Origin of the sequence: Nocardia sp. alder85J (assembly GCF_020176955.2) — a bacterium.
Taxonomy (GTDB): Bacteria; Actinomycetota; Actinomycetes; order Mycobacteriales; family Mycobacteriaceae; genus Nocardia.
This window is the reverse complement of the sequence record NZ_JAIUCZ020000008.1, coordinates 57672-115342: the sequence shown is the minus strand read 5'-3', so window position 1 is coordinate 115342 and position 57671 is coordinate 57672. Positions and strand designations below refer to the sequence as shown.

General features: G+C 70.2%; 49 protein-coding genes (2 of these 49 cut by a window edge). 22 read left to right on the top strand and 27 right to left on the bottom strand.

All coding sequences use genetic code 11. The features are described 5' to 3' along the window. Nucleotides 1-1797 carry the 5' portion of a leucine--tRNA ligase gene (leuS, locus tag LBW94_RS28705; RefSeq protein WP_225059951.1) on the bottom strand. 1065 nt of this gene lie to the left of the window's left edge, so the window shows 1797 of its 2862 coding nt (coding positions 1-1797); its start codon is at nt 1795-1797; its stop codon lies beyond the left edge, outside the window. A 164-nt stretch (nt 1798-1961) separates the two neighbouring features. On the opposite strand from leuS, the gene LBW94_RS28700 reads away from it, so the two are divergent. After that, on the top strand, nt 1962-2369 hold the full coding sequence (locus tag LBW94_RS28700) for an SdpI family protein (RefSeq protein WP_225059950.1): 408 nt from the start codon (nt 1962-1964) through the stop codon (nt 2367-2369). Between the two features lie 7 nt (nt 2370-2376). Here LBW94_RS28700 and LBW94_RS28695 read toward each other — a convergent pair whose 3' ends face one another. The 3 genes from LBW94_RS28695 to LBW94_RS28685 all read right to left on the bottom strand — a co-directional run bounded on the left by LBW94_RS28695 (nt 2377) and on the right by LBW94_RS28685 (nt 4726). After that, on the bottom strand, nt 2377-3150 hold the full coding sequence (locus LBW94_RS28695) for an ABC transporter permease (RefSeq protein ID WP_225059949.1): 774 nt from the start codon (nt 3148-3150) through the stop codon (nt 2377-2379). Between the two features lie 26 nt (nt 3151-3176). Beyond that, entirely contained in the window at nt 3177-4100 is a 924-nt protein-coding gene (locus LBW94_RS28690; RefSeq protein WP_225059948.1) for an ATP-binding cassette domain-containing protein, read from the bottom strand. A gap of 107 nt (nt 4101-4207) precedes the next feature. Continuing rightward, nucleotides 4208-4726 carry an EXLDI protein gene (locus LBW94_RS28685; protein WP_225059947.1) on the bottom strand — a complete coding sequence of 173 codons (519 nt, stop codon included), beginning with the start codon at nt 4724-4726 and terminating at the stop codon, nt 4208-4210. A 183-nt stretch (nt 4727-4909) separates the two neighbouring features. Here LBW94_RS28685 and LBW94_RS28680 point away from each other — a divergent pair, with 183 nt between their 5' ends. The 4 genes from LBW94_RS28680 to LBW94_RS28665 are packed head-to-tail and all read left to right on the top strand — an operon-like array spanning nt 4910 to nt 9415. Then, on the top strand, nt 4910-6580 hold the full coding sequence (locus tag LBW94_RS28680; protein WP_225059946.1) for a thiamine pyrophosphate-binding protein: 1671 nt from the start codon (nt 4910-4912) through the stop codon (nt 6578-6580). Beyond that, complete coding sequence (locus LBW94_RS28675) at nt 6577-7233, top strand: SRPBCC family protein (protein WP_225059945.1); 657 nt, start codon at nt 6577-6579, stop codon at nt 7231-7233. The genes LBW94_RS28680 and LBW94_RS28675 overlap by 4 nt, the downstream gene beginning before the upstream one ends. A 5-nt stretch (nt 7234-7238) precedes the next feature. Continuing rightward, on the top strand, nt 7239-8297 hold the full coding sequence (locus LBW94_RS28670) for a 3-oxoacyl-ACP synthase III family protein (RefSeq protein ID WP_225059944.1): 1059 nt from the start codon (nt 7239-7241) through the stop codon (nt 8295-8297). Then, on the top strand, nt 8294-9415 hold the full coding sequence (locus LBW94_RS28665) for an aminotransferase class I/II-fold pyridoxal phosphate-dependent enzyme (RefSeq protein ID WP_225059943.1): 1122 nt from the start codon (nt 8294-8296) through the stop codon (nt 9413-9415). The genes LBW94_RS28670 and LBW94_RS28665 overlap by 4 nt, the downstream gene beginning before the upstream one ends. Nucleotides 9416-9565: 150 nt before the next feature. On the opposite strand, the gene LBW94_RS28660 is transcribed toward LBW94_RS28665, so the two are convergent. From LBW94_RS28660 to LBW94_RS28645, 4 genes are all read right to left on the bottom strand, one after another. Further along, nucleotides 9566-10309 (bottom strand): anti-sigma factor family protein, encoded by a 744-nt coding sequence (locus tag LBW94_RS28660; RefSeq protein ID WP_225059942.1) that lies wholly within the window; start codon nt 10307-10309, stop codon nt 9566-9568. Then, nucleotides 10306-10899: a sigma-70 family RNA polymerase sigma factor gene (locus LBW94_RS28655; RefSeq protein WP_225059941.1), complete on the bottom strand. Its 594-nt coding sequence runs from the start codon at nt 10897-10899 to the stop codon at nt 10306-10308. The genes LBW94_RS28660 and LBW94_RS28655 overlap by 4 nt, the downstream gene beginning before the upstream one ends. A 123-nt stretch (nt 10900-11022) precedes the next feature. Continuing rightward, nucleotides 11023-11637: a YqgE/AlgH family protein gene (locus tag LBW94_RS28650; protein WP_225059940.1), complete on the bottom strand. Its 615-nt coding sequence runs from the start codon at nt 11635-11637 to the stop codon at nt 11023-11025. A gap of 127 nt (nt 11638-11764) precedes the next feature. After that, entirely contained in the window at nt 11765-12094 is a 330-nt protein-coding gene (locus LBW94_RS28645) for a GNAT family N-acetyltransferase (protein WP_225059973.1), read from the bottom strand. Nucleotides 12095-12361: 267 nt separating this feature from the next. On the opposite strand from LBW94_RS28645, the gene LBW94_RS28640 reads away from it, so the two are divergent. Next, nucleotides 12362-13543 carry a glycerate kinase gene (locus LBW94_RS28640; protein ID WP_225059939.1) on the top strand — a complete coding sequence of 394 codons (1182 nt, stop codon included), beginning with the start codon at nt 12362-12364 and terminating at the stop codon, nt 13541-13543. A gap of 430 nt (nt 13544-13973) precedes the next feature. Here the strand turns inward: LBW94_RS28640 and aroQ are convergent, their stop codons facing one another. Further along, nucleotides 13974-14435: a type II 3-dehydroquinate dehydratase gene (gene aroQ, locus LBW94_RS28635; RefSeq protein ID WP_225059938.1), complete on the bottom strand. Its 462-nt coding sequence runs from the start codon at nt 14433-14435 to the stop codon at nt 13974-13976. Between the two features lie 38 nt (nt 14436-14473). Continuing rightward, on the bottom strand, nt 14474-15115 hold the full coding sequence (locus LBW94_RS28630; protein ID WP_225059937.1) for a hypothetical protein: 642 nt from the start codon (nt 15113-15115) through the stop codon (nt 14474-14476). 371 nt (nt 15116-15486) lie between these two features. Between LBW94_RS28630 and LBW94_RS28625 the strand changes: the two genes are divergently transcribed. Further along, nucleotides 15487-17118, top strand: coding sequence for an NTF2-like N-terminal transpeptidase domain-containing protein (locus LBW94_RS28625; protein ID WP_225059936.1), 1632 nt, complete (start codon nt 15487-15489; stop codon nt 17116-17118). A gap of 112 nt (nt 17119-17230) precedes the next feature. Here the strand turns inward: LBW94_RS28625 and LBW94_RS28620 are convergent, their stop codons facing one another. Genes LBW94_RS28620 through LBW94_RS28610 form a run of 3 tightly spaced genes read right to left on the bottom strand, consistent with a single transcriptional unit; the run spans nt 17231 to nt 20445 of the window. Next, the gene (locus LBW94_RS28620; RefSeq protein WP_225059935.1) at nt 17231-17608 is read right to left on the bottom strand and encodes a DUF3054 domain-containing protein; all 378 of its coding nucleotides are present in this window, start codon (nt 17606-17608) and stop codon (nt 17231-17233) included. A 55-nt stretch (nt 17609-17663) separates the two neighbouring features. Next, entirely contained in the window at nt 17664-18869 is a 1206-nt protein-coding gene (locus tag LBW94_RS28615) for a lysylphosphatidylglycerol synthase transmembrane domain-containing protein (RefSeq protein WP_416276969.1), read from the bottom strand. 25 nt (nt 18870-18894) lie between these two features. Next, nucleotides 18895-20445, bottom strand: coding sequence for an adenylate/guanylate cyclase domain-containing protein (locus LBW94_RS28610; RefSeq protein WP_225059933.1), 1551 nt, complete (start codon nt 20443-20445; stop codon nt 18895-18897). 345 nt (nt 20446-20790) lie between these two features. Between LBW94_RS28610 and LBW94_RS28605 the strand changes: the two genes are divergently transcribed. Next, nucleotides 20791-21960 (top strand): AI-2E family transporter, encoded by a 1170-nt coding sequence (locus LBW94_RS28605; protein WP_225059972.1) that lies wholly within the window; start codon nt 20791-20793, stop codon nt 21958-21960. A gap of 115 nt (nt 21961-22075) precedes the next feature. After that, nucleotides 22076-22693: a DUF1707 SHOCT-like domain-containing protein gene (locus LBW94_RS28600; RefSeq protein ID WP_225059971.1), complete on the top strand. Its 618-nt coding sequence runs from the start codon at nt 22076-22078 to the stop codon at nt 22691-22693. Nucleotides 22694-22892: 199 nt separating this feature from the next. Here the strand turns inward: LBW94_RS28600 and LBW94_RS28595 are convergent, their stop codons facing one another. Genes LBW94_RS28595 through LBW94_RS28580 form a run of 4 tightly spaced genes read right to left on the bottom strand, consistent with a single transcriptional unit; the run spans nt 22893 to nt 28911 of the window. Next, nucleotides 22893-25886, bottom strand: a complete 2994-nt coding sequence (locus LBW94_RS28595; protein ID WP_225059932.1) for an MMPL family transporter — start codon at nt 25884-25886, stop codon at nt 22893-22895. Continuing rightward, the gene (locus tag LBW94_RS28590) at nt 25887-26654 is read right to left on the bottom strand and encodes an NYN domain-containing protein (protein ID WP_416276982.1); all 768 of its coding nucleotides are present in this window, start codon (nt 26652-26654) and stop codon (nt 25887-25889) included. 26 nt (nt 26655-26680) lie between these two features. Next, a complete protein-coding gene (trmB, locus tag LBW94_RS28585) occupies nt 26681-27484 on the bottom strand; it encodes a tRNA (guanosine(46)-N7)-methyltransferase TrmB (protein ID WP_225059930.1) in 804 nt (267 codons plus the stop codon). 59 nt (nt 27485-27543) lie between these two features. Continuing rightward, nucleotides 27544-28911, bottom strand: coding sequence for a lipase family protein (locus LBW94_RS28580; protein ID WP_225059929.1), 1368 nt, complete (start codon nt 28909-28911; stop codon nt 27544-27546). A gap of 529 nt (nt 28912-29440) precedes the next feature. Between LBW94_RS28580 and LBW94_RS28575 the strand changes: the two genes are divergently transcribed. From LBW94_RS28575 to LBW94_RS28555, 5 genes are all read left to right on the top strand, one after another. Beyond that, nucleotides 29441-30553: a hypothetical protein gene (locus LBW94_RS28575; RefSeq protein ID WP_225059928.1), complete on the top strand. Its 1113-nt coding sequence runs from the start codon at nt 29441-29443 to the stop codon at nt 30551-30553. Next, nucleotides 30540-32090: a hypothetical protein gene (locus tag LBW94_RS28570; protein ID WP_225059927.1), complete on the top strand. Its 1551-nt coding sequence runs from the start codon at nt 30540-30542 to the stop codon at nt 32088-32090. The genes LBW94_RS28575 and LBW94_RS28570 overlap by 14 nt, the downstream gene beginning before the upstream one ends. 239 nt (nt 32091-32329) lie before the next feature. Beyond that, nucleotides 32330-34162, top strand: coding sequence for a phosphoenolpyruvate carboxykinase (GTP) (locus LBW94_RS28565; RefSeq protein ID WP_225059926.1), 1833 nt, complete (start codon nt 32330-32332; stop codon nt 34160-34162). A 300-nt stretch (nt 34163-34462) separates the two neighbouring features. Continuing rightward, entirely contained in the window at nt 34463-34681 is a 219-nt protein-coding gene (locus tag LBW94_RS28560; protein ID WP_225059925.1) for a hypothetical protein, read from the top strand. 171 nt (nt 34682-34852) lie between these two features. Further along, nucleotides 34853-35152: a hypothetical protein gene (locus LBW94_RS28555; RefSeq protein WP_225059924.1), complete on the top strand. Its 300-nt coding sequence runs from the start codon at nt 34853-34855 to the stop codon at nt 35150-35152. Between the two features lie 34 nt (nt 35153-35186). Here LBW94_RS28555 and LBW94_RS28550 read toward each other — a convergent pair whose 3' ends face one another. After that, nucleotides 35187-35981 (bottom strand): class I SAM-dependent methyltransferase, encoded by a 795-nt coding sequence (locus LBW94_RS28550; RefSeq protein WP_225059923.1) that lies wholly within the window; start codon nt 35979-35981, stop codon nt 35187-35189. A 246-nt stretch (nt 35982-36227) separates the two neighbouring features. On the opposite strand from LBW94_RS28550, the gene LBW94_RS28545 reads away from it, so the two are divergent. Continuing rightward, nucleotides 36228-37403 carry a glycosyltransferase family 4 protein gene (locus LBW94_RS28545; RefSeq protein ID WP_225059922.1) on the top strand — a complete coding sequence of 392 codons (1176 nt, stop codon included), beginning with the start codon at nt 36228-36230 and terminating at the stop codon, nt 37401-37403. A 222-nt stretch (nt 37404-37625) separates the two neighbouring features. On the opposite strand, the gene LBW94_RS28540 is transcribed toward LBW94_RS28545, so the two are convergent. Continuing rightward, nucleotides 37626-39434, bottom strand: coding sequence for a hypothetical protein (locus LBW94_RS28540; RefSeq protein WP_225059921.1), 1809 nt, complete (start codon nt 39432-39434; stop codon nt 37626-37628). A 504-nt stretch (nt 39435-39938) separates the two neighbouring features. Here LBW94_RS28540 and LBW94_RS28535 point away from each other — a divergent pair. Then, nucleotides 39939-41255 carry a polysaccharide biosynthesis protein gene (locus LBW94_RS28535; protein WP_416276968.1) on the top strand — a complete coding sequence of 439 codons (1317 nt, stop codon included), beginning with the start codon at nt 39939-39941 and terminating at the stop codon, nt 41253-41255. A gap of 209 nt (nt 41256-41464) precedes the next feature. On the opposite strand, the gene LBW94_RS28530 is transcribed toward LBW94_RS28535, so the two are convergent. Next, nucleotides 41465-42601 (bottom strand): DUF3068 domain-containing protein, encoded by a 1137-nt coding sequence (locus LBW94_RS28530; protein WP_225059920.1) that lies wholly within the window; start codon nt 42599-42601, stop codon nt 41465-41467. A 230-nt stretch (nt 42602-42831) separates the two neighbouring features. Here LBW94_RS28530 and LBW94_RS28525 point away from each other — a divergent pair, with 230 nt between their 5' ends. After that, nucleotides 42832-43998, top strand: coding sequence for an acyltransferase family protein (locus LBW94_RS28525; RefSeq protein ID WP_416276981.1), 1167 nt, complete (start codon nt 42832-42834; stop codon nt 43996-43998). Between the two features lie 28 nt (nt 43999-44026). Here LBW94_RS28525 and LBW94_RS28520 read toward each other — a convergent pair whose 3' ends face one another. From LBW94_RS28520 to LBW94_RS28500, 5 genes are all read right to left on the bottom strand, one after another. Beyond that, complete coding sequence (locus LBW94_RS28520) at nt 44027-44899, bottom strand: patatin-like phospholipase family protein (protein ID WP_225059918.1); 873 nt, start codon at nt 44897-44899, stop codon at nt 44027-44029. A gap of 74 nt (nt 44900-44973) precedes the next feature. Beyond that, nucleotides 44974-49863: an alpha-(1->3)-arabinofuranosyltransferase domain-containing protein gene (locus LBW94_RS28515; RefSeq protein WP_416276967.1), complete on the bottom strand. Its 4890-nt coding sequence runs from the start codon at nt 49861-49863 to the stop codon at nt 44974-44976. A gap of 72 nt (nt 49864-49935) precedes the next feature. Next, on the bottom strand, nt 49936-50106 hold the full coding sequence (locus LBW94_RS28510; protein WP_225059917.1) for a DUF2613 domain-containing protein: 171 nt from the start codon (nt 50104-50106) through the stop codon (nt 49936-49938). Nucleotides 50107-50154: 48 nt separating this feature from the next. After that, complete coding sequence (locus LBW94_RS28505) at nt 50155-51264, bottom strand: isochorismate synthase (protein WP_225059916.1); 1110 nt, start codon at nt 51262-51264, stop codon at nt 50155-50157. Between the two features lie 72 nt (nt 51265-51336). Further along, a complete protein-coding gene (locus tag LBW94_RS28500) occupies nt 51337-51819 on the bottom strand; it encodes a universal stress protein (protein WP_225059915.1) in 483 nt (160 codons plus the stop codon). A 428-nt stretch (nt 51820-52247) separates the two neighbouring features. Between LBW94_RS28500 and LBW94_RS28495 the strand changes: the two genes are divergently transcribed. Both LBW94_RS28495 and LBW94_RS28490 read left to right on the top strand, forming a co-directional pair. Then, nucleotides 52248-52694 carry a hypothetical protein gene (locus LBW94_RS28495; protein ID WP_225059914.1) on the top strand — a complete coding sequence of 149 codons (447 nt, stop codon included), beginning with the start codon at nt 52248-52250 and terminating at the stop codon, nt 52692-52694. 5 nt (nt 52695-52699) lie between these two features. Next, nucleotides 52700-54040: an ADP-ribosylglycohydrolase family protein gene (locus tag LBW94_RS28490; protein ID WP_225059913.1), complete on the top strand. Its 1341-nt coding sequence runs from the start codon at nt 52700-52702 to the stop codon at nt 54038-54040. A 46-nt stretch (nt 54041-54086) separates the two neighbouring features. On the opposite strand, the gene LBW94_RS28485 is transcribed toward LBW94_RS28490, so the two are convergent. Then, entirely contained in the window at nt 54087-54512 is a 426-nt protein-coding gene (locus LBW94_RS28485; RefSeq protein WP_266272333.1) for an AlkA N-terminal domain-containing protein, read from the bottom strand. A 279-nt stretch (nt 54513-54791) separates the two neighbouring features. On the opposite strand from LBW94_RS28485, the gene LBW94_RS28480 reads away from it, so the two are divergent. Both LBW94_RS28480 and LBW94_RS28475 read left to right on the top strand, forming a co-directional pair. Next, complete coding sequence (locus tag LBW94_RS28480) at nt 54792-55256, top strand: nuclear transport factor 2 family protein (protein ID WP_225059911.1); 465 nt, start codon at nt 54792-54794, stop codon at nt 55254-55256. A gap of 144 nt (nt 55257-55400) precedes the next feature. Continuing rightward, entirely contained in the window at nt 55401-55985 is a 585-nt protein-coding gene (locus tag LBW94_RS28475; RefSeq protein WP_225059910.1) for an HAD family hydrolase, read from the top strand. 259 nt (nt 55986-56244) lie between these two features. Here LBW94_RS28475 and LBW94_RS28470 read toward each other — a convergent pair whose 3' ends face one another. Continuing rightward, complete coding sequence (locus tag LBW94_RS28470; RefSeq protein WP_225059909.1) at nt 56245-57141, bottom strand: LysR family transcriptional regulator; 897 nt, start codon at nt 57139-57141, stop codon at nt 56245-56247. Nucleotides 57142-57305: 164 nt separating this feature from the next. On the opposite strand from LBW94_RS28470, the gene LBW94_RS28465 reads away from it, so the two are divergent. Further along, nucleotides 57306-57671 carry the 5' portion of an NADPH-dependent F420 reductase gene (locus LBW94_RS28465; protein ID WP_225059908.1) on the top strand. 252 nt of this gene lie beyond the right edge of the window, so the window shows 366 of its 618 coding nt (coding positions 1-366); its start codon is at nt 57306-57308; its stop codon lies off the right edge, out of view.

Sequence of the window (57671 nt, the reverse complement as noted above, 5' to 3'; positions counted from 1 at the left end):
CTGGTACCACGAACTACCGGCCCACTGCGGCATCACATTGGTATCGCGCCGATAGGTTCGCACCCCGTCGCCCAGATCCAGCTCGACGGTCACCCAATCGGTGGCCTTGGCCAGCGGCGGCGACGGCTCGGAATCGGCGTCGTCCGCGTCGAAGGTGACCGGCGCGAAATCCTTCACCTCGGGCAGCTCGACCGGCAGCATGCTCTCCGGCAGCGGATGCGCCACTCCGTCCGAGTCGTACACGATCGGAAACGGCTCACCCCAGTACCGCTGCCGCGCGAACAACCAGTCGCGCAGCTTGAACTGCACCCTGCCGGTCCCGTGCCCGTCGGCCTCCAGCCGCTCGATCACCGTCGCCTTGGCGGCCTCGACCTCCAGCCCGTCCAGATAGCCGGAGTTGACCAGCACCCCGTCGCCGGACCAGGCGGCGGCGGTGACGTCACCACCGGAGATCACCTCGACGATCGGCAGGCCGAAGGCGGAAGCGAACTCCCAGTCGCGCTGGTCGTGCCCGGGCACCGCCATGATCGCACCGGTGCCGTACCCGGCCAGCACGTAGTCCGCGACGAAGATCGGCAGCTGCGCCCCGTCGACCGGATTGGTGGCATAGGCGCCGAGGAAGACCCCGGTCTTCTCCTTGTTCTCCTGCCGCTCCAGATCGGATTTGGCCGCGATCGACCGCCGATACGCCGCGACGGCCGCCGCGGGAGTATCGGCGTCGTAGGTCCAGCGCGAATCGACCCCGGCCGGCCACTGCGCGCCGACCAGCCGATCCACCAGCTCGTGCTCCGGCGCCAGCACCACATAGGTCGCCCCGAACAGCGTGTCGGGCCGGGTGGTGAACACCTCGACCGTCTCCCCGTCCGCGGCGAAGCGCACCTGCGCACCGCGCGAGCGCCCGATCCAGTTGCGCTGCATGGCCTTCACGTTGTCCGGCCAGTCCAGCCGCGCCAGATCGTCGATCAGCCGGTCGGAGTACGCGGTGATGCGCATCATCCACTGCCGCAACCGCTTCCGGAAGACCGGGAAGTTGCCGCGCTCACTGCGCCCGTCGGCGGTGACCTCCTCGTTGGCCAGCACCGTCCCCAGCCCGGGGCACCAGTTGACGATCGAATCCGACTGGTACACCAGCCGATACGAGTCCAGCTCGGCCCCCCGCTCGGCCGCGGTCAGCTCGGACCAGACCCGGCTGCCGCTCAGTTCCCGTGCGCCGGAGGCGAATTCGGCCTCCAGCTCAGCGATCGGCCGGGCCCGCTGCGCCACCGTGTCGTACCAGGCGTTGTAGATGCGCAGGAAGATCCACTGCGTCCACTTGTAGAAGTCGGGATCGGTGGTGGCGAACGAGCGCCGCCGGTCGTGGCCCAGGCCCAGCCGATCCAGCTGGCGGCGCATGTTCTTGATGTTCGCCTCGGTGGTCACCCGCGGATGCGCGCCGGTCTGCACCGCGTACTGCTCGGCGGGCAGGCCGAAGGCGTCGTACCCCAGCGCGTGCAGCACGTTGCGGCCGCGCATGCGGTGATAGCGGGCGAACACGTCGGTGGCGATATAGCCCAGCGGGTGACCGACGTGCAGGCCGGCGCCGGACGGATAGGGGAACATGTCCTGGATGAACAGCTTGTCGGCGGGGATGTCGCCGTGCAGCGGGCCGACCGGATTCGGCGCGAAGAAGGTGCCGCGGTCGTCCCAGGCCTGCTGCCACTTGCGCTCGATCCGGCCCGCCAGCTCGGCGTTGTAACGGTGCGCGGGCACCTCGTCGCCGACTGCGACGGTGGCATCGGTTGCGCGAGTGTCCTGCACGGTCCTGCCTTCTTCTTGGCCGAGTTCCCCGGATTGACGTCGCCCATCAGGGTAGAACCTCCTGGTCCCGTGACCCAAAAAGGGTGACGTCCGCGCGGCCCGGTGACCCGGATCATCCGGCGGGCCCCGCGCCGGCAGCGGCCGGCGCGGGGTAGCGTGGACTCGTGTTCGTGGTAGCGCTGGTCCTGTTCATGCTCGCGGCGGTCGCCGTCGCCACCGGGGTGCTCGGCTTCACCGGGACGCTGCCCCGCAATCGTTTCTTCGGTGTGCACACCGACGACGCCCTCAGCACCGAGGAGACCTTCCGGATCGCCAACCGGGTCGCGGCGCCCACCAGTTTCGGCGCGGGCCTGCTGCTGGCCGTCGGTGGCGCCCTCGCGCTGACCGCCGGGCCGATCGCCGGGCTGGCCGCCGCCGTGGTGGCGATGGCCGTCGCGCTGTTCACCCTCGGCGCCGGCGTGAACGCGGCCGGTTCCGCGATCGTGGCGCTGGTGCCGGTGCGCGAGGCCGGCGGCTGCGGGAGCGCCTGTGGCGCCTGCTCGCTGCGCGGCGCCTGCGAGTCGGCGAACTGATCCCCGCTCAGCCCGCCTTGCGGCGGAACTGCCGCTTCGACCAGACGTAGCCGACCACCGCGAAGCCCGCGCACCAGGCGATCGCGACGATTCCGTTGTGGCCGATGGGTGTTCCGTGCAGCAGCCCGCGCAGGGTCTCGGTCATCGGGGTGAACGGCTGATATTCCGCGAACTGCCGCACCCCGCCCGGCATGGTGTCGGTCGGGACCAGTCCGCTGCCCAGGAAGGGCAGGAACAGGATCGGGGCCGGCATGTTGGAGGCGCTCTCCGGCGTCGACGCGGCCAGGCCGAAACCGACACCCAGCCAGGCCAGGCCGAAGATCACCAGCGCGACCAGGCCGAAGGCCGCCAGCCAGGCGAGGACGCCCGCATCCGATCGGAAGCCGACCAGTACGCCGACCGCGACCATCAGCAGCACGCCCAGCAGTCCCTGGATCACCGTGCCCAGCACCTGTCCGGTGAGGATCGCCGCATGCGACATCGGCATGGCGCGGAAGCGGTTCACGATGCCCTTGGTCATGTCCGAGGCCACGCTCACCGCCACCCCGGCGACCAGATACGCCGGGATCATCAGCATCATGCCCGGGACCAGGTAGTCGATGTATTTCACGCCGCCGGTGGATCGGCCCAGCGCGCCGCCGAAGATGTAGTCGAACAGCAGGAGCAGCAGCACCGGCGTCACGATCACGCCGATGGTCATGCCGGGATATCGCTTGGCGTGCACCAGATTCCGGCGCAGCATCGTGATCGTGTCGGTCACCGGGGCGGTCGTCGTGCTCATGGGTGGATCCGCTTTCTCGTGAGCGTTCATCGGGCGGTGAGGGTGAGGAAGACGTCGTCGAGGTCGGGGGTGTGCACGGACAGGCCTGCGGGTTCCAGCCCGGCGTCGTCGAGGCGGTCCAGGACCGAGCGCAGCGTGGCCACCGCGCCGTCGCTGGGCACCGCGAGGGTCAGATCCTCGGGGTGAGCGACGCCGCCGAGCAGGTCCGCGGCCGTGTCGAGGTCGGCGCGGGTGTCGAAGCCGAGCCGGATGTGCCCGCCGGGGACCAGCCGTTTCAGCTGATCCGCGGTGCCCTCGGCGACGATGCGGCCGTGGTCGAGCACCGCGATCCGCTGGGCCAGGGCATCGGCCTCGTCCAGGTACTGGGTGGTGAGGAAGATGGTGACGCCGCCGGCGACCAGGTCGCGGACGATGTCCCACACCGCCCGGCGGCTGCGCGGGTCCAGGCCCACGGTGGGTTCGTCCAGGAAGATGATGCGCGGATCGCCGACCAGCGTCATCGCCAGGTCCAGACGGCGCTGCATGCCGCCGGACCAGCCGCTGACCACCTTGTCCGCGGCGTCGGCGAGGTCGAAGCGGGCCAGCAGCTCGCCGGTGAGCCGGTGGCGTTCGGCGCGCGGCAGATGCCGCAGTGCGGCCATCAGCAGCAGGTTCTCCCGGCCGGTCAGCAGTTCGTCGACGGCCGAGAACTGCCCGGTGACGCCGATCAGTTCGCGCACCGCGCCCGGATCGGCGGTGACGTCGTGGCCGCCGACGCGGATGTCGCCGCCGTCGGCGCGCAACAGCGTGGCGAGGATCTGCACGGTGGTGGTCTTGCCGGCGCCGTTCGGGCCGAGCAGTGCGTAGACGGTGCCGGCCGGGACGGTCAGCGCTATGCCGTCGAGGACGACCTGGTCGCCGAAGGATTTCCGCAGGCCGGAGACCGCGACGGCGGGCTGGGTGTCGGACATGATTCCCCTGAATAGATAAATTGATCGCTATCAATGCATGGATCTGGTACGCCGTGACCACCGCGAGGTGATCAAGGTGGACGATGTGCGGTTGTGGCGGGCCGGGGTCAGATGTCGAGATCCTCGATGTGCGGATGTGCCTCGAGGTCGGCCACCCGGCGGTACAGCTTGTCCGGGATGTGGTCGCGGAGCTCCTCGAGCGTCTCGAAGACCGCCATGTCGAACTCGCCCCAGTCCTGCATGGGGGCGATGCCGAGCATCTTGCGCCAGTTGGTCAGATCCTTGATCCAGTTGGCGTCGGTGGGATAGTCCTTCCAATCGGAGTGCTGGGTGTGCAGCGCGAATTTGCCCTTGCGCGTACGGAATACGCGATATTGCAGCAGGCGTGCGCCGTCGAGTTCGGAGAGCTCGGCCAGCAGCCTGCCGGAGAAGCGGAGCTGCCGGACGCCGTCGTGGCCGACCCGCACCACCACTTCCTCGAAGCCGGCCAGCCGCCCCTCCTCGAGTTCGATGAAGCGGCGCAGTGCGGCGAGGATCGCACCCGAGAGGTTGCCGCCGACGAGCTCCTGCGCGCGGTCGAACAGCGGCAGATCCTCGTCCTTCACGTAGACCGTCTTGTTGGGCACCCACCCAATATACGTATATGTATACGTATAAGACAAGGCATCGCCCGACCTGGGCATTTGCCGATGCGCCGGATTTCGGCGGCCCCGCACTGAACCGATGCTCCGCGTGGCACGTATTCGGAGGGTAGGAGCGGCCCGGATGTGCGCGAGCGTCGAGGCGTGGGTGCACAGGAAGGAGTGCCCATGCCGGCGCGAGCGGTGGACTATCTGGTGCGGGCCGTCGCGGCCCTGGGCGTACGTCACGTCTTCGGCGTCGGCGGCGCCAACATCGAGGATTTCTACGACGCGGTGTTCGACACGGACTGCGATGTGACCGGGGTGGTGGCCAAACACGAGTTCTCCGCGGCCACCATGGCCGACGGTTATGCGCGCTCCACCGCCGGACTCGGGGTGGTCGTCGCCACCTCCGGTGGTGGTTCGATGAATCTCGTTGCCGGACTGGCGGAATCGTTCGCCTCCCGGGTTCCGGTGCTGGCGCTGGTCGGGCAGGCCCCGACCACGCTGGAAGGCAAAGGCGCCTTTCAGGACACCAGCGGCCTGGCCGGAACGTTCGATGCCGCAAAGCTCTACGAGCCGATCTCGTACTACTGCGCCCGGGTGCACGACGCCGCGGGCCTGCCGGGGCACCTGGCCCGCGCGGTCGCGGCGACCCGGCGCGGCGCACCCGCGGTGTTGCTGCTGCCCAAGGATGTTCAGCAGGCGGAACTGGATGCGGTACCGGATTTCCGGCCGATGGAGACCGTCGCCGGGACCGCGGACGCCGGGCTGGACGGAGTGCGCGACGCACTGCGGACGGCCCGCGACACCGGCAAGATCGTGCTGCTGGCCGGCGACCAGGTGGCGCGCGACGACGCCCGGGCCGAACTGCTGCGACTGGCCACGGTGCTCGACGCCGCGGTCGGCGTGGCGCCGGACGCCAAGGACGTCTACGACCACGATCTGCCCGGATACTGCGGGGTGGCCGGCAGCATGGGCCACGCCGAACTCGTCGACGCGGTGCGCGGCGCCGCGCTGTGCCTGCTGGTCGGCACCCGGCTGCCGGTGACCGCGCGCACCGGCCTGGACGAGGCGCTCGGCCGGGTGCCGGTGGTCAGCGTCGGCGCCGAACCGCCGTATCCGCAGGCCCTGCACGTCACCAGCACGGATCTCGCCGCCACCCTGGCGGCGCTCGCGGACCACGAGGTGGTGGCGCCGACGCCGCGGCGGGTCAACCGGCTCACGCCGCTGACCGTGCCGGCGGCCGCCGGGCCGGGCCTGCGCTATCGCGACATCGTCGAAACCCTCAACGGCGTCCTCGAACCCGGCACCGACGTGTTCGCCGACGCCGGCAACACCGGCGCTGCCGTGGTGCACCACCTGCGGCAGCCGCAGGGCGGCCGGTTCGTGGTCGCGCTGGGGATGGGTGGCATGGGATACGCCTTCGGCGCCGGGATCGGCTCGGCGTTCGCCCGCCGGGACCTGCCCGGCGGCGGGGTGCGCCGCACCGTCGTCGTCGCCGGTGACGGCGCATTCTTCATGCACGGCATGGAAATTCACACCGCGATCGAATACGCCTTGCCGGTGACATTCGTGGTGTGCAACAACAATGCACACGCCATGTGCATCACTCGGGAGCAACTGTATTATGGGGACAGATACAGTTTCAATCGCTTCCATCGCACCGACATCGGCGCCGGTGTGGTAGCAATGTTCCCGGAACTGCCGGCCTACTCTCCGCGAAACATCGAAGAATTGGCCGACGCTGTGCGTCAGTGCCTGGCGAATCCAGGCCCCTCATTCGTCTGTATCGATTGCGATCCCGACGAGATCCCGCCGTTCGTACCGTTTCTGTCGGTTCCCAGGAGGCATCCGTGACCACCAGTGCCCTGCCCGCTCTCAGCGATATCCCCGAGGCGTTGCCCGGTGTGTTGCGCATCGAGAACTCCGATCGCGAGGCCACCACCCCGATCATCGTCGACATGCTGCGGTCGGTGTATCCGCACGATCAGATCTACGGCGAGTTCTGCCCGGTGCAGGCGTACATCGCGGCCCCGCCGCGCGAGGTGTACGAGTACATGGCGGACACCCGGTGCCTGGAGGAATGGACCTACAGCCTGCGCGGATTCGTCGAAACCGACGAGCCCGGGCTGTGGCTGGCCTACGACCGGCTGGGCAAGGAGACCGAGATCTACACCCGCACCGTCGCCCATCCGGACGCCATGACCGTCGATTACCACTGCGCCTGGGATCAGGGCACGCACCTGTGGATGATCTATCTGATGCGCGTGGTCGATGCGCAATTGGTATTCAACAAACCGGGTTCGGTGGTCATCTGGGTGAACTGCCACCATCCCTTCTACGACGAGAATCCGTATCCCGAAGCCGCGCCGCCGAAACGGCCGGTGTGGGTCGGCGATTTCTGGGAAATGTTCTCCGCGGGACATCAGCTGGAAATGGATAATCTCAAGGCCATCTGTGAGTATCGGGCCGCGCACGGCCTGCCGATCAAACCCGATTGGATGCGGTGAACGCGATGTCGTCGACGGAATTCTCCGAGCCCACTCCACCCGCTTTCGCCGGACCGGCGGTGAGTCTCGTCGACGTGGCGAGCCATCTGCCCGGTGATCCGGTGGGCACCGAATATTTCACCCGTTTCTCGCGGTCCGATCGCATGGCGAAGAACGTCATGTTCCGCTCCCCGCACGGCCGCCACCACATCGCCCGCGACCAGACCGCGGTGGACATGGTGGAGCAGGCGGCCGCGCCACTGCGCGATCGGCACGGCTCGGACCTGTTCGGCGATATCGATGTGCTGATCACTCACACCCAGCTGCCGGACAATCCGGTGATGGGCTGCGGGCCCGAGGTGGCGCGGCGGCTGGGCATGCGGCCGGGCTGGGTGCTCGACGTGCACAACGGTGGTTGTGCGGCCTTCGTGCACATGATGTCGCTGGCCCGGATGATCCTGCAGACCACGGAGGCCCGCACCGCGCTGATCGCCGTCACCCAGAACACGGCCGGTCAGGTCTTCACCCAGACCGATATCCGCAAGCTCGCCCAGGCCCCGGTGCCCGGCGACGGCTGCGGGGTCGGGCTGCTGGTGAAGGACGATTCGGCGCCGATCCTGGACATCGAGTGCCGCAGCTATCCGGAGTTCGCCGGCGACATGGACTTCAGCAGCGGCTCCGAGCGCAAGTACTGGGAGCCGGGTGAGGGGCAGGGCTGCGTCAGCTTCACCGAATCGAAGATCACCAAGGTGTTCGCCCGCGGCAACCGGCTGGTGCCGGAGGTGGCGCTGACGGTGTGCGACCGGATCGGGGTGAAGGGCCGCGACGTCGACACTTTCGTCACCAATCAGCCGAACCGGCTGTTCCTGCGCAACTGGCACGACGCGCTGGAACTGCCCGCCGAGCGGCACCCGGACACCTTCGACCAGTGCGGAAACCTCTTCGCCGCGGGCATTCCCGTCACGCTCGACACCGAGAACCGGGCCGGGCGGCTGCGCAACGGATCGGTGGTGCTGCTGGCCGCGTTCGCGCACGCCGGCGATTTCGCCGCGGCCGCGGCGGTGCGCTGGGGGGCGGCCCGATGAGCGCGCGGACCGCGTCGTTCCGCCGTCGCCCGGAGGGCGCCCGCTTCGACCTGACCCTCAGCGAGAATCCGTTCCCGCCTTTGCCGTCGGTGATGGCGGCGTTGAATCGCACACTGGCACAGGCGAATCGGTATCCGGAGTTCCTGCCGTACCGGCTGCCCCAGCTGATCGCCGGGCATCTGGGCATCGATCCCGACCGGGTGGTGGTCGGGGCCGGGGGCACCGGAGTGGTGCTCCAGGTGATGCAGGCGCTCACTGTGCCCGGCCAGGGCATGGTGTACGCGGCGCCGACCTTCGACGGCTATCCCATCATGGCCGGTATGGTCGGCCTGGAAACCGTTGCGGTGAAACTGGATTCGTCCGGCAGGCAGGACCTGTGGGCGATCGCGCGGGCGATCGACGAGTGCACCGGCCTGATCGCGGTGTGCCGTCCGCACAATCCGACCGGCACCGTGGTCCCGGCCAGCGAGCTCAAGGCGTTCCTGTTCGGGGTGCCGCGGCACATTCCGGTGATCCTGGACGAGGCGTACGTCGAATTCCTGGGTGACGGCGATCCGCTGGACGCCGTGCAACTGACCGACCGCTACCCGAATCTGCTGGTGCTGCGCACCTTTTCGAAGGCGTACGGCCTGGCCGGACTGCGCATCGGCTACGCCTTCGGCCAGCCCGAACTGGTGCGCCGGGTGCGCCGGTTGCAACTGCCCTTCGGTGTCCCGGAATCGTCGGTGGCCGCGGTCGCCGCCTGTTACGCCGCGGGCGCCGAGCTGACCGAGCGCATCGCCCGTATCGGCACCGAACGGGAACTGCTGCGAACGATGTTGCGCGCCCGCGGTATCCGGGTGCCGCGTAGTCGCGCCAACTTCCTGTACCTGCCGGGCCCCGGTATCGCCGAGGCGCTGGCCCGCGCCGGTATCGCCGCGCATTCGTATCCGGACGGCAGCGCCCGCATCACCGTCGGCGATCCGGCCGCGGGTGCGGCCGTGCTGCGCGCCCTGGGTTCCACGGCGGTACCGCTGCCGGTCCGTTCCCCGGCGCCGCCGCTGATCGTCCCCGATCCGAACGAGGACACTGCCACCCCCGTCCGCACCGTGGACTACGCACCCAGCCTGTCGCGCTGAACGAGTCCCGATGCCCCCGCCCGGCCTGTCGCGCCGGGCGGGGGCATCGGCCGTGCTTGCCTCGGGTCGCCGGCCGAGCAAGCGTCGAGCCCGGCCGCTTCCGGCAGGGCTCGGAGGTGCGCAGAATCGTGGTCGGCGGCGGGCCCTTGCTTACAGCGTGCCGACCAGGATGGTCTGCCCGCCCGCCGCGCGGATCTCCACGCTGCGGACGAGGTCGGGGGCGAGGTCGGTGGTCCGGGACAGGGTCAGGGCGTCGCCGGGGCCTGCCCACCAGCCGGCCAGGCGCTGCGGCGGGCCGCTCTGCTCGTTCAGCCACAGCTCGAAGGCGACCTGGTAGGGGGCGCCGCCGGCGGCGTAGTTGCACGACATCTCCAGGGTGGCCTTGCCGTGCGCGTCGATCACCTTGAAGCTCGCCGAGACCGGCGTCGCGACCACCGGATTCATCTGCCGCTCGGCCACCACCTGGGCTGTCGCCGGGGGTGCGGCGCGCTCGGTCATGGTGGCCGTGATCGGGACCGCGATGGCCACGGCCGCGGCGGCCGCGACGACCATACCCGTCACCGCCAGGACGGGGCGCCGGCGACGGCGCGCCGGTGCGGGTATCGGGATCACCAGCGGGGGTGGTGTGGCGGCGACGGGTTCCGGTTCGGCCGCCGGCTCCGGTTCCGGCACCGGATCGAGCAGTGCCAGCGCCACCTCGGCGTCGACGCGGCCCAGCAGGCCCGGCACGCCGGCCAGATCGGCCACCGCCGCCCGGCACTGCGGGCACTCGGTCAGATGCTCCTCGTACTCGAGCCGGTCGGATCGGCCGAGGGCGCCGAGCAGATAGGGGCCGTCCCACATCGTGTAGCGGTCGCCCGACTCCGGGTCGGCCGCTGGTGTGGTATCCGTCACTTCGTCACCCCCATCTCCTGTAGTACCGAGCGCAGAGCCCGCATACCGTAATGCATGCGTGACTTCACGGTGCCCTCGGGGATGGCCAATTCGGTCGCTATCTGCTGGGTGGACAGGCCGCGGTAGTAGGCGCGGACGATGACCGCCCGATGATCGGTGCTCAATCGCGCCAGCGCATCCGCGATGAGCCAGCCGTCCACGGCCCGGTCGGCCTGATCCGGCTGTGCCTGTTCCGGTGGGTTGTCCATGCGGTATTCGCGCCGATGCCGGGCGCTGCGATGCTCGTCCACGGCCAGGTTGCGCGCCACCGTGAACAGCCAGGCGCGGGCCGACGAGGTGGTCTGGTCCAGCACGTGCGGACGCTGCCAGGCGCGTAGCAGGGTCTCCTGCACGATGTCCTCGGCTCGGCCGGAATCGCCGACCAGGCTGTAGGTGTAGCGCCACAGCGCGGTCGCGTGTTCGTCGTACAGTGCCCGGAGCAACCGGGCCTGCTCGGGCGAGGCATCGGCGCTGCGAGGGTCCCGGAACCGGACCGGAATTCCGGTGTCCTGGGCGGCGCGGTCGCCGGGCGAGTGCGTGGGGGCGCCCATCTCACCGGGTCGATCGGCGGGCCGGGAGCCCGTGGGGCTCGCAGGCGACGGTTCGGATCACCGTCGGCTTGTCCGGGGACGCCGCTTCGACACAGTTCGTGGCCACACTAGGCGGATACGATATCAATTGCGTTCTAGTTCGATCGGATGTGTGGCCAACAACGACAGCGGCAGCGGTTGCCGGCGCAACACCTGGGCCCAGAGGTCGGTGCGGCCCGCGATCGGGTCCGTCGGCAGCGCCGACAGCACGATCCAATCGCCGCGTTCCAGTTCGCCCGCCAGTTGACCGAAGGTCCAACCGGCGTAGCCGGCGAAGACGCGGATGCCCTCGACCAGCGGGGCGATGACATCCGGATCCGAATCGAGATCCAGCAGCGCCACCCGGCCGTCGACCCGGCGCAGTCCGGGTACCTGTTCGACGGCGGTGCCGACCCGGACCGTGGCGAGGCAGAGTGCGGCGTCGCGTTTGACCGGCCCGCCGAGATAGAGGGAGCGCGGTGCGGCCGCCAGGTCCGACCAGCGCGGTAGCACGTCCTGCAGGGCGGTGTCGCTGGGCCGGTTCAGCACCACGCCGAGACTGCCGGCGTCGTTGTGCTCCACGATGTACACCACCGTGCGCCGGAACGAGGACTCCACCAGGTCGGTTGCCGAGACCAGCAACGTTCCCGGTCGTACCGACTGCTCGTCGTGCCGGGATTCGCGTCTGGAGCGGTCACCGTGTTCCTCTGCGCGTGCCACGCAGTCATCATCGCACCGCGAAGGAGACCGTGTGCGGCCAAGCGTCGAGTTGGAATGTTCGCACTCGGCGAACCGATGTGAAATGGGAGCATTCACTCCGCCGAATCCGGCAATTGTTACCGAGCCGCTACTCCAGCCCGAATGATTCGCGCGCCCAATGGGGTACCAGCGTCCCATATTCCGGATGAGTCTCGATGAAAAGCCGCACCAGCGAGCACATCGGCAGAATTCCGGCGCCGTCGGCGCGGGTGTCGTCGAGTGCGGTCTGCACCAGCAGGCGTTCGTGGCCCCGGCCGCGGGTATCGATCTCGGTGTGGACGAACGCCCGTTCGCCCGCGGTCTCCTGATATTCGGCGGCGCCGGCGAGCTCGCCGCCGACGTACAGCTCGAAGCGACTCAGCGCCGGGTTGTTGCGCACCGTGGGTGCGCCCGCAACGTCGAGATCGATGTGCCTCATCACCCGCTGAGCCTAGGCCCTGTGCGCTCGGACCGCCGATCGAAACATGATCATGTCGGTTTCCCGTCGGCCGCCGCCGTGGTGCACCGGGTGACATACGCGCGGTAATCGGGTGTCTGCGTGAACGATTGTGCACAGTCGCCCGGAGTACCGGATGGTTGTGCACAACTCCGGGGCATGTTGTGCACAACCGGGCTGTGCAGAAGCCGGTGCCGGCCCGGGCTGTGTACCCGCGCCCCGGCGCCGGGATATGTGCACAATATCGAGATGGTGCACGGGAATCCGGGTGTGGTGGTGCTGGCCCCCGACAAGTTCAAGGGTTCGCTCACCGCGCCGGACGTGGCCGACGCACTGGCCGCCGGTATTCGCCGGGTCGTTCCCACGGCCGATATCCGCCTGCTGCCGGTGGCCGACGGCGGCGACGGCACGGTCGCCGCCTTCGTCGCGGCAGGCTGGGAAGCGGTGCCGATCGAGGCGGTAGGACCGACCGGCGAACCGGTGACCACGTCCTACGCCGTGCATGCGGGCACCGCGGTGATCGAACTGGCGACCGTCGTCGGGCTGGAACGGCTCCCCGGCGGTCGTCCCGAACCGCTACGGGCGGGCACCTACGGTCTGGGCCTGGCGATCCGCCACGCGCTCGATCACGACATCCGGTCGATCGTGCTGGGCCTCGGCGGCAGCGCCTCCACCGACGGCGGCGCGGGCCTGCTGCAAGCGCTGGGCCTGTGCATCCTGGACGCCGCGGGACGCGAGATACCCTCCGGCGGTGCGGCACTCGTGCAAGCGGCGCGGGTGGACCGATCCGGCCTGCATCCCGCACTGGCCGCGACCACCGTCACCCTCGCCACCGATGTGGACAACCCGCTGCTCGGATCCCACGGCGCGGCAGCGGTTTTCGGCCCGCAGAAGGGCGCCGGACCGACCGAGCTCGCCGTCCTGGAAGCGGGCCTGACCCGCTGGGCCGAACTGATCGGCGCCGAGCACGCCGGCCGCCCGGGGGCGGGTGCGGCCGGCGGCACCGGATTCGGCGCGATGGCTGTCCTCGGCGCGGTCGAGCGACCGGGCATAGACGTGGTGCTGGAACTGATCGACTTCGAGACCCGGCTGCGGAACGCCGCACTGGTGATCACCGGCGAGGGCTCCCTGGACGAGCAGAGCCTGCACGGCAAGGCCCCAATGGGGGTCGCCACCGCCGCCCGAGCGGCCGGGGTGCCGGTCGTCGCCGTCGCCGGCCGCTGCCTGCTCGACGCAGACCGGCTCCACGCGGCCGGTTTCACGTCCTGCCACACCCTGCTCGCCCGGGAACCGGACCCCGCCCGATCCATGACCGACGCCGCCCGCCTGCTCACGGAGATCGGCGCCGACATCGCCGCCACCCACCTCCACCCAGCGGACCCGATCCTCGCAACCACCGCCCCCGACCCGGAACAACCCCTGCCCGAATAGGTTCTGCCCGGCCGCGGTTACCCGTCCCGGCCCCCTCCCCGCCACCCCGGTCGCCGGCCAGCAGCCCCGACGCCCGGTCCGGCTCCCCTGTTCGCTGCCCCACCCACCTCCGGACCTGCCTCACCAGCACACAGTCCCGACACCCACCGCACCCCGATTCGCGGTCACCAAACAAGCAGGCCAGACACCCCATTCATTGCCCGCCTCCCTCCGACCCCGGTCACCACCGAGCAGGCCCGAACCCTCGAGTTCTCTTCCCGCCCCAGCTCTCCAACGCGGTCACCCCCGAGCAGCCCCGGCATTCGGCCCGCCCGCTGAGGGCCCGGTCACCCCCCAGTAGGCCCAACGTTAATGTTCTCGGCCCGTCTCGATTCTGGACTGACGGAGCGGGGGAGCGAAGCGGAGGAGCGGAGGAGGGAAGAATCGAGACTCAGGGGCCGAGAACCCGCCGCAGCGAAGCGGAGGCAATTAAACACAGAAATTCGATGGCGGCGGCGTAGCCCTGGATACCCATGCCCGCGATCACCGCGGTGGCGATCGGCGAGACGTACGAGTGGTGCCGGAACTCCTCGCGGGCGTGCACGTTCGAGATGTGCACCTCCACGATCGGCACCTCCGGGATCACCAGGGCGTCCCGCAGCGCGACCGAGGTGTGGGTGAGACCACCGGGATTGATCACGATGGCGGATTCGGCGCCGCGCGCGGCGTGGATCCGATCGATCAGCGCCCCTTCGGAATTCGACTGGAACGCCACGATCTCCCGGCCGAAGCGGGCAGCCGTCCGCGCGCACAGCGCCAGCACGTCGTCGAGCGTGTCCGAGCCGTACACCTCGGGCTGCCGGGTGCCCAGCATGTTCAGATTCGGGCCGTTGAGCACGAGGATCGGTGACATGCCGACACCCTAGCGGGGCCGTCGGCGGGGCCGGGGACTCAGAGGCCGCGCGGCCCCTCGGCCCGCAGGTCGTCGACCTTCGTCATGGCGGTGCGCAACTCCTCGAGCCATTCCTCGGCGTGCTTGCCGGCCAGCCGCACGGTCCAGGCCAGGGCGTCGGCGCGGGAGCGGGCGACGCCCGCGTCGACGAGGGTGTCGAGCACCTTGCGCTCCGGCTGGCGCAGCCGGGTCATCACCGGAACGGCCAAGTGGGTGAACATGATCCGATCGCCGACGGCGGTCGGCGGGGCGCCGATCGTGACTCCCCAGGCGACGCTGCGGCCGTAACGGGCCTGCGCCTCCTGGGCGATCTGCATCCGGGCCGGGCGGGTGCTCTCCCGGAACCGGGACACCAGTCCCTCCCGGGTGGCGGCCGGCACCTCGGCGTCGGCGGGGGTCTCGGCGGGCGGTTCGGCGTCGGCGGGGGTTTCGGCGTCCAGCGGTTCGCCGGACGTGGTCAGCGGCAGCCGCCCGATCACCACGATCTCGTCGCGGTCGACCTCGATGGCGGGGGTGCCCAGGAACCACTCGCTGGGCAATCTTCCGGCGAACCAGTCCGGAACATCCTGGGGATCGGGGAGATCCGCCTGCTGCCAGCCGCCCGGTCGTCCGAATCCGCGGCCACGGTGTCCGTGTCTCATTCTCTACACCTCACTGAGTTCCGAGCGATACGTTGTAACTGTGATTACAAGATTACTCGTGAGCGGGTGTTCCGAATTACGCCGTCGGAGAACGGTTCCGCCGTCCGGAAGTCGTGACCGCCGCTAACTAACGATTCCGCGACCGATCCGGCGAAAGTTGCGATCCGGGCACTAAGGTGGTCGCTGAGTACGGCGCTGAACATTCAGAATGCGGGTCGCGGCGCCCCCGATATCGCCGGATGGTGCGGCGATGTCGTACACGCCGCCTCGGGTACCGTTGGGCTGTTGCCGGAGTGACGAGGGTGAAGAGTGGGGCCGAAATGGATGTGTGGGGATCCCGCCGCATTCGGGTACGCGGCGCACTGGCAGTGATGAGTGCGGCCCTGGTGGCCGCCGCAACCGGATCGTGCGCGTTACACAGCAAACCCAGCGGCCCCGAGGCCGTGGTCGAGCGTTTCACGCAACTGCTCGACAAACGGGACGCGACCAACGCGTCCCAGCTGACCTCGTACCCCAGTGGCGCCGAGGCCACGTTGAAGCAGATGTTCGACGGTCTCGACGCCGGCAAGCCGGATTACCAACTGGCCCAGTACATCGCGCTCGACGCCGATTCCGGCATGTTCAACCTCAAGGCGGACTGGAACTTCGGGCCGGGCAAGGACTGGAGTTACGACCTCCAGGGCAGCATCCGCAAATTGGCTATCGGCTGGCGAATCTCGTGGGATCCGGGTGTGGTGATGCCCGCCCTCGACAACCAGCGCACGGTGAAGTTCTCCCGCACCGACCCCACCCCGCCGCCGAAGGTCGACGACAACGCCGGCGAACCGCTGATGACCCAGCAGACCATCAACGTGGTCAAGGTCGATCCGGCCAAGACAACGGACCTGGTCGGCACGACCAACGCCCTCGCTGACGCAATCAAGCCGGTGGCCCCTTTGATCACCGGAGACACGCTGATGCAGCAGCTTTCGGCGGCGCAGAACAAGCCGGTCGTCGCGGTGAGCCTGCGTGACGACGATTTCGCGGTGCTCCAGCCGCGGATGGCGGCGATCCCGGGCGTGGTCATGGAGCAGCAGCCGCGGGTGATCGCCACCGATCGCCGGGTGTGGTCACCGCTGCTGGACGCGCTGCGCAACGTCTGGCAGGAGGATCGCGACCAGCACGCCGGTTGGGGTGTGCAATTGTTCGAGCCCGATGGGCATCTCGTCTCCCAGCTGGCCGGGCAGCCCGGTCCGCCCGCACCCGATGTCGCCTCCACCCTGGATCCGAGGTTGCAACGGGCCGCCGAGGACGCGGTGGTCAGCGCCGGCACCGCCGCCTCGATCGTGGCGATCCAGCCCTCCACCGGCGCGGTGGTCGCCACCGCGCAGAACAACTACGCCAGCGAGCAGGGCTCGCCCGCCTTCACCGCCGGCTATCCGGCCGGCGGCGCCGCCGACCTGTTCAAGGCCGTTGCCGCGGTGGTGAAGAAGAAAGCGCCGCAGGATGTCTCGATGCAGGACACCGCGGAGGCGGCGACCATGCTCGGGATCGGCGTCGACTACAAGGTGGCCGGGCTGGATCAGATCACCGGACGGCTGCCCCTCGCCGGCAAGGGTGTGGAGCAGGTGAACAAGGGCAGCAACGACCCGATCCTGATCAGCCCGTTCGGGATGGCGATCGCCGCGGCGGCCATCGCGCACGGCGGCCTGATCCCGCCGATGATCGAGATCGGCCGGCCCGCCACCACCGACGCCCAGATCGCCGCGCTGCCCAGCGATGCGGTGGACCGGCTGCGGGCCATGCTGCACGACGAGGCCGCCGACGGTCCGGAGATGGCGAGCCTGCGCCACTACGCGGGCGTCACCGCCTTCGCGGCGAAGGGCGGTACCGGTGGCTGGCTGTTGCTGACGATGGGTGATCTGGCGTTCGCGGTGCATATCGACGATATCGACTCCGGCGATGCCACCGCCCGCATGGGCGCCCGGCTGCTGCAATCCCTGGCCGCCCCCGACAGCAAGTAACCCGCCCGGAAGCGGCGGCGGCACAACGCCTTCGCGGCCGACGCGGCCGGTCGGCGTCACCGGCCGCCGGCGCGGCGGCATGCGGGCTGCCGGGGCCGGCAGCCGCCGACCGTCAGCGCAGCGCCCGCCACGCGGCCCGCCAGCCCAGCAGGAACAGTGCCAGCACCGTCGCCGCCACGCCGATGAAGCTCAGCGCGGTGCCCTGGCCGCTGACCACCCGCAGCAGCATGCCCGCGACGAGGGTGCACAGCCACACCACGACCCCCGTCGGCCACAGCCCGCGGCCGTCGAAATGTCGCAGCGCGGAAGTGAATTCACCGTCGGCGGCGCGCCACAGCGCGACCGCCCAGCCGAGCAGCAGACCGGTCCCGAACGGCCACAGGGTGCTCAGCAGGCCGGGGAACACCGCCTCGTGGTGACTGCGCCGGCCGATCAGGCAGAACACGATCACCAGCACGGCGTCGATCACGAACGGCACCAGTCTCTTCACGCCGGTCAGGTTAACGGGAATGCCGGCCGGCGCGCGCCCCGAGCCGAAATGCCCGTTATTCCGTCGGCGTGTTGTCGGTGCTCCCCGGCGCCGGCGGAGGCGCCGGCGGAGGCGCCGGCGGCCGGCCGGTCTCGCCGAGCAGCCGCTGCTCGGCCAGCAGCGCCGACCGCTGTTCGAACTCCTGCTCGTACTGCGCGTCCCCGGCCTGCGGCGTGCGGAACAGGAAGGCGAACACGATCCAGCCGACCACCGCCACCAGGATGAAGCTGACCAGCCGGTACACGAACGCGGCCGCCACCGCCTGCGCGGCGGGCAGCCCGGCGGCGGCGGTGAGACTGTAGATGAGCGTGGCGTCCACGTAGACGATGCCGCCGGGCGCGAACGGAATCGTCCCGACCGCCTTGCCGACACTGAACGCGATCATCAGCCCGGCCAGCCGCGGCTCGCCGCCCACCGCGTAGCAGGCCGCGCCCAGACAGGCCACGTCGCCGAGCCGGTGCATCAGCGCCCACAGCGCGACCAGTGCGCCGTCGCGGCGGCCCAGATCCACCGATTCCAGCTGATGGATCAGCTCGTCGAGCTTGTCCAGGCCGTCGTCGGGAGCCCGATCCGGGTCCCAGAGCCGGCGCCGGATCCGGTTGGACAGGTGCAGGATCCGCCGCGCGACAGCCTGGATCGACCCCGGATTGGCGGAGACATAGTTGCCGGCCACGATCAGCAGCGCCACCGCACCCAGCGACAGGATCAGCTGCCACGGCCCGATCCGATCGCCGACCAGCACCGCGCCGCCGACACCCAGCAACACCATGCCGACCGCGGCCACCACCCCGGAGATCACCAACTGCCAGGACGCCACGATCGCGCTGGCACCCCAGCGGCGGGTGTGCCGATAGGTGAATGCGGTCGAGAACACCTGTCCGGCGGGCAGGGTCACCGACATGGCGGTGGCGCCGAACACCACGGCCAGCGAACTACGCTGGCTCACCTCGACGCCACCGGCGTGCAGCAGTTGCTTCTGGATCCGGCCGAAGCCGCTCATCGAGACCGCCTGCATCAGGATGCAGGCCGCGACCCAGCCCCAGTGCACCTCGGTGAGGTTCTTCCAGGACTCGTGCAGCCGGGGCCAGAGGTAGATGCCCTCGGTGATCAGCAGTGCGCCCAGCAGGGCACCCAGCACCCACTTCACCCAGCGGAACCGCCCCTTTCCGCTCGGCTGCGGCAGCGGTGCCGACACACCGGCAGGTTCACCTCGGGCCGTCACTCCGCCAGCGTAACCAATCCGGAGCCTATTGCGCCGCTTCCGTCGTGACGGGGGGATCGGCACCCGGATCGCGGCGCGGCCAGGCCAGCCGGGTCTTGCGCCGGCGGCCTCGTAACTGCACCTCGTCGCCGGAGCGCCAGCACTGCTGTTCCCGCTCGTCGGCGAAGTACAGCGCGCTGCCGGAGGTCAGCACCCGGCCCGGATATTCCTTGGCCAGCTCGGTCAGCCGGGAAGCCTCGTTGACCGGATCGCCGATCACCGTGTACTCGAATCGGTTCGCGGCCCCGATGTTCCCGGCGACCGCCAGCCCCGCCGACACCCCGATGCCGACGTCCAGGCCGGGCAGCGCCCGCAGCGCCCCGCGCAGATCCCGCGCCGCCGCGAGAGCGGCGGTCGGCGCGTCCGGACGATCCAGCGGCGCACCGAAGATGGCCAGCGCCGCATCGCCGACGAATTTGTTGATCAGCCCGTTGTGCCGGTCGACCACGTCCACGACGATCCGGAAGAACTCGTTGAGCAGGGCCACCACCTCGGTCGGCGGCCGCTCGGCGGCGGTCGCGGTGGAGCCGACCATGTCGACGAACAGCACTGCCACGAACCGGGTCTCGCCGCCGAGTTCGGTGCCGTACTCCAGGGCCCGGCGGGCGACCTCCTCGCCGACGTGCTGGCCGAACAGTTCCTGGAGTTCGCGGCGCTGCGCGGCCTCCTCCATCATCCGGTTGAAACCGACCTGCAGCAGGCCGATCTCGCTGCCGTCGAACACCTCCACCTGCACGTCGCGGGCGCCCTCCTGGACCCGCGCGATGGCCCGCGACAGCTGCCGCACCGGATCGGAGATGCCGAACCCGGTCAGCATGGACAGCGCCAGCGCCTGCAGGATCACCACCCCGCACAGCAACAGGATCGCCAGTGCCAGCGACTGCGCCGAGAACTTCACCTGGGAGGTGATCTCGGTGACGCACAGCAGCACGATCGCGATGGTCGGCGCGAAGGTGCCCATGCCCCAGGTCATCGCCATCCGGGTGCCGACGCCGGCGGTCAGATGGTGGTCGAAGGTGCCGGTGGACAGCGCCTGCGCGGCCACCGGGCGCAGGATCCGCTCGCCGAGCATGTAAGTGAAGCCGAAGACGATCGTCGCCGCCATACATTCGGTGACCACGACCGCCCCCGCCAGCCGCGGGGTGTCGGCGACCAGCGTCACCGCCAGCACCGCGCCGCCGATCAGCCACAGCCCCAGGTGCACGATCGCCTGCCGCAGCGGGGCGTGCAGGGCGGCCATCTGTTCCTGCCGGCTGGGCGGGCCGCCGCGCACCTGCCAGCGCATCACCGGCCGCAGCATCAGGGCGGCGGCCGCGACGCTGAGCACCCCGCCGATCACGAAGATCAGGCTCGGGACGAGCAGGCCCGTGCGCCGCACCCCGCTCGGCGCTCCCTCGGGCGCGGGCAGCCCGTACTGGATGAAGGCCCAGACCAGAACCGCACCGAACGCGTTGGCCGCCAGCATCGAGGCGAGGTACAGCGGCCAACGGGTGTGCATGGTCTGTTTGACCGCTTCCAGAGATGTGGATCCAGTCATGTAGGTACTGTGCTTGGTCTTACTTCCAGGGGCGCCGACACGATGACCAATCTAGCGTTCCGGACGATACCGGACAGGTGGCGCTCCCGGTGATCCGCGCCGATGCGCGCCGTGCATCCGGCCGGCGACGAGTTGCGCATCACACCAGGGGTGGTCGCGGGGTCACACCAGGGGTGGCCATGCTTTCCACCTGGAGGTAACTGCCCGAGCCGCCCGATTCCGGTTAGGCTCGCGGGCATGAGCGGTGAGGGGCCGGAGGCAGCGGCAACACATGATCCCGGCGGCCCGCCACCGCCCGGTGGCGCCGGTCGCGTGGCGGTAACCCACCGCAATCCCGCCGACGCGGTGCATCCGCTGGTGCGGCAGACGGCGGAGTGGTGCTGGCGGTTGCTGCTCATCCTGGCCGCGGTGCTCGCGATGGCCTATCTGGCCCACCGGCTGACCACCGTCGTCATCCCGCTGGCCATCGCGCTGCTGGCCGCGGCGCTGCTGTCGCCGCTGGTCGACGTGCTGCAACGGCTCGGATTGCCGCGCGGCGTCGGGGTGTTCGTGGTGCTGGTCGGCTCGCTCGGACTGCTGGCGGGCATCTTCACCTTCGTGGTGGAGCAGTCCATCACCGGCTTCCCGCAGCTGACCGACGAATTCAAGACCAGCATCCAGAGTGCGCAGGACTGGCTGATCAACGGGCCGCTGCACATGAGCAACGACCAGATCCGCAACGCGGGCAACACGATCATCAAGACCATCGAATCGAATCAGCAGACGCTCACCAGCGGCGCGCTGACCACGGCGACGGTGATCGGCGAATTCCTCACCGGCACCTTCCTGACCTTCTTCATCACCATCTTCTTCATCTACGGCGGCGACGGGATCTGGCACTTCGTCACCCGGATCGTGCCGACCGGGCACCGCGAGCGGGTGCGGGTCGCCGGGCGGCTCGGGTTCGGCACGCTGATCGGATTCGTCCGGGCCACCGTGGTGGTGGCCGCGGTCGACGCAATCGGCATCGGCTCGGGGCTGGCGATCCTCAATGTGCCGCTGGCGCTGCCGCTGGCCTCGCTGGTGTTCATCGGCGCCTTCATCCCGATCATCGGATCGCTGCTGGCCGGCACCATCGCGGTCTTCCTGGCGCTGATGACCAAGGGCCTGGTCACCGCGCTGATAGTGCTCGGCATCACGGTCGCGGTCATGCAGCTGGAAAGCCATGTGCTGCAACCGCTGCTGCTGGGTCGCGCGGTACGGATCCACCCGCTGGCCGTGGTGCTCGCCATCACCGCGGGTGTGGTGATGGCCGGTATTCCCGGCGGTCTGCTCGCGGTGCCGTTCGTCGCGGTGATGAATACCGCGATGCGCTCGCTGCTGTCCACCAGTCCGGCGAACCTGTATCAGGAACTGAACAGCGGGCATCCCGGCGAGCCGATGTTCCACGCCGACCCGGACTCGCCGACGCCGGGCCGCTACGATCTGCCCGGCGCCGAATCCGATGCCGAATCCGACGCCGCCACCACCGGGTGACGGGTCTCGATTCGGGGTTTGCCCTGATGTGCGGGAAGACCCGCGTCGGTAGCCTTCAAGCATGGGCGAGGCAATGTCCACCTCCGGAATGCGCCCGACAGCGACCGGGGGTGCGGTGGGTGACCGGGACCTGCGAGTATCGGACGCCGAACGGGAACATGTCGGAATGCTGCTCCAGCGGGCCGTCGGCCTGGGGATGCTGTCGCTGGGCGAATTCACCGAGCGGATGGATACCGCGCTGGCGGCCAAGACCCGCGGCGAGCTGAACGCGGTACTGGTCGACCTGCCGGGCGTCCGGCTGTCCGGGCACCCGCAACCGCCCCGGCCGTCCTATGCCCGGCCGCCGCAACCGGCCCCGGCCGGGAACGTGATCCGCTCGCGGCTGTCCTCGATCAACCGGCGTGGTCGCTGGCAGGTGCCGCCGTCGCTGTATCTGAGCAACCACATGTCCAGCGTGAACTTGGACTTCACCGAGGCGATCATGTCCACCCAGATCGTGGAACTGCGCATCGACGATTTCTGTTCGTCGCTGACGCTGATCGTGCCGGGGGAGGCCACCGTCGATCTCGACGGCCTGGAACTGACCGGCTCCAGCGTCACCAACAAGGTGCGCAGCGGCGGCACCGGCATCGGCGCACTGCATCTGGTGGTACACGGCAAACTGCGCTTCGGCTCGGTCACCGCCAAATACCCGTTCGGGGTGCAGTGGCGCCGGTTGGTCAGCGGAGCCTGAGTCCCGCCAACTGCCGGGCGCGGGCTCCCGATCCGTCGCCGGACCCGGCGGCGACACTGCCCGGACACCGATGAACCCCGGACACCGATGAACCCCGGACACCGATGAACCCCGGACACCGATGAACCCCGGACACCGATGAACCGAGGAAACCCGCCACCCGGTCCCGGAACGATGGATCGGGTGGCGGGCTTCTCGACTATCGGCTGTTGCGGCGGCGCAGCAACTCGTTGACGCTCACCGTCCGGCCGCCGCCCGGCGCCTTGGCGGTCTCGTCCGATTCGGGCCGGGACGAGCGCAGGTTGGCCATCCACTGTTCGATGCTGTCGCGTTCGGCGTGCTCGGAATCGGCCGGGGGCTCGCCCGGGGTATCCGAATCGGCAGGCCGCGCCGGGACCGGGGTGGTCGGCGGTTCCTGCGACTCGGCCTCGTCCGCGGCGGCGTGGGCCGGACCGGAGGCCGAGGACCGCCCGGTGGGCGCCACGTCCGGTTTGAGGCTGCCGTGGCCGCCCGGATCCGCTTCGTGCGGTTGATACAGCTGAGCACGATCCGCCGGATGCGGCGGCACCTTCGGCACGGAGCCGGGCTGTGGCGGCAGCACCCGCGGGGTGGCGCCGAGCGGTGCCATCGGGATCGGGGTATCCGGTGCGTCGGCGGCGGGCGGCGTCACCGTGCGCGGTGGCACACCGGGCAGCGGGGCCTGCGGCATGACCGTGCCCTCCGCGGGCGTGGCGGGCGTGCTCACGCCGGTCGGCGGGGTCGGCTCGGCCGGAGCCGGTTTCGGCGCCGCGGTTTCGGCGGCCGGAGCGGGTACCGCCGGCAGTTCGGACGATCTGAATCCGGAGCCCCAGCGGCCCATGATCCGCCCGCCGATCCGCTCGGTCGGCGCCTCACCGTCCACACCGCTGATGAAGCGCGGCCGCCGCAGCTTCCGGGCCGGCTTGGCGGGGGTGCCGTCGGCCAGCATCGGCATCTGCATGGTGACCGGATCGGTGATCGGGGTGGCCTTGACCAGGTCGAGCACATCAGTGCTGTGCGGCCGATCGTCGTGCAGCATCGGTTCGCCGAGGCCGATGCGCTGCTGGATCCGTTTCATCCAGCGCGGCGCCCACCAGCAGTCGTCGCCCAGCAGTTTCATGATCGCGGGCACCAGCAGCATGCGCAGCACGGTCGCGTCGATGAACAGCGCCGCGATCATGCCGTAGGCGATGTACTGCATCATCACCAGATCGGAGAATGCGAAGGCGCCGGTCACCACGAGCAGGATCAGCGCGGCGGCGGTGATGATCCGGCCGGTCTGCGCGGTGCCGATGCGGACCGCCTCGGTGGTGCTCGCGCCCTGACTGCGCGCCTCCACCATGCGGGACAGCAGGAACACCTCGTAGTCGGTGGACAGGCCGTAGATCACCGCGATGATCAGCACCAATACCGGTGACATGATCGGCTGTGGCGTGAAGTTCAGCACCCCGGCGCCGTGGCCGTCGACGAAGATCCACGTCAGGATGCCCAGCGTGGAGCCGAGCCCGAGCGCGCTCATCAACGCGGCCTTGATCGGCAGCACCAGCGAGCCGAAGGTCAGGAACAGCAGGATCGTGGTGACCAGCACCCCCAGCGCGATCATCAACGGCATCCGCGACATCAGCGCGTCGATACTGTCCTTCTGAATCGCGGGCTGTCCGCCGATCAGTACCTTCACATCGCCGGGGACGTCCATCGAGCGCAGATAGTCGATGGTGGCGTCGGCGGTGTCGGCATCCTTGAGCGTGCTCGACGTCTGCCAGACGTTGGACCCGTTGGGCGGCTTGCCGGGAGTGGAGAACGAGCTGGTCAGACCGGGAGCCTGACTGGCCTTCTTGACGACGGCGCCGATCTCTGAGGTGTTGTCGGTGACCAGCACCAGCTGGATCGGATTGGTCTTGCGCAGCGGGAACAGCTTGTCGAAATCCGCCTGCGCCACCCGGGTCGGATTGTCCGGCGGCAGATAGGTCTCGCTGATCCCGCCGAATTTCAGATTCTTCACCGGGATGATCAGCAGCAACAGGATGATGCACAGCGGGATCGCCACCTTCAGCGGATGTTTCATCACCCACTGCGGTAACCGGCCCCAGAAACCGCTCTCGATCTCCTCGGCGGTCTTGTTCTTGCGGAACCACTTCAGCCCGAGCTTGTCGACGCGCTTGCCGAGGATGGCGAGCATCGCCGGCAGCACGGTCACCGCGCTGACCGCCGCGAGCAGCACCGTCGCGATGGTGCCGTAGGCGACCGATTTCAGGAAGCCCTGCGGGAACAACAGCATGCCCGCGCTGGCGGCGATGATCATCGTCGCCGAGAACAGCACGGTCCGGCCCGCGGTCATCACCGAACGCCGGACCGCCGCGCGGGTGTCGTAGCCCTCGGCCATCTCCTCGCGGAAACGGCTGACGATGAACAGGCCGTAGTCGATCGCCAGGCCCAGGCCGATCATCGATACCACCGGGGAGACGAACGAGTTCACCTCGGTGAAATTGGTGATGATCCGCACGATGCCGTTGGCGCCGACCACGGTGAGCCCGCCGACGATCAGCGGCAGCGCGGCCGCGACCACGCCGCCGAAGATGAAGAACAGCAGCACCGCCACCGCCGGGATGGCGATGATCTCCATCCGGCGCTGGTCGGCCGACATGGTGTCGTTGAGCGTGCCGGACACCGTCTGCAGGCCGGCCACCTGAACCTTGACGCCCGGAATGGTGAAGGCGTCCTTCACCTTGCGGTAGTTCTTCACCTCGTCGGTGTCGTTGTCGCCCTTGATGGCGACCGACACGAAGGCCGACTTCTTGTCCTTGGTGGACAGCGCCGCCGTGGCGGGGGTGCTGCCGACCTTCCAGTACGAGTAGCTCAGCCCGGTGATCTCCGGGAGCTGAGTCAGCCCGGCGAGGCTGGTCGTCACCTTGTCGGCGAAGGCCGGATCGTCGACGGTACCGCCGTCCGGTGCGCTGTAGAGGACGATGACATCGCTGGTGTGGTCGCGCCCGTAGACGCGATCCAGCAGCTGTGCCGCCTGCGAGGACTCCGAATTCGGGTCGTCCCACCCGCTGGAGCTGAGATGATCCTCCAGGCCCAACCCGTAGCCGCCCAATGCGAGCAGCGCCGCCACCACCACGCCGAGCACGGTGTAGCGCAAGCGATAGACCAAGTCGCCCCAGCGGGTGAACACTTAAGCGACTCCTTGAGCGGGGCGGGAAGCGAGCAGGGCGGACAGCGGCCGGAACGGCTGCAGCCATGCTCCCTCTTCGGGCAGCGAGTCGAGGCTGACCCGCGGTAGCGGTTCGCGGAACACCCCGGGGATGTCTTCGAGATCGATGAACTCGAGGATATCGGACGTCACCGCCCAACTCGCGTGCTCGCGGAATCCGAGGACCTGTACCGGTACCCCGGCGGCCGCGATCTCCTCGAGCGGTTCCCGGAACGCCTGGCCGTCCGCGGAGGCGACCATGATGCCCGCGAGCCCGGCACCGCGGCGCCGTAACTCGATGTGCGCGAGCATATCGCTGTCGACGTCGGAATCCTCGTCGATCTTGGGCTTGGCGAACACCGCGTAGCCGACGTTGCGCAGTGCCTCGACCCAGGGCCGCACCACGTCGGCGGTGCCGGGCGCGATGTTGGTGAACACCGTGGCCTCCGCCTCGACCCGGTGCACGCTGCCGACGGAGAGCTCCGCGCTGCGTGCCAGCAGCCAGCGGCCGAGTGCGTCGAAGCGCGGCCGGTAGGCGGCGGTCGGGCGGCCGCCGAGGATGGCGCCGAGACCCATGTCGAGATTCGGCGCGTCCCATACCAGCAACACTCGCCGCACGTCCGAGGTACCACCGGGCACCGGCGATGCCACATCGCCGTGTCCGGCCACGGTGCTGCCGGGATTCGGTGCCGGTGCGGAGCCGCCGTGCGGCTCGTCTCCGGTGCCGCGCATTATTTCGGCAACATCCATGGCCACGGTGGCCATCTCACTGACGCTCATGAATTGATCTTCCCCCACACGAGCTCCGTGATGGCGCTACCGGCACGATGTGCCTTGCTTTCGAACTTGGTCACCGGGCGTTCGAAGCCCATCGGCGCGTCGCGGCCGACTCGCTGCGGATCGCCGCCGGTGGCCTCGTTCAGGCCGATGAACAGGGGCTCCGCCGCGCCGACCGCCGCGATGTGCTCGGCGTAGTCGGCATGGTCGGTGGCGACGTGCAACACGCCGCCGGGGATCAGCCGGCTGGCGATCAGGGCCATGGTGGGTGCTTGCAGCAGGCGCCGCTTGTGGTGCCGGGCCTTCGGCCAGGGGTCCGGGAAGAAGACTCGGACGCCGGTCAGCGAATTCTCGGCAATCATATTTTCCAGCACATCCACCGCATCACCGCGCAGCAGCCGGATATTGCCGATCTCCTCGCGCTCGATGCGCTGCACCAGCTGGGCCAGGCCCGGCTGATAGACCTCGATCCCGATCAGATCGAACTGCGGCTCGTCCTGGGCCATCGCGGCCGTCGCGGTGCCGGTGCCGCAGCCGATCTCGACGATCAGCGGGGCCGGGCGGCCGAACCAGGCGGCGGCGTCGAGCTTGTCGTCGGAGACCTCGCGGCCGATGCGCGGCCAGGTCCGATCCCAGGACTGCTGCTGGTTCGGGGTGAGCGCGCCCCGGCGCGATCGGAAACTGGTGACCCGGGGATACAGACGGGAGCCCGTGCGCTGCTCCGGACCCGGTACGGACACCGGCGACCGCCGTCCGGGAACAGACTGCGTGGTTGGGTGTACGGCGTCGTTCACGGGGTCCATTGTCCATATTCGATGATCAGACCGAGTAACCGACCGGTCGTGCCGATCGGATACCGGGTTCACGCCGCCAGGGTGGGAGCGGACGGCACCTCGGGTTCGGACTCCTGCCGCAGCGGTTGTCCGAGCACGATGCGGGCCGCCGTACCCGCCATGTCGAGCAGCCCGCGCCAGCGCGCCGGGGCGGCGGCGACCGACCAGACCGTCCGGGTCTCGTCCGCCGGCGCCGGCAGCCCGGCGATCCGATCCGCCAGCCAGTCCAGCGCCAGCGGGGTGGCCAGCGGTAGCAGGGAGAAATGCTCGCTGAGCCGATCCCGGATGTACGTCACGGAGGCGCCGCCGCGGCGATAACGCGCCACCTGGTCGTCCACCCCCTCGGCGTGGATGACCTGGTCGTGCACCGGCTGCACCACCAGCAGCGGGCAGGCCGGCGTCGAGTCGCCCAGGCGCAGGTCGTCGAGCATCGCCTGCATGCCGGGTTCGGCGAGTACCTCGGCCAGCGGGCGTTGCAGATGTTCGTCGATGCTGTGGAAGGCCATGCGTACCAGCACCGCCATCGGCGCCGAGCGGGCGATCATCGCCAGCCGGCTGCGCCCGCCGTCGGTCAGGTCCGCGTCCATCACCCGGGCCAGCGCCGGATACGACCGGGTCAGCGCGGCGATGACCAGCGCCGGAAACCCGGAGTAACAGCCACCGTTCAACCGGGCGAACACCCGGCCCGGATCGCCCACCGGGGCGCCGAGCACCGCGCCCGCCAGCCGGATCTCCGGGGCGTAGGTCGGCGCCATCTCGACCAGCCACGAACTGGCCATCCCGCCACCGGAATAGCCCCAGGCCGCGACCGGGGTATCGGACCGCAGTCCCAGCGGCGTGAAATGCAGTGCGGCACGGACGCCGTCGAGGGCCCGATAGCCGGGTTCGCGCGGCGCCCCGAAATTCCCGTGCGAGCCACCGTGATCGGCGATGCTGACGGCCCAGCCGCGGCGCAGTGCGCTGGCCACCATCAGCCATTCCAGCTGGGTGATGGAACCGGGCGCCCAGGCGCCGCGGCGCAGCGCGTACGACGGCGCGCACCGATCGGTGACGGAGTCGATCGCGGACTGGAAGGCCAGCAGCGGCCGGTCGGCCGTCGCCGGGGTGTCGTCGTCGCTGGTCGGCAGCAGCACGGTGGTGACCACCGCCTCCGGCCGGCCGTGCAGGTCGGTGCTGCGATACAGCAGCTGCCAGGCCGAAACCTGCTGCGGGACGAGGCCGAACAGCGCGATCTCGATCGGCCGGCTGCGCAGGATGGTGCCGGGGGCGTATCCCTCCAGTCCGGAGGGCGGGTAGTAGAACGGATCCTCCGACGGTGGCCGGGGCGGATCGGTGCTCGGTGCGAGTAGCATGCTTGCGGCACTCATACGGCCGATGACGTCGACGTTGACGGTCATCGCTTCCTCCTTCGTTCTCCCGGGCGGTGCCGGGCGGGCCGTGGCAGGCCCGCCGATGGCGCCCTCCGAGACAATCGAAAGCGATCCGTCCCCACCGGCCAGCGGCGATGCTGTCCATTCGCACCAGGATAGGGTCCTGGACGACTGTCCGGAAAGGGTGCGGGCGCCGGGCTGTGGTGCAACACAGCACCAGCCCGGTTCCTGTGCCCGATTCTCCGATGCTCGTTCCATTCGGTCGACCTGCACGATCGATAATCGCCGCGGCTGTGACACGGTTAACACGCCTCGTCGACGCCCCTGGAATTGTGATCGATCGCACACGCTAGCTGGACATATAGCTCGCGCGCAGGAGCCACCGAACCCCTGTGGACACCTGTGCAGAACCGAGCGATCCCCGATTTCCGGCGACCGGCTGTGTGTGGGAGGGGGAGGCCGGTCGCTCGGCCGCGCACTGGGGACGCACCCGGAGTCGAATGGCTCCCGGCGGCGGTGGCTTCTGCGAGAATTCCCGCGGGAAGGGGGTGTACCAGTGCCGATCGATCCCGAGGGACCGGCCCCGAACGCCGCGGCCGCACCGGAACTCGACCGTCTGGTGGCGAGCCTGCACGGCGTGGCGGACCCGTCGATCCACGCGGCGACGGCGGCCGCGGCCGAGAGTTGGCGTCGCCCACTGCGAATCCGGATCACCGGCCGGGCGCGGGCCGGGAAGTCCACGCTGACGCGCGGACTGGCCTTGATCTCCGCACTCGAGACCGCGCCGGTGGACGAGCCCGGCACGCCCGATCCCGACCTCGGCGACGACCTCGTCGTCTACGTCCTCGCCGGTGCGCCGCAACCGGCCGACCGCCGGATACTCGGCGAGCTGCCACCGGAACGGGTGCTGGCGGTGCTGAACAAGGCGGATGCGATCGGCGCCCGCTGGTCGGATGCCGTCGCCGCGGCCGAGCAGTACGGCCGCGAACTCGGTATTCCGGTTCTGCCGGTGGTGGCCGAACTCGCCGCGCACACCCGCGCGGGCCTCCTGTCCGACGACGATCTGCGCACCCTGCGGCGGCACCGCGATCGGGCCGGCACCGCCTTCACCCTTTCCCCGGAGCTGTTCACCGCCGCTACGGCCGGTGCCGACACCGCGGATCGGCAGGCCGTACTGGACCGCTGGGGTCTGTACGGCGTGGCCGTCACCCTGATCGCGCTGCGCCACGACCCGGCCACCGAACCCCGAGTGCTGCTGCAACTGCTGCACGCCGCCTCCGGCATCGACGCCGTCCACCTGCACCTGCACCGCCGCTACGAGCGGCTCGCGGATCGCCGCGGCGGCGACCTGCTGGACGAGCTGACCCGCCTGGCCGCGCGCGCCGTCCCTCCCGACCACCGCTCCCGCGACCTGATCGAGGACTATCTGGTCGGCCCCGAAGCCCGATGGCTCGGCCTGCGCGCCGGCCAGGCCCACCCGGACGTGGCGCACCTTGCCGCCGGCTACCCGGCCACCGGACCCGCCGATCCGGACGACGCCCTGGCCCGCGCGCGACGCTGGCGCGCGGTCGCGAGCGGCGACCTGCCCGCCCCGGCCCGCCGCGCGGCCCTGCGCGTGCACCACGCGTACATCCAACTCTGGGAGCAACTGAGCCGTGCGGGCCTCTGAACCGAGCCCCGATCCGGCGGTCCGCCCGGAGCACGGCGCACGGGACCGGAGTCCTGACGACTCGTACGACAGCGCCGCGCCGCGGGCTACCACGGACGTGCACGGGCAGGCCGCGGTGATCGCGCGCTGGAACCCGCAGGGCGCCGCGCTGCTGCGGGCCACCGGCGGCGGTGGCCCGGCGGCTGCCCAGTTGATCGCGGCCGACGATCCGAACACCCTGTTGCTGCGCACCGAACTGGCCCGGCTGGAGCCTCGGGTGGAGCTCGGCGATCCGGTCGCCGATCCCGACCCGGAGACGGCCGCACCCGTGGCGGTGCTGGTGCTCGATGCCGGTACGCCGCTCGGCGCGGGCACACTCGCGGTCGCCGAACGCCTGCACACAACCGGCGTCCGGCTGCTGTTCGCGCTGAACGGGACCCATGCGCATCCGGAGTGGCGTGTGGTCGCCGATCGCGATCGCGACCTGCTCACCCCGGTCCTCGGCGGGCCGCCGGAACTGCTGCCGGTGTCGCCGCGGCTCGCGGTGGCCGCACGGGCCGGTGCGGACGCCGCCCTGCTGGACCGGTCGGGGCTGGTCGCGTTGCACACCTGGTTGGTCACCGCGACCGGCGCGGCCGGTTCCGGCGACGTCGTGCGCGCGCAGGTCGTGGCCGACACCCGGCAGCGCATCCTCGATCAGATGGCCGTGCTGACCGCCGGAGCGCAGGAGGCCCGGCTGCGCGCGGAACGGGCCGCGCTGACGGCAACCCGCGACGGCGGCCGCGCACAGGTCATGGCCACCCTGCGCAACCGGCTGCAACTGGCCCGGGTCGACCTCCTGCACGAGGTCGGAGCCCGGATGCGGACGGTGCACGCCACCGCGCGCACGGACCTCGACCGGCTCGGCCGCGACGCGCTGCCCGGCACTCCGGCGCGGGTGCAGCACGCGGTGGACGGGCTCACCGTGGAACTGGACATGGTGGTGGCCCGGCGACTGACCGAACTGCACCGGCAACTGACGGCGACCGGATTCACTTCCGGCCCGGCCGCGGGGCCGGGAGCGCCGGTGCCCGGCCGCGGCTCCGGCCCACCCCCGCCGGTCGGCCCGGATCCCGAGCCGCGGCATCGCGGTGTCGAGGATCACCTGGTCGTCGCGCTCGGCGCCTCGGCGGGATTCGGGCTGGGCCGGCTGGTGGTAGCGCCATTGACACTGCTGCCCGCCCTCGACTACGCCTCGGTGCCCGCGACCCTGCTGCTGGGTGGCGGGGTGGCCTTCTGGGTGGTGCGCGCCCGCGGACTGCTCGCCGACCGGGCGCATCTGCGCCAGTGGATTGCCGACGCCCTGGTGAACGTGCGTGCGCAGCTGGAGCAGCGGGTGGCGACGGCGCTGGTGGAGGCCGAGTCGGCGCTCACCGAGCAGGTGGTGCGGGCCGGCACCGCGCGGGCGGTCGAGGCGGAGCGGCGGGCCGCGGAGATCGCGGCGCATTTGCGACGCCTCGCGGTCGAGCAACCCGCCCGGCTGGCGGCGTGTGAGCGGGATCTCGCCGTCCTGATGTAACACATCCACCGGGATCGATGGAGCAGGTCTCGACCGAATACCGAGTGAGATACCCCATGCCGGATCAGGGGTCACATGGCGTTAACCTTCTTATAAAGGAACCTGGGTGTCCGTTTCGTACCCGTATGCTGCCCGAGCCAGGGTGAGCTGCCGGATCGGCGAACGGCCGTCCATCGCCAACGGTGGCAGCCCGGTGTCGCGAGCCGCCGGGTGCCGCCCTCCCTTCTCAGGAGAGTTTCATGACCTCAGCGACCATTTCAGGTCTTCAGGGATCCGATGGGACCGCGCCCACCGAGCACGCAGGGCTGCTCGCATGGGTGCAGGAGGTCGCAGAACTCACCCAGCCGGCCCGAGTGGTCTGGGCCGACGGCTCCGACGAGGAGTGGGAGCGGCTGACCGCCCAGCTCGTCGAGGCCGGCACCTTCCAGCGGCTCAACGAGTCCAAGAAGCCCAACTCGTTCCTGGCGCTCTCCGATCCGTCCGACGTCGCCCGCGTCGAGTCGCGCACCTACATCTGCTCCCGTGAGCAGGTCGACGCCGGCCCGACCAACAACTGGGTCGACCCCGCCGAGATGCGCGCCACCATGACCGAGCTGTACCGCGGCTCGATGAAGGGCCGCACGATGTATGTGGTGCCCTTCTGTATGGGCCCGCTCGGCGCCGAGGATCCGAAGCTGGGCGTGGAGCTCACCGATTCGGAGTACGTCGTGGTCTCCATGCGCGTGATGACCCGGATGGGCAACGCCGCGCTGGACAAGCTGGGCAAGGACAAGCCGTTCGTGAAGGCGCTGCATTCCGTCGGCGCGCCGTTACAGCAGGGCCAGACCGATGTGCCGTGGCCGTGCAACGACACCAAATACATCACCCACTTCCCGGAGGACCGGGAGATCTGGAGCTACGGCTCCGGCTACGGCGGCAACGCGCTGCTGGGCAAGAAGTGCTACTCGCTGCGCATCGCGTCGGCCATGGCCCACGACGAGGGCTGGCTGGCCGAGCACATGCTGATCCTCAAGCTGATCTCGCCCGAGGGCAAGAACCACTACATCGCCGCCGCCTTCCCGAGCGCCTGCGGCAAGACCAACCTCGCGATGATCCAGCCCACCGTGCCGGGCTGGCGCGCCGAGACCCTGGGCGACGACATCGCCTGGATGCGTTTCGGCAAGGACGGCCGCCTGTACGCGGTGAATCCGGAATTCGGTTTCTTCGGCGTCGCGCCGGGCACCAACCACAAGTCGAATCCGAACGCGATGGCGACGGTCGAGGCCGGCAACACGGTCTACACCAATGTCGCCAAGACCGACGACGGCGACGTGTGGTGGGAGGGCCTGGAGAACGAGCCCGATCACCTGATCGACTGGAAGGGCAACGACTGGTTCCTCCGCGAGACGGAGACGCTGGCCGCCCACCCGAACTCGCGCTACTGCACCCCGATGTCGCAGTGCCCGACGCTGGCCCCCGAATGGGACGACCCGCAGGGCGTGCCGATCTCGGCGATCCTCTTCGGTGGTCGCCGCAAGACCACGGTGCCGCTGGTGACCGAGTCCTTCGACTGGCAGCACGGCGTGTTCATGGGTGCCACGCTGTCCTCGGAGCAGACCGCAGCCGCCGAGGGCAAGGTCGGCTCGGTGCGCCGCGACCCGATGGCGATGCTGCCCTTCCTGGGCTACCACGTCGGTGACTACCTGGGCCACTGGATCAACCTCGGCAAGAACGCCGATGCGCAGCAACTGCCCAAGATCTTCTACGTGAACTGGTTCCGTCGCGGCGCCGACGGCCGTTTCCTGTGGCCCGGCTTCGGTGAGAACTCGCGCGTGCTGGAGTGGATCATCGGCCGCATCGAGGGGCAGGCGGAGGCCGTCGGCACCCCGATCGGCAACGTGCCCACCGCATCCGCCCTCGACCTGGCGGGGCTGGACGTTGCGATCGCCGATGTCGACGAGGCGCTCCAGGTCGACGTCGAGGAGTGGCGCAAGGAGATCCCGCTCATCGAGGAGTGGTTCGAATTCATCGGCGACAAGCTGCCCTCCGGTGTGCGTGACGAATTCGAGGCGCTGAAGCAGCGGCTCGGGTAAGCATCCGGCTTTTCGTAAATGCCCGTATCGGACATCGTTCCGGTGCGGGCATTTTCATTTGCCGGTCGGTTTGTTTCGCACCGAATGTCCGGCTCATTTCGGCGAGTTCCGTGTGTGATGCCCCACGATGCGCGATGTTTGCCGGACGGTGCTTTATTCTGGGTGTGTTCTACCGTCTCATGACGCCACAGTTCGATTGAAAGCAATTAGCTGATCGACAGAACCGAGAGCCTCGCCGCCGTTCGCGGTCTCCGTCTCGCCGCGACCGGCCGGGCCCGACGTGTGAGAGGTGGGTGTGGCATGACCGACGTGACGTACGGCGCGCGAACGGCCGCCGCGGTGGCCGATTTCGAGCCCCCGGTGGCGAGTACGCCGCTGCACCGGGCCGCTGGTCGGTTGCAGGCCGTACTACCCCCGGGCTGGCGGGTCGATGTGGTGGACATCGCGAAACGCCACGACGACGGACCGCAGCCGATTCTGCGCGTGCGGATGCCGGACAACCGGCCCGTCGCTTCCTGACGCCGGTTCGAATGCCGGCTTGATTCGGACAGCTCCGATTGCGAAATCCAACCTGCCGGTTCGCTTTTCGGCAAACGCACTATTGCGTTTCATCGAGAAGCGGAGCATGCTGGTAGCAACCTTCAGCTCCTCGTTATTTCAAATGCAATTGCAGGGGAGGCGGCAGTCGTCATGGCGGTGCAAGTGGTCGATCGATCGTTGATGACCAGTGATCAAACCCCACATCAGGCCAGGTGCGTGGGCGGTGGCGGTTGGGTGGTGTCGTATCTTCCCGGCCGCACGCTGACCCTCGAACAGGCCACTGCGGCCCTGCAAGCGGCCGAAGCGGTGTCGGCGGTGCGTGTTTTGGCCGATCGGGTGGGGCTCACTCCGCTCGAAACCATCGGCCTGGCTATGCAGGAGCCACCTTGGAACGAGCCGGCTCGGCTGGGTGGGCAGCGGTTCTGGCGGCGCGGCCGGCTGGAGCGCTGACCGGATGGTCGCGGCAGCGGGGAAGCCGCCGCGACTACCCGGTGGGATGTCGCTTCGCGACGACCACCACCAGATTGCTCACCACCAGCTCGCGCACACCGGGAATGCGCACCAGCCACCAGGCCCAGCGCGGGTGATACCGCGGGAACACCGCCAGCACCCGGCCCCGCGGCCGCACCCGACGCGCCCAGCCCAGCCCGTCCACGGCCCGCACCGGAAACAACGAGGCGCCGAAGCGGTTCTTGGGTTCCCGGCCGTGCCGGCGGCGATACCGGCGCGCGGCGTATTCGCCGCCCAGGTAGTGCCACGGCCCGGTCTCGTGCCCGCCGAACGGCCCCAGCCACACGGTGTACGAGAAGATCACCAGCCCACCGGGTTTGGTGACCCGCAACATCTCCTCGGCCATCAGCCACGGATCCGGCACGTGCTCGGCGACATTCGACGAGAGGCACACGTCCACCGCGTCGTCGCGGAACGGCAGCGCCATTCCGGAGCCGCGCACCGCACCCGTCACGATCCGCCCGGCGGCATGCATTTCGGCCGGATCCGGTTCCACCGGGAGATAGCGCGCGCCGCGCGCGGTGAATTCCGCGGCGAAATAGCCCGGCCCGCCGCCGACGTCGAGCACCGTGACGCCGGTCAGGTCGCGGCCGGTGCGATCCCGATGGAAATCGGCGACCAGATCCGCGGTGTCCGCGGCGATACCGCCGTAGAACCGGTCGGGATCGGTCTGCTCGAAACGGAAACTGCCCAGCAGGCGCAGCGATCGGGCCAAGGTGGCCCGGCGCGCGAAACTGGGCACGGGTGGTGTGGCGGCGGCTCGAAGCATGGCGAACCAGTTTCGCACAGCCGTACCGGGTTCGATCGCCACCGCGTCGGCGTCCCCGCGCCGTGGCGTATCGGAATGGTCCGGCCGTGGCGTATCGAATGGTCCGGTGGCGTACCGGGGGTCCGGCCGTGGCCCGGACCGTGGGGGACACACGAGGTGGGGGTGGCCGGATCGCGAGGGTCGGCGGATAGGGTTTACTTCGCTGTCGTCCGCCGTCCGTCCGAACGCCATCGGGAGATGCTTGCCGTGCGTGAAGTACTACTACTGTGCTGGCGCGATTCCGGGCATCCCCAGGGCGGCGGTAGTGAACGGTATCTGGAACGGGTGGGGGAGCAACTGGCCGAGCGCGGGGTGCGGGTGACCCTGCGGACCGCGCGATATCCGGGGGCGGCGAAGCGGGAGCGCGCCGGTGGTCTGGAGATCAGCCGGGCCGGTGGCCGATTCACCGTTTATCCCAGGGCGCTGGCGGCGATCATGGCCGGCCGGTTCGGACTCGGCCCGCTGCGCGGGCTGCGGCCGGACGCGGTGATCGACACCCAGAACGGTATCCCGTTCTTCGCCCGGATCGCCGGCGCCGCACCCGTGGTGGTGCTGGTGCATCACGGACATCGGGAACAGTGGCCGGTCGCGGGCAGGTTGGTGGGCCGGATCGGCTGGTGGATCGAATCACGGCTGTCGCCGCGGGTGCACCGGCACAGCCAATATCTGACGGTGTCGCTGCCGTCCGCGGAGGAACTGGCCCTGCTCGGCGTCGACCGGTCCCGAATCGCGGTGGTGCGCAACGGTATCGATCCGGTCCCCGGGCGGACGCCGATCGGCGGGCCGGCCGTCCGCGCGGCAGCGCCCCGGCTGGTGGTGCTGTCCCGGCTGGTGCCGCACAAGCAGATCGAGGACGCCTTCGCGGTGACCGCCGCGCTGCGCGCGCACATTCCAGAACTGCACCTGGATGTCATCGGCGGCGGCTGGTGGGCGGACAACCTGAGAAACCATGCGCGGCAGCTCGGCATCGCCGAGGCCGTCACCTTCCACGGCCATGTCGACGAGGCCCGCAAGCACGAACTGCTGGCACGGGCCTGGGTACACCTCCTGCCGTCCCGCAAGGAGGGCTGGGGCCTGGCCGTGGTCGAGGCCGCCCAGCACGGCGTCGCCACCGTCGGCTACCGCCACTCCCGCGGCCTGACCGATTCCGTCGTGGACGGCGTCACCGGCGTGCTGGTCGATGATGTCGCCGGTCTGACCGCGGCCGTCGGCGAACTGCTCACCGATCACGGTGCCCGCGCGGTCATGGGCGAGAAGGCCCGCGCCCGCGCACAGGAATTCTCCTGGGAACAAACCGGATACGGCGTGCATCGAGTCCTCACCGCCGCGATGCGCGGGGAGTACGTCACCGGCCTGGTCACCGGCCGCACCGACGCCTCCTGATCACCGCCTGCGGCAGTGGGTTCGGTGCCGGCGTCTCCCGGTCCCGGTGGTGGCGACAGGTTGTGATCGCTCACTGTAGCAGTGATCGTAGTGCCGTCCACCGGCGGCTGGTCGCGGCGATGTTTCCCACCGTCGGCCGTGGCATCTCCTGTGTAGTGGTGCCGCCCGATGCCGGTCGTGGTGGCCGTTTCCGGCTGCCGCAGTGTCTCCCGGCCGGTGCGGTCAAGCGCGCCGCGATCGGATCGCCGCCACGACCGCCGCCGCCGCGCCGCCGAGCAGCAGCAATACCCAGATCAGATGGGCCGCGACCGTGCCGATGCGGGCCGCCGCGGTCGGTGTCGCCGCTTCGGTGATCGGTCCCGGCACTCGATACAGCGCGAGATCGTCGTCGGTGTAGACCGAATCCAGTTGTGCGAGCGTGGTGGCGGACTCACCGAGCGGTCCCGGTGAGGTGCGCTCGACCAGTACCCAGCCCACCCCCCGATCCGCCAGTCGTGTGGCCGGATCGCCGCGCAGCAGTGACTGTTCGACGGCGCGGGCCCGGCTGCCCTCGCCGGCGACCACTCGCCCGCGCACCGGAAGTTCGCCGGTCTGGAGCACATCGCGGGGGAGCAGCCGGGGAGCCGGATCCAGCACCGCCACCTCGCCGCTGAACGGGAATTTCCGGAACATCCCGCCCGGCAGCACCGCGACATCGCCGGGGCTCTCGATGTGCGCGGCGACGTGCGCCCAGCCCGGCGGGTACCGTACCGGCCGCAGTTCGCCGCCCGCACCCCAGGCCAGATCCGGCAGCGTGGCCAGCAGCAGGAACACGAAAAGTGTTGCTGCCAAGGGTGTTCCGAGCAGACCGTCACCGGGCTCGGGATCCGGGGCCGGCTGCGACGACGGCAACTCGTTGGCGCCACGCGCAGCGGCGCCGCCGAGCGCCGCGAGCAGTCGGCAGCCGCTGGCGGCACACAGCGCGTAGGCGGGCATCGCCAGCGCCACGTACTTCTGGGTATCCCGCAGCAGTCCCGTGCCTGGCACGTGTTCGACCAGGAATTCTCCGGCCGTGATCCCCCATCCGGTCGCCCCCAGCGCGGGCAGCACCACCGCCACCGCCGCCAGGATCAGCAGGGTCCGCCGGTCCCGCACCGTGTCCCGGTCGCCGCCGGTCGCGACCCGCCACACCCCCGCTCCCACCATCGCCAGCAGTACGACAGTGGCTACCAGCGCGAAAAGCGTTGTGCGCGAGCCGGGTACCGCCGCGGAGTTCCAGATGCCACCGAGTCCGGCCAGGCTCCCCAGCGTCCCCAGCCTCGGTTCGGCGCGGGCGGCGAAGGCCGCGACGCCCGCCGGATCGGAGGTGTCGGACCCGGTCCCGGCCAGCACGGTCGCCGCCAGCCACGGGAGTGCGGCGACACACCACAGCACCAGCACTCCCACCGCGCGCCGGCCTGCCGTGGCCAGCGCCACCACGCCCGCCAGCAACGCCCCCGTCGGAGTCAGCCCCGCCGCCGCGAAACACCCGCCCAGCAGCGCCCGATCGTGCCAGGTCCGGCCCGTACCGGGAGCGGCCCGCCGAATCCGGCGCGCCGCCAGGACCGTCCACGGCAGTGCGGCGTATCCGGTCAACAGGCTCCAATGCCCTTGCAGCAGGCGTTCCGCCACATAGGGATTCCACAGCGCGACCGTCGCCGCCACCAGCTGCGGACCGAGCGTGGCTCCCAGCAGCTCTCGCGCCAGCGCCGCCGCACCCCAGCCCGCCGCCCACAACGCCACCACCAGGATCACCTTCACCGCGACCCCGCCGTCGACCGCCGTCGACACCACGGCCAGCAGCGCATCCTGCGGCACCGCTCGTGGCGCCGCATCGCCCAGCCCCAGCGCGACATCGGTGAGATACGACCGCGGCGAACTCACCGCATCGCGGAACAGCAGATATCCCCGCCCCAGCAGCGGACCGACGACGACCAGCGCCACCGCCAGGCTGTAGAGGGCGGGAACCGGCCGCTGCCACAGCGTTTCTCGCCTTCGTCCGCCGACAGTCACGATCTGCCACCCTACGGGTGCACCGTCCCGGTTCCGGGATCCGCGCGGGATTCGGTGCGAGCTTGTCCACACGTCGACTCTGTACCTGTGCACAATCCGGGCCGGGCCCTACTGCCGGTGCGCCACCGGACCGCCGCGCGTACAGGATCGCAGCCCGATACCTGTGGAATCTGTCCCCGCCGACCTGCGCGGATTCGAGTCGGGACAGCGGCGCTTCTCCTTATATATAGGGACCACGCGACGACGCCGGTAGGCCGGGACACTGTCCGGGTGGCTGTGGCCGCGGGGCGGCAGCGTATCCACAGCTGTGGATAACTTCCGATTCGGTGGCGCATTTGTGCACCAGTTGCGTAGTTGTGCACAGGCATCGGCCGAGGGCCTGTGGATGCGGGGTGGACAGGTCCGTTCGGCGCCACGAGTCGGTGCCCACAGGCGAGGTGTGGATACCCGGTGTGGTGGGTCCGCCCGAGTGGTGTGTTCGCGTTGTGGCGGACGGATGGCACCATGGGCGGGGTGTCCGTTACTCGTCGCCGCCCCGTCGTCGCGGACGTGACGTTGGTGACCGCCGGTGCGATGACGGCCAATGCCGCCGGATACGCCTTGCAGCTGTTGGCCGGTCGCTGGCTGGGGGTGGCCGGGTACGGCGAGTTCGCGAGCCTGCTGGCAGTGCAGTTGATGTGTGCCGTACCGGCATTGGCACTACAGAATGTGGTGGCCCGGGAACTCGTGCGCGGCGCGCCGATCGCGGTCCTGCGACGGCTGGTGACCCGCTGCGCGCTGCTGGTCGCCGTCGCCGCGGTCGCGCTGGTGCCGGTGGTGACCTGGCTGCTGCAAGCCGGGGTGGTCGCTGCGGCGGGCGCGCTGGCGGCGGCGCCGCTGCTGGTCCTGATCTCGGGTGGGCAGGGAATTCTCCAGGGTGGCGACCGGTTCCGGGCGCTGGCTCTCGTCCTGGCCGGTACCGGGGTCGCCCGGGTCGTACCGGCGGTGTTCGCGCTGGCGATCGGCCGGGGGGCCGGCGGTGCGCTGTGGGCGACCGCGGCCGGGTACACCGTCGCCGCGGTCGGCGCGTATCTCGCCGCGTATCCGGCCGATCTCCCCATCCGGATCCGGAATCGCGCCCCGATCGCTGCGGAACTCGGTGCCGCCATGGCGTTCGGGGCCACCAAAGAGTTCCGGGCCGCGAAAAAGTTCGGTGCTGCGACGGAGTTCGGTGTCGCGACGGTTTTGCGTGCCGCGCAGGTGCAGGCGGCGTTGATGGCCCTGTCGTCGGCGGATCTGATCGTCGCGCGGGTGGTGCTCGACGGTGCCGACGCCGGTCGTTACGCGCTGGGGGCGATCGCCGCCAAGATCGCGTTCTGGCTGCCGCAGGCGATCGGGGTGGTGCTGTATCCGCGGATGGCACAGCCGGATTCCTCGGCGCGGGCGATCCGGGACGCGCTCGGGGTGCTGTCCGCGGTCGGCGCGGTGGCGGTGGTGAGTGCGGCGGCGCTCGCACCGCTGGCTCCGCTGCTGGCCGGGCGCGACTACGCGCCGATCGAGGGCCTGCTCTGGTTGTTCGCCCTCGACGGCGCACTGCTCGCGCTGCTGCAAGGAGCGCTGCTCTCCGCCATCGCGGTGGACCGCACCGCACTGGCGACCGTCACCTGGATCGGTCTCGTGGTGGAAGTGGTCGCGCAGGTGGGCCTCGCGCGTTCACCGTCGGCGCTGATCGGCATCGCGACCGCGGTGGCGGCCGTCGTCACCACGGTGATCATCGTGGTCGTAGCACGGTCCGCCCGGCGGATCGCGGCGCCGGTGCTGCCGGCACCGGTCGCCGGTTGACGACGAGTCCAGGCTGCGCACAGCCGATTCGTGCGCCGAGGCCGGATCTCGCCGGTTCGCCGGTGCGAAGACAGCGCTGTAGCAACTGTCGTTGCGCTCCAGCCCTGTGCGAGTGTGGCCACGGCTGCCCGGCGGATCGACCCGGTGGCACGATGCGGAAACGGCGACGGCCCCCGGAATTTCCGGGGGCCGTGCGTGATCGGTGGAGATCAGCGCTGGTCGCGCAGGTCGATCTGCTGGGTGGGGGCGTCCGAGTAGGCGTCGGCCGAATAGCTGTCGGCCGGATCGGGGCGCGGGCTGTGGCGGCCGATGGTGGCCGGACGGCCGCGGCCACCCAGCAGGCCCAGCAACACACCGCCGATGAGGGCGAGCGCGCCGAGGATGCCGAAGACGATCGGCAGGATCCGGCTGTACAGCGACAGCTTGTCGATGTTGTCCTTGGCGACCTTGATCTGCGAGTCGATCGTGTTGTCGTCGAACTTCAGCGTCGATTTCAGCGCGGTGACCTCGGGCTTGTCGCCGCTGCGCGCGTAGAAGTAGTACAGCGCCTCCGAGCCGTCGATGATGGTGCCGGTCTGCGGCTCCACCCACACGTCGCGGGTGTTGCTGTAGAAGCGGCTCATGGTGACGTCGCCGTCTTCGTCCACACCCCACTTCTCGGCCGGGAGGGTCAGCTTGTTGGTCGGCGAATTGACCACCTTGGACAGATCGGTCGCCGGGACCTGCTGGCGGAAGTGGTAGACCTTGGTGTTGTTGATCTCCGACTGCTCGATGAACTCCATGTCGTACGACTTGCGGGTGTTGCTGTCGAAGTACGGGTAGGTCTTCTTCTCGGTGCCGATCGGGAACCGGTACTCGAGGCCGGTGTGCTGCACCGGGTCGGCGACGCTGTTGCCTTTGGCGTCGACGTTCGCGGCGATCGAGCCGTTGGGGTCGGTGTCGACCGGCATACCGCTCTTGCGGTCGATGGTGACCCGGTCGATGATCGCGGAGAGCAGGCCGGTGTCGCCCTGCTTGTCGATGCGGCGCAACGTCTGACCGTTCTGGATGGTCATCTTGTTCTTGTCCGACGGATCCTCGACGGTGAGGAAGCGCTGCGAGATCAGCGGTACCTTGGTGTCGATCTTGGCCGGTCCGGTGCCGGAGGTCAGCGACTTCGCATCCAGGACCTCGCTCGCGACGTCCGCGGGATTCTTACCGACCGTGGTGATTTCGAGGTCGAGAGGAGTCTTCGCCAGCTTCGAGACGGTGAAGGTGGGGATCAGAATGGCTGCGATGATGAGCAGCGCACCGATTCCTACGAGCAGGCAGGCCAGCGTCCTCCTGGTACCGGCACTGAGTGCCATGCGAAATCTCCTCGTCGTCGAACAGGTTGTCCCGGATGAACCCTACGGCCCTCGGTACGGCACGCGTGAGCCCCGACACTAACAGCCCGCATCTGCAAACCCGCCAGGTGCGCGCCCGGAAACGCCGGGAAAGCCGCCACCCAAGCCGCCCGCCGGTGTATACGGCAGACTGAATCCCGATGACCACGACCGTGACACCGCAGGCCGACTCGCTGTCGGCGGTGTCGACTATGCCGGTTCCGGTCGAAACGGCCAAGCCGGACACGACGGGTGTCCCCGATCCGGGTTCCGCGCCGCGGGGATTCGTCGCCGCGCTGGAGGGCATGCGCGGCCTGGCGGCACTGGGTGTGATGGTCACCCACGTGGCCTTCGAGACCGGCGCGACCGGAATGCCGGTGCTGGGCCGGATCTGGGACCGGTTCGGCATGGCGGTCGCCGTGTTCTTCGCGCTGTCCGGATTCCTGCTGTGGCGCCCGCATGCGGCGGTGGCCCGCGGTGGACCCGCCGCGGCGACCACCCGGCGGTACCTGCTGCACCGCGCCGCCCGCATCCTGCCCGCCTACTGGGTGGTGGTGTGCGCGGTGCTGATCCTGCTGCCGTCGGCCGCACATCCCGCGAGCGCCAAACTGTGGCTGGCCAATCTGGCGTTGTTACAGGTCTACGTGCCGTTGACACTCACCGACGGGCTCACCCAGATGTGGAGTCTCTCGGTCGAGGTGGCGTTCTATCTGGCGTTGCCGCTCTTCGCGCTCGCGCTGCGCCGATTGCGCGGTCCGGCGGCGCGGTGGCGGGCACCGGTGCTGCTGGTCCTCGGCGTGGCGGCGCTGAGCTGGAATTTCCTGCCGGTGCCGACACCCGCGGGCACCTATTCCGACAACTGGCTGCCCGGCTATCTGCCCTGGTTCGCGGCCGGAATGGTGCTCGCGGAACTGGTCCTGGTGGCCGAATCCGCGACCGTCGCCCCGCGCTGGCAGCGCGTCCTGGGCAGCCGATGGCCGATGTGGGCGGCGGCGCTGACCGCATTCCTGTTGTCGGCCACCGTGATCGCGGGCCCGCCCGGATTGCAGCGCGCCGCCCCCTGGCAATACGCGACCAAGATGGGCCTGGGCGCGATCATCGGCTTCGGCCTGCTGGCGCCGCTGGTACTGGGCGCCGGTCGGCACCGCCTGCTGCGCAGCCGGGTCGCGGCGACCGTGGGCCGATGGTCCTACGGCATCTTCATCTGGCATCTGGCGGTGCTGTCGATGATGTTCCCGATGTTCGGATTCCTCCCCTTCTCCGGGGGTTTCCTGCACGTCCTGGCCCTGACCGTCGGCTTCACCCTGCCGCTGGCGGCGGTCGGTTACGCGCTGGTGGAGGAACCGGCCCGGCGCTGGGTCCGCCGCCGCTACGGCTGAATTCCCGTCGCACCGAACATGTTCCGGTTCACCAGGCCGAGTCGGCCAGCTGCCGGGCCAGCGTGTCCGCCTGCCGTACACCCGCGCGGAAGGCGTCCGGCCACCCCGCGAGCCCGTCCGGGTTCGTGGCGAACGCGTCGAAGACCTCGATCGTGGCCGCGTCGGGGGTGAACTGCACGACGGTGCCGGCGGTGGCCGTGGCCAGTTCGGCCCGGAGCAGTTCGCGCGGGAAGCGGTGCGCCAGCGGCTCCACGATCAGCAGGACATCGGAGTCCGCCGCGACATCCGCATTGGTCCCCGACCACACTCCGCCGTCGATGTAGTAGCGATCGTCGACGACGACCGGCGGGAAGGTCCCCGGAAACGAACGGCTGGCGGCCACGGCGGTGGCCAGTCCGACGCCGCTCGCGTTGTCCCAGATCCGCCGCTGACCGCTCTCGGCCTCCACCACGACGATCCGCAGCCGGTCGTCCGGCCAGGTATCGCCACCGGCCAGCCACCCCATCCGGTCGATATGCGCCGGCTGCGCGGGTTCCGTGCCGATCACCAAGCGGCCCACCGCGCGCCGCGCCGCGTCGGGGTCCGCCGCCGGATCCGCCGCCGCACCCGCCAGCAGAGAGAACGCCGCGCCGAGCAGGGCGGGGTCCAGCGCCGGTGGCGGCTCCGCGACCCCGGGCGTCCGCGGATTCCCGGCGAGCGCGTCGAGATCCCGGCCGGTCACCAGCATGGCACCGACGATCGCGCCGGCGGAGGTGCCGACGATCGAGTCGGCCGAGCCCAATTCGATGCCGCGCCGGCGCAATTCCGCGGCCAGGCCCGCCATCCACGCCGTTCCGGGGACCCCGCCCACACCCAGCACCACCGAACGCCGAACGGTCGCTCGATCGAACCCATCCGTCATGCCGCCATGGTAACCACGCCGCGCACCACCGGCGTCCGATATCCGCCATGCCGAATGCGTTGTGCCACAAGAAATCAGGTGCGATCGCGGCGGTGCGGCGGCAGTGCGGCCAGCCCGGCCGCCACCACCCCCAGCAGGGCGGGCAACTGCACCCAGAGCGAGCCACCCAGATAGCCGCCCGGTGACCGCCAGGTTCCGGTGGACAACGCGGCCTCGGCGACGACCACCCCGAGCCCGGCGACCAGCGGCAACGCGGTGCCGACGCGACGCGGCGCGAACCGAAGGGCGACCGATCCGGCGACGGTGGCCGCCAGCGCGACCGGGCCGGCGATCAGCAACACGGCCGCGCTCAGCCCGACTGCCCCGGCGAGGCGGCTGCGCTGGGCCCGCACCGGACCGGCGTCCACCTCGCCGAAGATTCGGCGGCGTCGCGGAATCACCAACAGCGCCAAGGGAATCAGCAGGGCCAGACCACCGCGGATCGCCGTCCGGTACCACCGGTCGGCAGGGAATTCGACGGTGATCGGCCCGTGGGCGTCGGCGGGCACCACCCAGCCCTGTTCCCAGCCGTCCACCACCACCGGCGCCAGGTTACGGCCGTCGGCGGTCCGCGCCCGCCAATCCACATTCGTGCTGAGCGGCAGCACCAGCAGCCGCGTCCCGGGCGCGGCCGACACCGGATGCGGTGCGACATCGGTGCTGGTCAGGGTCAATCGGTCGACCGCGAACAACTCGGTCGGCGCCACGGCGACATCGACTCGGCCGGCGGGCAGCGCGATCGCGTCGGGACGGGGGCTCCCGGCCGCACACGCGCGGCCGCCCGCTCCGGCAACCGGCGTAGCGGAATCCGTGCAGTCGCCCGGCGGCGTCGCTTCGGTCGCCGCCGGAACATTCGCTGCCCCGCTCGCCGCCGCGCCGGATCGATCGCCGTCGGTGGAACCGGTTGCTGCCGTGCCGATTCCACCCGCTACGTTGCCGGAGTCACCACGACGGGCATCGACGGTGCCGGTAGGTGCGTTCGTGGAACCGTTTGCTGCTGTACCGGTTCCGCTCGGGGTGCCGTCGATGCCGCTGCCGCCGGAGTCGGTCGTACCGGTGGGTGTGTTCGTGGAACCGTTTGCTGCCGTACCGGTTCCGTTCGAGGTGCGGTCGGCGCCACTGCCGCCGGAGTCGGTCGTACCGGTCGGGGAATCGCTTGCTGCCGTGCCTGTTCCGTTCGAGGTGCCGGCGGCGACAGCGCGGCCGGAGCCGTCCACACCGGTCGGTCCGTCCGGGGAACCGGTGGCCGCCGTGCCGATTCGGTTCGACGGGTCCCCCGCGACGGTCGACGTGTCGCCATCGCCGGTGGCCGGGTCGCCCGATGCGGGCACGGTCGCGGCGTCATCGGTGCCGGGATCGCAGACGCGGGCGGGTACCGGTGCGCCGGTGCGCAGTTCGTCGAGGGTGCCGGTGACCGTGGTGTGGACGAGGCGGCCCGCGAGGGTGAGGACGGGGCCGTGCGCGCAGTCGACGGTGACGAGGCGGTTGCCCGGGACCGGCGGCGGATAGTCGGGGCCGAGGACCGTCACCTCGGCGAGGCCGGGCGGCGGTTGCTGGGCGAAGCCGAGACCGTTGCGGTCGAGCATGTTCCGCCAGCTGTCGATACTGATCTCGATCCGGTCGGTGACCCGCGGATGCAACGGCAACCAGATCGGGAAGCCGCCGGGCACTTCGGGATTCAACTGCTGGAACTGCGGGCCGTCGCCGAGGTTGACGGTGAGCGCGGTGGGCCGCGCGGGCAGGTCGCCGATCGGCGGGGTCACCATCAGGCCGTTGACCAGGGCCGGGTGCGGCAGTTCGATGGTCAGGGTGGGTTTGGCGCCGGTCCGGTCGCGGACGGTCTCCTCGGGGGCGGTCCAGCTGGTGGCGTTGTTGTCGTCGGTGGCGGCGAAGGCCGAGCCGCGCAGGTCGCCGACGTCGGCGCGGCCCCGCGCGACCGGCCGGTCGTGATCGGTGAGCAGGGCCGCCAGCGCGGGGCCCTGCCGGGTGCGGACGGTCAGTTGCGGCGTGACCGCGGTGGCGGCCGGAACCTGCAGGGTGCGTTCGAAGGTGCCCGGTTCCTCCGGCGGCAGTGCCAATCCCTTGTTGCAGCGCACCCGGCCGGGAGTGTCGAAACAGGCGTTGCGGCCGGGGAATTCCTGACCCAGATCCCAGCCCTGCACCCGGACGCCGGGCGGCGGTGCGGGCAGGACGGTGCGGTGCCGGATGTCGACGGTCACCGGTGCGTCCGGATTGCTGTAGTCGTCGAGGCTCAGCTCGCTGACGCCGAATTGCCCACCGGGCGTGCCGCTCTCGGTCCGGATCGCGGTGACGGTGAGCCAGTCGGTGCGGCCGGGCGGCAGCGAAACCTGTACGGGCGCACCGGGTGTGGTGATCCGCGCGGCGACGGTGCCGTTGGCGGTGCGGACCTCGAGCCATTTCACCGGGTCACCCAGCGCCGCGGGGCTGGTGGTCACGTGCAGCACCCCGGAGGTGATCGGATGGTGCAGATCGAGCCGCAGCCACTGCCCGAGCGCGGTCTGGGCGCTGTTGCTCAGCCAGGCGGTGGCGGGGTCGCCGTCGACCGCCGCCGCGGTCGAGTTCGCGGGGGAGGCCGCGCCGAGCTGGGTGGCGTCACCGGCCGAACTGGAGGCGGTGACCACCGCCCCGGACCATTCGCCCTGCACCAGCGGAGCGCCGGGCACCGGGTAGTCGGGCACCAGATTGTGGGTGCGCCGCGGGTCGGTGGGCGCGCGCAGCGCCGAGCTGTGGTTGTCGACGCGGCCGAAATCGGTCTCCCGGTTCATGGGTGTGTCGGTGACCGTGGTGGTCGCGTCGTCGAGCAGCCCCGCTCGATCGGCGTCGGTGGCCAGCAGCACCGGACTGCGCGGTGCGGCGGGGTCGCGGCGCAACCGCTCCAGCACCTCGGGCCCGCCCTGCACGACCGGCACCGCAGCCAGCGGCACCGTGTAGGCGCCGGGGAAGGAGTCCGGCGCGCCGGGACCGCTGCGCGGGTCGGTGTCGCCGGGACCGCTGCGCGGGTCGGTGGGCGTGCCCGGCCGCGGCGCGTCGACCCGGAAGATCTCGATCGCCGGATAGGGCGGGCGCAGATCGCCGTCGACCACGATGTCGTCCGGATGGCCGATCGACTGCAACCCGCCGAATTCCGCGACCCGGGTCAGCCCCGGCGAATGTTCGATGGCCTGATGCGCCAGCAGCGGCCGGGTCGACCGGGAGGTGTCCGGGTCGAGATCGTTGCGCAGCACCAGGATTCCGATGCCCTGGTCGGCGAGCACGGGTGCCAGACCGGCCGACGGCCGCCCGTCGGCGATCAGCCGCTGCACCGAATCCATCGCCCGGATCGCGCCCGGCGGCACCAGCGGAATCGCGTCGCGCACAGCCCATTCCGTGCGGGCCAGCGCTTGCAGTGGTTCGTCCCGGGTCAGGCCCCAGATCTGGCTGCCGAACGGCGCGCCCGGCACCACCAGGGCGCGGGTGTCGGAGGCGTTGTGCGCCAGCCAGTCCGCGGTCTGCTGCCAGTACACCGGCACCCGGTCGTAGGCGCCGCGCGGGGCGAGTTTACTGGTCCAGGCCAGCGAGGTGGACAGCAGCAGCGCGGTCAGCACCAGCATCGTCACCGCCACCATCCGATCGCGCTCGGGATGCGCGAACGCGTGCCGCCAGCGCGCGAACGGCACCGAGGCCGGCAGCGGCACCCGGCGCAGCAGATGGGCGAGACCGATCACCAGCGGCATCCGGATCAGCGGTTCCAGCTTGTGCACGTTGCGCATCGGCGCGCCCGCGGAATCCAGGAAGATCCGTACGGTCTCGGCGAACGGCCCGCCGAGTTGTCCCTGATATCCGGCGCAGATGCCGATCAGGCCGACGATCAGGATCAGGGCGAACCGGCCCCGGTGCGGCATCGACCGCGACGCGAGCCCGGCCAGTCCGGCGGCCGCGAGCAGCCCGGTGGCCAGCACCGCCGCCGGTTGGGTGACCAGCACCGCGCCCGCGATGCGCTCGGGGGAGACGAACGGTGTCCAGCTGTCGGTCCCGCGCAGCACCTCGCCGAGCGTCGCCCATTCGGTGGTGACGCCGGAGGATTCGATGTAGTCGAGGAACGGCGGGCTCACCTTGCCCAGCAGCGCCAGCGGTACCAGCCACCACACCACGGCCGTGACCAGCAGCGGAATCCACGCGAGGGTGAACCTCAGCCAGCGCCGGTCCGGCCGGTACGACGCCCACCACAGCACCGCGGGCAGGAATCCGGCCGCGGTCGCGGCGGCGTTCACCGAACCCATCAGCGCCAGCGCCAGCGCGCTCGCGGCCGGCGAGGTGGCGCCGCCCGCGCGGCCGCGCGCCCGCAGCGCGACGGCGAGCGCGGCCGGCCCCAGCAGCACCCAGGGCGCGAGCATCATCGGCAGCGTCTCGGACGAGATCGAGCCCAGGGTGGTCAGCACACGCGGCGACAGCGCGAACGCCAGACCCGCGATCACCCGGGAGCCGCGGCTGCCGATGCCGAGCAGTTCGCACAGCCGGACGATGCCCCAGAACCCGGTGAGGATCAGCAGCGCCCACCAACTGCGCTGGGTGGCCCAACCGGGCAGGCCCAGCACATGTCCGAGCGAGAAGAACGCCCCCTGCGGGAAGAAATACCCGTAGGCCTGGTTCTGCACCTGGCCCATCGGGGACTGGCTGCTCCACAGATGAGCGGATCGTTGCAGCAGCCCGATCGGATTCTGTGTCAGATCGTATTTGGTGTCGGCGACGCTGAGCCCCGGCGATTGCAGGAAGGTCAGTGCGAAGGCGAGGACGATGCTGGTCAGGAACCAGCGGCGGCCCAGCGGTGTGGTATTCGGCGGTTCGTCCCGGTGCGGCCCGCCACCCCCGGCGGGCGGAGCCGGTGGGACGTCCGAACGTTCGCGTTCAGCGACGGACGTGGTCACGCCGACGCGCGAGCGGCCGCCACCCCGCCGCGGGGGTGCGCGGTTCGAGCCCGGACCAGGCGCGACACCTGGTCAGCGGCTGCCGTACTCGACATTGTTGAGCAGCGACGACCCGGCCGCCCCACTGCGGTCCACGTCCGGCCGATGGCTCTGCTGGGCGGCCGTCGTGATGATGAGCACCGCGATCGCGCCGACCAGCGCGCCGACGACGGCGCTGACAGCGCCTGGTACGGCAAAGTTCATGCCGGTCAACCTACAACATGGCCCGGAGTTCCCGACGCCGACGCGGCGTCAGGGCCGGGCGTCGACCCGATCCGGGACCGGGCAGTCCAGTGCGCCCAGCAGGGTGCGCAGTTTGGCGGTGGTCTCGTCCAGTTCGGTGTCCGGGTCGGAATCCGCGACGATCCCGCCACCGGCCCAGGCGCGCAGCACGCGGCCGTCGGCGGACAGTTCCGCGCAGCGGATGGCCACCACCCATTCCCCGTCGCCGGCCGCATCGCACCACCCGGCCGCGCCGCCGTAGCAGCCGCGCGGCCCCTCGGCCGCGGTGATGTCGGCCAGCGCCAGATCGGTCGGGGTGCCGCACACCGCCGGGGTGGGATGCAGCAGCATCGCGAGGTCGAGCGCGCTGACCCCCGGATCGCGCAGCCGCCCCCGGATCGGCGTGGCCAGGTGCCAGACCTGTGCGGTCCCGGCCAGTTCCGGCGTCTCGGGCACGGTCAGTTCGCGGCACACCGGCGCCAGCCGCTCCCGGATCCAGTCGATGACGTAGGCGTGCTCGATCCGGTTCTTGCCGCTGTCCAGCAGCTCGCGGGCGCGGGCGGCGTCGATCTCCGGATCCGGGTGCCGGGGCGCGGTGCCGGCGAGTGGATGCAGCGTCACGCTGTCGCCGTGCCGGGCGACCAGCACCTCCGGCGTGGCGCCGATCAGGGTGGCGCCGGGCCGTCCGGCCGGGGTGAGGTCGACGGCGAAGACGTTGGCGCGGGGGTGGCGGGCCAGCAGTTGCCCGGCCAGCACCTCCGGATCCAGCGCCGCGTCGGCCTCGGCGAGCAGCGAACGGGCCGCCACCACCTTGCGCAGCGGTTGCGCCGGATCCGACAGCCGTTCGACCAGTTCGGCGACCCGGGCGACGTGCTCGGCGGGCGGGGGGAGTTCGGCGACGATCCGGACCCGCGGCAGGGCGGGCAGGGCGGCCGGTCGCCACGGCCCGGCGGTGTGCCGGGCCCGTTCCGGCACGGTCAGCGCCGCGGGCTGCCGGGGATCGAATGCCAGCGCGCCGACGACCAGGTCGGCGGCGCCGGCGCGCAGGGCGGCGGCCGCTCGCTCCGCGTCGTCGAACGCGTGCCGGGTGCCGCTGGTCCGCAGCACCGCCCCCGGCTGCGCGAGCAGGAATCCGTCCATAGTGTCCCGACCCTAGCGCCGCGCGCGGCCGCGCGGGCCGCGGTAGCGACCGATATCTCACTGTGGCCGGTATTACGCGGGCGTCCCGGCGCGGGCGGGCGGCACCAGCAGGATCGGGCGGTGGCAATGTTTGAGCACCGCGTCCGCCACACTCGAACGCAGCAGGGCCCGCAGCCCGGTGCTGCCCCGGGTGCCGGCCACGATGATGTCGACGTCCAGTTCGTCGGCGACCGCGACGAGGGCGCTCCAGATGGTGGTGGTGCATTCCACGGTCCGGCCGCGGGGCCGCAGCCCGGCGCGTTCGGCCAGCCGCACACCCTCCGCATTGACGTGCTGCGCCTCGATGTGGCCGACGTCGTCCACCTCGTCGTCGGCCAGCCATTCCTGCTGGGCGAGTCCGGACAGGCCGGACAGCCGCGCCGTCTGCCGGACCATCGGTTCCCAGGCGGTCACCACCACCGCGGCCGTCGACGCCAGGAAGCGGCCCGCGTACTCGACGGCACGTTTGGCGTCGTCGGATCCGTCGTAGGCGATGAGCACGAGATCGCACGGCATGACGCGCCTCCTCCGGTGGGAGTTCAGGTCTCGCCCAGAGCGTAACCCGGCGGCCGGCGCAACCGGGGCGGTCGCGGGCACCGGAATTCGAGATTGTTTCCGTCCGGGCGTACGGATGATCAGAAAAATGAGAATGCGTTCGTGCGGTATGTGTGACTATTCCGAGCACGCCGAAAGCGGATACCCGGAATCGAGCAGCCGGAAGATCTGGGACGACCGTCCATTATGCGCCCCGGCCGAGGCCGGGGTACCGCCATCTCTGGGGGGCCGGTCGGTCTGTATCCCTAGGGGGACAATCACGTTCGGGACAATTCTCGAAGGGTTTACCGAAAACCCTCGCGTTTCCGCCCAATTGGGTTTACACAGAGGTTCGGCGGCCGATACCGGACGTCGGCGACGGTTTCGCGTTGTACCGGGGAGGTTGGATCTTGCGGTTGGAAGAGCTTGCAACACCACAGGATTGGGCGGCGGCCTACCGGTCGCTGTTCGGGCTGCCGCGGGTCCACGTCACCGCACCCGGCTACGTCGTGCTCCCCCTGGTCGACTCCATCGCCGCCGTGAACACCCCGGAACCGCTGGGCGCGTTGATTCTCGGTGAATTGACGGTGCGCGGGATTCCCGGACCCGTTCTGGTCCGGGAGAATCCGCCGCGTCGCACCTTCCTGGCGGTCTTCGACGGGTACCCTGAACTGGAATGCACTGTGCAACTGGAGCGTTACGGCGTGGATATCGGACCGCATCGCGGCAATGTCATCCTGCCGACCGGGTTCGGCCGGCACACCCACGAAGGGCGCTGGTGGGCGCGTGCGCCCCAGCGCGACGAATCACTACCACTGCTGTCGGAGGTCGTCGCGGCGGTGACCACCGTCGCGTGAACGTCATGGATTCGATCGACCCGGCGGGGTTCACGCATCTCGAGGCCGACCCGCGGGCACTGCTGCATTTCGAGTGGTTGCAACGCCGGGAATCCGGTTACGACGTCGACGATTTCGCCGAGGAGGTGCGCGATCTCGCGCGGGCGATACCGCCGCGGGCCGCGGACTGCTGGCGGCTGCTGAACCGGATCGAGGCGTCCGTGCGCGATCCCGGCTGGCCCTACGACGAGGACCCCGCCGACGGTGCCGCCCGGGCCGTGGACACCGCCCCGCCCGCCCCGCCGGCCCGGTTCTACGACCGGATCCTCGGCGGCTGGCTGGGCCGATGCGTCGGCAGCACGCTCGGCAAGCCGCTCGACAACGGGCTGCGCTGGTCACCGCAGCGGATCCGCGCCTATCTGGAACGCGCCGACGCCTACCCCCTGACCGACTACGTGCCGGTGCTCGCCCCGATGCCGGAGGGCTACGAATTGCAGTGGGGCTGGCCGGAATCCACCCGCGACCGGATCGAGGGCTGTCCCCGCGACGACGATCTGGACTATCCCGTCCTCGGGTTGCACATGCTGGAACAGTTCGGCACCGATTTCACCGCCGCGGAGGCGGCCGCCGAATGGCTGCAACGACTGCCGTTCCTCCAGACCGTCGCCGCCGAACGGGTCGCCTACCGCAATCTCATCGACGGCGCGCTGCCGCCGGCCACCGCCCGTCGCCGTAATCCCTACCGGGAGTGGGCCGGTGCGTTGTCCCGCGCCGACATCTACGGCTACGTGTACCCCGGCGATCCGGCGGCCGCAGCACAACTCGCCGCCCGCGACGCCGCGATCTCGCACACCGGCAACGGCGTCTGGGCCGCGATGTGGGCGGCTGCCCTGGTCGCCGCCGCCTTCACCGCCACCGACGCCCGGGCCGCGGCGACCACCGCGCTGACGGTGATTCCGGAACACTCCCGGCTGGCGGTGGCACTGACCCAGGTACTCGACGATCACGACCGCGGCGTCGGCTGGGCCCAGGCGACGGCCACCGCCCACGCCCGCCACGACCACTACCCGTGGGGGCACGCGATCCCGATCGCCTGCCTGGCATCCATCGGAATCCTCTGGGGCGCCGGAGATTTCACCGAGACGGTCGGACTGACGGTCCAGGCCGGCGGCGCCGCGGGCCGCACCGCCGCGACCGCGGGCTCGGTGTGCGGTGTCCTGCTGGGCGCCACCGCGATTCCGGAACACTGGACCACGCCCCTGCGTGACCGCCTGCACAGCGCGGTCGCCGGATACGACGGCGTCCGCATCTCGGACCTGGCCCGCCGCACCTTCGACCTGTCCCGCCTGCACGTGCTGGGCCGCTGAACAGCCGGTACCCGTCCCGATCGCCGCGCCGGCGCCCGGCCGGCGATCACGACGGGCGCGGAACCGGTGCCCCGGCAGGCCACGACGAGCACTGGTCGCGGATCGCTCGGGCGCCGGCCGCACCGACGCCGATGCCGCGGAGGTCGGCGGCGGCGAGGGCGGCCGGCGCCGCCGGGCCGGCCTCGGCCGCCACGATCGCCCGGATCCGGGCCTCGAACGGATCCCAGGCTCGGCCCGCGAGCAGGCGCTGGACCCGATCCACCAGGTGCATGAGCCCCTCGAGCCGGGGCAGGTGCGCAACCAGCCGCACGTCACCGCGGGGGTCCGCATCGATCGCGATCACCCCGGGATCACCGGCCACCGATATCGTCCGCCGGTAGTGCGTCGTCGTGGCGTTCTCGATCCCGGGCACCGCGTCGTGGGCGAGGTGTGACAGCCGCCGATCCAGCCGCACCGGCTCGGGCAGTGGCACTCGGAGCACGAGACCGCCGTCGGCGACGAGGCGGTCGGCGCGCCGTCGCCGGGCGCGCAATCCTGTGGCGCGGCACGGAATGTCGCGATCATCACCCGGTCGAACCGGCGCAGGCTGCCGAAGACGCGATGAGATCGACAGCCCGGCAGACCAATTCGGATGCCTCCGGCGGCCTGCGATCGCCACGGTACGGCCGCCACACCGCGCATCGACCGGCCACATCCGGCCATGTCCGAATATGGCGTGATTCCCGCCCGCCGACGACCGAGTATCGGCAGCATGGACAGCCGAGAATTGATCCTGCACGCCTGGCGCGAGTTCGCCACCCAGGACCCTGCCCGCATCGCCGCCGTCTTCACCTCCGACGCCGAATGGCTCGCACCCCTGGGGAACGCGACGGCCCGAGCCCTGCACGGGACGAATCACCTGGTCGGCCGCGACCGCATCGTGCGCTTCCTGGCGGTCGAATTCCCGGCCGTATTCGTCGCCGACCGAAAAGTGGAGTTCACGGCGGTCATCGCCGCGGGCACGCGGGTGATGCGCGCTCCGGGAGCTGCCGTAGGACGTTCCCGCCGGATCACGGCGGGGATGAGGCGCCGGAAGATCATCGAAGGGGCAGGGCCGGGCAGTGGGTACCCGCCGAGCCTCTCGTGTAGCGCGCCGTCGAGCTCGACCAAACGGTCGATATTCGATGTTCCGGCGTCTTCCCGGGCTCGGCCTTGTTCCGGTCACAGTTACCCGTAATCTTCACAGTCATGCCTACGATAAACGATCCGAGTCCCAGTCCGATCCGAGCGATCGTTTTCGACTGGCGCGGCACTCTGGTTTCGGAACTCACCCCCCAGGGCTGGGCGCGCGAGGCATTGCGCCGAGCCGACCGCGAGTGCGGTGATCGAGCTGTTTCCGCGCTGCTTGGAGACCATTCGGAAAGCGGCGGGTCAGCCCAATCGTCTCCAGTCACCGCTGGGCAATACCAGTTATGCCCGGCACCGCGAGACCTATTACACGGTCTTCGCGGATGCCGATCTGGACGACCGGCTGGCGGACGCGCTCTTCGAGGTGGATTCGGATCCGTCCTACAACCAGTTCGCCGTCGACGCCGCCGCCACTGTTGCCACCCTGATCGACAGGGGATGCAAGATCGGCGTCCTCAGCAATATTCATTTCGATATCAGGCCGATGTTCGAGGAAGCGCATTTGCTCGACTCGATCGATGAATTCATTTTGTCCAGCGAGCACGGTATACAGAAACCCGACCCCGCCATATTCCGCCTGGCGCTCGATCTGCTCGGGACCAGCGCCGGGCAAACCCTCATGGTGGGCGACCGTGCCTCTCGCGACGGCGTCGCCATCGATATCGGAATGCCGACCCTGCTGGTCCCGGCCCTGACCGATCCGCGGCAACGGCGACTCCATTTCGTCACCAACGCCATCGGCGCCGTGGATCGACTGCCGCAGCCGCTCGGCGCGTAATCGTTTCGCCCGGTCTGCGCCGTCTCGACCGGCGTCACGCGCGGGTGGTGTCAGGCCGAGGTGCTGACTGCTCGTGCGATGCGGGATCCGACGAGGCGTTCGGCTGCGGGGAGCGGGTACCACGCGCCGCGCCGGCAACCTCGGATGCCTGAATGTCTGCGACCGGCGGTTCAGCTCTGCTGGGCGGTGTCGTAGACGGCGTTGGCGCGAGCCGACTCTTCACGGGCGAGGATCGGCCCGCGGCGGCCTCGTAGATGTCTTATCGCATGCCTTGACGCTGCCACATCTCATAGTTGCCACACTCTGCTGTGATCGCGGCCGTGGCTTGGGCTGCGGCGACGAAGTCGTCGAGCACCGGCGAGGTGCGCGATGCCACCACGGCCAGGCACACCTGGTCGGGCGCGACGTCCGAGACGGGTACGTAGCTGATGTTCGGGTGCGAGTAGAACACGGTTGCCGAACGCGCCAGGAACGAGATGCCGCGGCCGGCCGCGACGTGCTCGAGCGTCTCGTCCACCCCGCGCACCAGATACCCGGCATTGGGATGCGTGCGGCGCGTGGGCTGTGTGCTCGAGTCGGAGTCCCACAACAGAGGCTCGCCCGCCAGGTCGGCTTCGGTGATCTGTTGCTTGCCGGCCAACCGGTGGCCGGTGGGCAGGACCGCTACCCGTGGCTCGGTGTACACCGGGATCACGCGCAGCCCGGTCTCATCGATGGGCAGCCGTACGTAGCCGATGTCGATGCGGCCGTCGAGCAGCCTCGTGGCCTGATCGTCGCCTTCGATCCGTTGCACGTCCACGACCACGTCCGGGTGCTGGTCGGCGAACTGTTGGATCGCCGGGGCGACCGCGATGCCGGCCCGGAAGCCGACCATGAGTCGCCGGCCGCCGCGGGCGGCGAGGGTCACCCGACGGCGGGCCGCGTCGGCGGAGGCCAGCAACGGGCCGGCGTCGGCCAGTAGCTGCTCGCCGGCGTCGGTCAAGGTCACTCCGTGGCTGTCCCTCGTCAGCAGAGCCGCTCCGAGGTCGTGCTCGAGTGCGCGGATCTGCCTGCTGAGCACCGGCTGGGCGATGTGGAGGTCGTCGGCGGCACGGCCGAAGTGCAACCGGTCGGCCACGGCGACGAAGTAGCGCAGTTTACGCAGGTCCAGATCCATGGAGCCTCCTTGTGCGGCGATGCTCCCAGGGTATCGCCGTGATCGAAAGAGGTCTTGGACTCCCATACGGGCCGGTGGCAACGTCAGGTGGTGAACGCCCTGCATCGCGCGTCGGACGCGATGGGAAACGGGCCTCTCACCCTGCCACAGAAAGTAGACACACCATGAGCAGCATCAGCATCATCGGTCTCGGGAGTATGGCCCGCGCTCTGGCCGAGCTGGCGCTCGCCGGCGGCCACGCAGTCGAGGTCATCGGCCGCGACCCGGCCAAGGCCGAGGAGATCGCCGCTGCGCTCGGCGCCACAACGGGGACCTTCGGCGCCACCCCGGCCGGTGACATCGTCATCCTCGCTGTGCCACACGGGGCCGGCGTAGCGGTCGTCAGCCAGTACGGGGACGCGTTGGCCGGCAAGGTCGTGGTCGACATCTCCAACACGTTCGTCGGTGCCGACGACACCAACCTGGTCACCCCGGAGGGCACGTCCGGCGCGCAACAGATCGCCGCCGCCTTGCCGGCGAGCGCGCGCGTG

Bases quoted from the DNA above. Each gene is read 5' to 3' on its own strand.
- LBW94_RS28695 (WP_225059949.1), bottom strand. From the start codon at position 3,150: ATGAGCACGACGACCGCCCCGGTGACCGACACGATCACGATGCTGCGC.
- LBW94_RS28690 (WP_225059948.1), bottom strand. From the start codon at position 4,100: ATGTCCGACACCCAGCCCGCCGTCGCGGTCTCCGGCCTGCGGAAATCC.
- LBW94_RS28680 (WP_225059946.1), top strand. From the start codon at position 4,910: ATGCCGGCGCGAGCGGTGGACTATCTGGTGCGGGCCGTCGCGGCCCTG.
- LBW94_RS28670 (WP_225059944.1), top strand. From the start codon at position 7,239: ATGTCGTCGACGGAATTCTCCGAGCCCACTCCACCCGCTTTCGCCGGA.
- LBW94_RS28665 (WP_225059943.1), top strand. From the start codon at position 8,294: ATGAGCGCGCGGACCGCGTCGTTCCGCCGTCGCCCGGAGGGCGCCCGC.
- LBW94_RS28655 (WP_225059941.1), bottom strand. From the start codon at position 10,899: ATGGGCGCCCCCACGCACTCGCCCGGCGACCGCGCCGCCCAGGACACC.
- LBW94_RS28645 (WP_225059973.1), bottom strand. From the start codon at position 12,094: ATGAGGCACATCGATCTCGACGTTGCGGGCGCACCCACGGTGCGCAAC.
- LBW94_RS28640 (WP_225059939.1), top strand. From the start codon at position 12,362: ATGGTGCACGGGAATCCGGGTGTGGTGGTGCTGGCCCCCGACAAGTTC.
- aroQ (WP_225059938.1), bottom strand. From the start codon at position 14,435: ATGTCACCGATCCTCGTGCTCAACGGCCCGAATCTGAACATGCTGGGC.
- LBW94_RS28630 (WP_225059937.1), bottom strand. From the start codon at position 15,115: ATGAGACACGGACACCGTGGCCGCGGATTCGGACGACCGGGCGGCTGG.
- LBW94_RS28625 (WP_225059936.1), top strand. From the start codon at position 15,487: ATGAGTGCGGCCCTGGTGGCCGCCGCAACCGGATCGTGCGCGTTACAC.
- LBW94_RS28610 (WP_225059933.1), bottom strand. From the start codon at position 20,445: ATGACTGGATCCACATCTCTGGAAGCGGTCAAACAGACCATGCACACC.
- LBW94_RS28590 (WP_416276982.1), bottom strand. From the start codon at position 26,654: ATGGATGTTGCCGAAATAATGCGCGGCACCGGAGACGAGCCGCACGGC.
- trmB (WP_225059930.1), bottom strand. From the start codon at position 27,484: ATGGACCCCGTGAACGACGCCGTACACCCAACCACGCAGTCTGTTCCC.
- LBW94_RS28580 (WP_225059929.1), bottom strand. From the start codon at position 28,911: ATGACCGTCAACGTCGACGTCATCGGCCGTATGAGTGCCGCAAGCATG.
- LBW94_RS28565 (WP_225059926.1), top strand. From the start codon at position 32,330: ATGACCTCAGCGACCATTTCAGGTCTTCAGGGATCCGATGGGACCGCG.
- LBW94_RS28560 (WP_225059925.1), top strand. From the start codon at position 34,463: ATGACCGACGTGACGTACGGCGCGCGAACGGCCGCCGCGGTGGCCGAT.
- LBW94_RS28555 (WP_225059924.1), top strand. From the start codon at position 34,853: ATGGCGGTGCAAGTGGTCGATCGATCGTTGATGACCAGTGATCAAACC.
- LBW94_RS28550 (WP_225059923.1), bottom strand. From the start codon at position 35,981: ATGCTTCGAGCCGCCGCCACACCACCCGTGCCCAGTTTCGCGCGCCGG.
- LBW94_RS28535 (WP_416276968.1), top strand. From the start codon at position 39,939: ATGGGCGGGGTGTCCGTTACTCGTCGCCGCCCCGTCGTCGCGGACGTG.
- LBW94_RS28530 (WP_225059920.1), bottom strand. From the start codon at position 42,601: ATGGCACTCAGTGCCGGTACCAGGAGGACGCTGGCCTGCCTGCTCGTA.
- LBW94_RS28525 (WP_416276981.1), top strand. From the start codon at position 42,832: ATGCCGGTTCCGGTCGAAACGGCCAAGCCGGACACGACGGGTGTCCCC.
- LBW94_RS28520 (WP_225059918.1), bottom strand. From the start codon at position 44,899: ATGACGGATGGGTTCGATCGAGCGACCGTTCGGCGTTCGGTGGTGCTG.
- LBW94_RS28510 (WP_225059917.1), bottom strand. From the start codon at position 50,106: ATGAACTTTGCCGTACCAGGCGCTGTCAGCGCCGTCGTCGGCGCGCTG.
- LBW94_RS28505 (WP_225059916.1), bottom strand. From the start codon at position 51,264: ATGGACGGATTCCTGCTCGCGCAGCCGGGGGCGGTGCTGCGGACCAGC.
- LBW94_RS28500 (WP_225059915.1), bottom strand. From the start codon at position 51,819: ATGCCGTGCGATCTCGTGCTCATCGCCTACGACGGATCCGACGACGCC.
- LBW94_RS28490 (WP_225059913.1), top strand. From the start codon at position 52,700: ATGGATTCGATCGACCCGGCGGGGTTCACGCATCTCGAGGCCGACCCG.
- LBW94_RS28480 (WP_225059911.1), top strand. From the start codon at position 54,792: ATGGACAGCCGAGAATTGATCCTGCACGCCTGGCGCGAGTTCGCCACC.
- LBW94_RS28470 (WP_225059909.1), bottom strand. From the start codon at position 57,141: ATGGATCTGGACCTGCGTAAACTGCGCTACTTCGTCGCCGTGGCCGAC.